This window comes from Blautia intestinalis, from assembly GCF_014297355.1.
GTDB classification, from domain to species: domain Bacteria; phylum Bacillota; class Clostridia; order Lachnospirales; family Lachnospiraceae; genus Blautia_A; species Blautia_A intestinalis.
On record NZ_JACOQE010000001.1, the window covers coordinates 230,686 to 288,356 of the forward strand.

Consider the following 57,671-nt stretch of genomic DNA (forward strand, 5'->3'; position numbering starts at 1 on the left):
CGCCGGGTTTGTGACTTATGGTATCGTTGCACTTCTGGAATACAGAAGGATTCGTCGGGTACCGATGGGTGAAGCACTCAAGAATGCAGAATAAAATTCAGGTTTTTTAGAAAAATCCCCACTTTATATTGTTAACGCGCTAAATAGCTGTTATAATAACGATAAATTTGTTTATAAGAGAGGGAACGATACATATGAATCAGTTGGATATACTCAGAGAAAGTCTCGGACAGTGTGATGAAATTCTTCTGGATGCACTTCTTATGCGTAACAGAATCGTAGAAGATATCATGGTTTACAAAGAAGCAAATGATATTCCGATCCTGCAGCCGGAGCAGGAAGCGAAGCAGAGAGAATGGCTGAACCGCAGAATGGAAGGCAAACGCCATAAAGATGAGGTGACAGCTGTTTTTGAAGAAATTACCAGAAACAGTAAAAAAATTCAGGCACGTAAGCTGTTTGATTACAATATCGTCCTGATCGGATTTATGGGAGCCGGAAAATCTACGATCTCTGATTTCCTGAGAACTGTTTTTGCAATGGAAGTTGTAGAGATGGATCAGATCATCGCAGAGAGAGAAGGTATGTCCATCTCCGATATTTTTGAGACCTATGGAGAAGAATACTTCCGTAATCTTGAGACAGAACTTCTTATTGAAATGCAGTCCAGGAGCAATGTGGTCATCTCCTGCGGTGGCGGTGTACCGATGAGAGAGCGCAATGTAGTTGAGATGAAGAAAAACGGCCGTGTCGTTCTTCTTACCGCAAAACCGGAGACAATCTTAAACCGTGTCAAAGACAACCATGACAGACCGCTTCTCGAGGGAAATAAGAATGTTTCTTTCATTGGTGACCTTATGGAAAAACGTCGTGAGAAATATCAGGCAGCAGCTGATATCGTTATCGAGACAGACGGTAAGGATAAGCTTGAGATCTGTGAAGAACTTGTACACAGACTTCGTGCACTTGACTCACAGAGTGAACAGTAAGTAACATACAGAGATATATTGGTTGAGAATATCCTGTGCGGTGTCAATAGCACAAATTTGATAAAATAAAAAGCAGATCTCCAAAAAGTCCAGACGCGTGTCGTCTGGATTTTTTTGAACGCAAAAATTGAATGGTGCATCAAAAAACAGTCCATTTTGTTTAAAATATCCATATGGTATTATAATCTCATCAAAAAGCTATACGAAATAGCTAAAGAGCGAAAACAAAAATGGGAGGTTTCTTTTATGAAGAAAAAATTAGTTTTAGCAATGGCAGCAACAATGGCAATCACATCCTGTGCAGTTCCTGTATTTGCAGATGATGCAGCAGCCGAAGGCGGAAAAATCGGTATCTCAATGCCGACTCAGTCTCTGGAGCGTTGGAACAGAGATGGTTCTTATCTGGAAGAACAGTTTAAGGCAGCTGGATTCGATGTTGAGCTGACATATTCTGATAATGAAACAGACCGTCAGGTAAATGATATCCAGAACCTGATCTCCGACGGAGTTAACCTCCTGGTAGTTGCAGCTATCGATGGTGAAGCACTTAACACAGTTATGGATGAAGCAGCAGATGCAGGAATCCCGGTTATCGCTTATGACCGTCTGATCAAATCCGATGCAGTTTCCTACTACATCTCCTTCGATAACTATACAGTAGGTACTCTGCAGGGTCAGTACGTAATTGATACTCTGGATCTTGACAATGCAGGTGATAAAACCTACAACATCGAGTTCACAGCAGGTGACCCGGCTGATAACAATGCAGGATACTTCTTCAACGGTGCTTATGACACTCTGAAACCGTATCTGGATGCAGGCACACTGAATGTAGTTTCCGGACAGACTGATTTCGATTCCGTAGCAACAGCAGCATGGGATACACAGACAGCTCTGGAAAGAATGCAGAACATCCTCGCTTCTTACTATGCAGACGGAACACAGCTTGATGTAGCTCTTTGCTCCAATGACTCTACAGCACTTGGTGTTACACAGGCTATCGAATCTGACTATGCAGGCAAAAACGACGTTCTGATCACAGGACAGGATGGTGACGAAGCTAACCTTGCAAACATCGTTGATGGAAAACAGTCCATGACAGTTTACAAAGCAGTTGCAAACGAAGCAGTTGTTACTCTTGACCTTGCAGAAGCAATGCTGAAAGGTGACACAATTGATGATTCTCTGATCACAAACTCCAAATGGGATTTCGATTGTGCATATGATACAGAATCCTATGAAACATCCGAAGGACATAAATGCCCATCCTTCCTGCTTGTTCCTACAGTTGTAACTAAGGACAACCTGAAAGAAGAACTTGTTGACACAGGATACTATACACAGGACGATGACGGATACCTTCATCCGGCAGAATGATGACTGAGCAGAGTCAGATAGATATCAAAAATATAAGAACTTGAATTTTAAGGGCGGGGTGAAAAGCCCCGCCCTCTTTTTGGAAAGGGGGCGCCATTTTGGCAGACAATATTTTGGTAATGGATCACATTACAAAAGAGTTCCCCGGTGTCAAAGCTCTGGACAATGTAAATCTTGAAGTCCAGCGAGGAGAGATTCACGCGCTGATCGGTGAAAACGGTGCGGGAAAATCCACACTGATGAACGTTTTAAGTGGTCAGTATCCATATGGAAGTTATACAGGTACCGTTACCTATGAAGGTGAGGAATGTAAGTTCAAAAACTTAAATGACAGTGAAGCAAAAGGTATTGTTATCATTCATCAGGAACTTGCGCTGATTCCGTTGCTTTCTATTGGAGAGAATATGTTTCTCGGAAACGAGATTAAGAATAAAAGAGGCAGCATTGACTGGGACAGAACATACAGTGAAGCAGAAAAACATATGGCACAGGTTGGCCTTCATGAATCTGCACAGACACTGATCAAAGATATCGGAACAGGTAAACAGCAGCTGGTAGAGATCGCAAAGGCATTCTCAAAGAAGGTTAAACTTCTGATCCTTGACGAGCCGACTTCTTCCCTGAATGATGAAGATGCAAAAATGCTTCTTGATCTTCTGATGGAATTTAAGAAAAACGGGCTGACCTCTATCATCATCACACATAAACTGAATGAGATCATCTACTGTGCAGACCGCTGTACGATCATTCGAGATGGTACTACGATCGAGACACTGACAAAAGGTGTGGATGATTTAAGTGAAGACCGCATCATCAAAGGTATGGTTGGCCGTTCCATGGATGACCGTTATCCGTCAAGAAAGCATAAAGTCAGCAACGAAGTTATGCTGGAAGTTAAAAACTGGACGGTTCACCATCCGCTTTATCCGGAAAAAATTGTCGATGACAGTATTTCCTGTAAAGTACATAAAGGAGAGGTTGTCGGTTTCTCAGGATTGCAGGGTGCAGGTCGTACGGAATTTGCAATGTCTGTATTCGGAAAGAGTTACGGAAGCAATATCTCCGGAGAACTTTATATCAAAGGCGAGAAGGTAAATCTCAAAAATCCGCAGGAGGCAATCCGTCACGGACTTTCTTATGTAACAGAAGACCGTAAGACAAACGGACTGATTCTCGGAGAATCCATTCGTTTTAATACAACTCTTGCACGACTTTCCAAAGTCTGTGAAAAAGGCATCATCAACACAGATATGGAAGTGCATATGGCTGATGAGATGACAAAGGAAATGGGAACCAAAACTCCTTCCAATGAGCAGAAGATAGGTAACCTTTCCGGTGGTAACCAGCAGAAGGCACTGCTTGGTAAATGGATGTTTACAGAGCCGGATATCCTTATTCTGGATGAGCCGACGCGAGGTATCGACGTAGGTGCAAAATATGATATTTACTGCCTGATCAACAAAATGGTAGAAGAAGGAAAATCAGTTATCATGATTTCTTCCGAAATGCCGGAACTTCTCGGTATGTGTGACCGTATCTATGTTATGAGTGAGGGCCGTATAGCAGGTGAATTTACTGCAGAAGAGGCAACTCAGGAACGTATCATGGCTTCGATCATGCAGGAGCAGAATAAAAAGTAAGGCGGCTGAATGAAATTTCTACCGGGAAAGGGGTAAGAAAATGAAATTTAATGTAAAAGACTTTTTAAGAAAATATACAATGGTCATTGCACTGGTGATCGTATTTATCCTGTTCTGTGGACTGACAAACGGAAGACTTCTGTATGCACAGAACATGTCAAACTTAATGCTTCAGAATGGTTATGTACTTGTCCTTGCCTGTGGTATGTTGTTATGTATCTTAACAGGTGGTAACATCGACCTTTCTGTAGGTGCTGTTATCTGTCTGGTTGGTGGTCTTGCAGCTGTTATGATCAGCAACAAAGGCATGAACCCATACCTGACAATCCTCATCTGTCTGGTAGTTGGTCTTCTGGTAGGTATATGGCAGGGTTATTGGATCGGTTACAAACGTATTCCTCCATTTATCACAACACTTGCAGGTATGTTCATCTTCCGTGGATTCGGACGTCTGATCCTGGATAACAAGACTGTATCTATTCAGGACAAAGATTTCCTGAAAGTATTTACATCTTATATCAACATTCCTGGACTTGATGATACTGCAAACTATTCCGCACTGATCGTTGGTGTTGTAGTAGCTGTTTATGTAATCTTTAATGTTATTCGTTCCAGAGCAAACAAAGCGAAAAAAGGCTATCGTCAGAATACAGCATTTTCTGATTACAGCAAAGCAGTGATCATTGCAGTTGTTATCCTGTGGTACTGCTACAAACTGTTCCAGTACAAAGGTATCTCCGTTATGTTCATCTGGGTAGTTGCAATCTGCCTGATTTACAGTTTCATTACATCCAAAACAGCATTCGGACGTTATTTCTATGCAATCGGTGGTAATGAGAAAGCTACACAGCTTTCCGGTATTGATACAAACAAAGTTTACTTTATTGCATACGTAAACATGGGACTTCTTGCAGGTCTTGCAGGTCTTCTCTGTGCAGCACGTGTAGGTTCTGTAAACGGTAGTACAGGTACATCCTTTGAGATGGATGCAATCGGTTCCTGTTTCATCGGTGGTGCTTCCGCATACGGCGGCAGCGGTACTGTAGGCGGTGTAGTAATCGGTGCTCTTCTTCTTGGTGTCATCAACATGGGTATGTCAATCATGGGTATCGGTGATTCCTGGCAGTACGTAGTAAAAGGTGCCGTACTTCTGATTGCAGTTGTATTCGATGTATTATCCAACAGAAAGAATGGATAATGAAAATCAGATGAATGTTAAGGGTCATTGCGTGTGGCGCAATGGCCCTTTTGAAGTATCAGAAAAAATGTGATACACTGATAGAAAGAAAAATAATCAGAAAGAATGGAAACTATGAAAAAATCTACACTGACAATCTTTTGCATATTGGCTGGGTGTATCTTTTTTCTCTCGGGGATCTGGATCTATTTTCAGAAAAATCTGGATCGGGTCGAGCTGGGAGAAGGAGAGCGTGCTACAGCCTACCAGCGGCATTATCTGATGATCGCCAACGATAAGGATACCGGCATGTGGCAGTCAGTCTATGAAAGCGCCTCAAAAGAAGCAGAAAGCAAAGATGCATATGTGGAACTGCTCTCTCCGGAACAGATGAATGGATACTCGCAGGCGGATTGCCTTAAGATCGGGATCGCCTCAAAAGTGGATGGAATCATTCTGGAGGCGGACGGAAGTAAAGAAGAACAGCATCTGATCACAGAGGCATTGAAGGATGGAATCCCGGTTGTTACAGTTATGACAGATGATACTGCGACGAGCCGCATCAGCTTTGTCGGACTGAACAGTTATCAGATGGGAAGTGCCTATACAGAACAGATTCAGGGGATGCTGAAAGATAAAGGTTCTACAAGTGTGATGTTTTTATCGACATCCAGCTCAAAAACGCAGGAAACAAATCTTGTTTATTCTCAGGTCAAAAAAGAACTGGAATCCCGGAAAAAAACAGGACAGTCGGTAGATCTGACGGAATACTGTGTGGACAGCAGTGCAGACTTTGATACAGAAGAATTTGTGCGGGATATGTTTGTCAGTGATGAAAGCCTTCCGGATGTGATTGTCTGTATGGATGAGGTTGTAACAGAATGTGTCTGTCAGGCACTGGTAGACTATAATCAGGTTGGTAATGTAAAAGTAATCGGATATTATTATTCTAATGTAACCCTGAATGCGATCGATAAGGGAATTATTTCTTCTGCAATTGCTCTTGATATGGAAGAAATCGGAAGGTACAGTGTCAATGCACTGGACGAATATATATCTTTTGGACATAGCAATAACTATTATAGTGTTGACCAGCATGTGATTACGAAGGACAACACCAGGGAATACAGGACGGAGGATGAGAAATGAAAGATGAAAAAGAATTCTCCGCTGTAAAAAATTCCATACAGACCAGACTGAGTGGTGTTATGCTTCTGGTCCTGATTTTTGCGCTTGGTATCAATGTGTTTATTTTTGCCCAGATCCGTACGGCGGTGGGAAGAATTGATGCGGTTTTTTCCAGCAATACGGCTATAAATGAGCTTTCAGATTCTATTGAACAGGTGGAAAGTACCGTTTATGAATATCTGAATACAAACAGTTCGCAGGCGCTGGAAAATTATTACCGCTATGAACAGAATTACAGGAATCTGCTCGAAGACCTGAATGACCGGAATCTGGATAATGAAGCAAAAATGCTTGAAAAAAACATCCGAAGGATGTCAGAAACTTATCTGGATCAGACAAATGAAACGGTACAGGCAAAGCGAGGCAGAAATGTTGAGAAGTACAAGACCTCCTATGAGGATGAACATAAACTGTATGAATATATCAATTCGTATAGCTATAAGCTGAATAATCTGCGGTTCAAGATGAACTCTGCAAACTATCAGCTCCTTTTATCGGCGATGAATGTATTGTACAAACTGTGTATCGCGGTCATGCTGGTGGTTTATGCACTTGGCCTCGTGGTAACGACACTTCTGGTACGCAACATGATCCGGCCGCTTACCGCACTGTCCAATACGGCACATGAAGTGGCGAAGGGAAATTTAAATGTCCCGCAGCTTCCGGTTGTGGTAGAGGATGAAGTTGGAATTGTAACCCGAAGCTTTAACCAGATGCTGGAAAGCATCCGCCAGAGTATCGATCAGTTGAAAGACAGTATGGAGCGTCAGGCACAGATGAAAGAACGGGAGCTTCTTATGGAAACACATCTTAAAGAAGCACAGCTCAAATATCTGCAGGCACAGATCAACCCGCATTTTCTGTTTAACAGTCTCAATGCAGGAGCGCAGCTTGCCATGATGGGAGATGCGGACAAGACAGGTGTTTTTCTGGAAAAAATGGCAGATTTTTTTCGATATAATGTACGCAAGATGGAAGAAGATGCGATGCTCTGGGAAGAAGTAGAGGCCGTTGATAACTATATTTATATTCTGAATGTCCGTTTTGCGGGAGATATTACCTATATCAAAGAAGTAGATGAAGGAATCGAAAATATTCGTATTCCGAGTATGATTCTTCAGCCACTGGTCGAAAATGCGGTGCAGCATGGCATTCATGACTGTATGGAAACGGGCTGGATCCGGATGTCGATTCATCAGAATGAAGATATGCTGGATATTACGATCAGTGACAATGGCGCCGGAATGACAGAAGAAATGATTGAAAAAGTAATGTCAGGCAGTGCTTCACAGGATAATGAAGATCGTTTTTCTACAGGAATTGCGGTTCGAAATGTAATCGACAGGCTGCAGCTTTATTATAAACAAAAAGAGTTTTTTGCGATTGAAAGTGATGGCCCGGATACCGGAACTACGGTTCATATTATGATTCCTGTTGAAAAAGATGACACGGAGATTCCAAAAGACGGAGAATAGAAATCAGACAACAGAAGGTAAGCAAAAGGGGAAATGAGAGTATGTATCGAATCTTGGTAGCAGATGATGAGGGAATTATGCTGGAAGCATTCAAAAGTGTCATAGCCGGTGCATTTGGAGAGGAATGTGTCGTTGAGACTGCAAAGACCGGAAGGGCAGTTACAGAGATTGCCGAAACTTTCCATCCGGATGTGGTGTTTATGGATATTCATATGCCCGGAATCAACGGTATTCAGGCAATGAGGGAGATACGAAAATTTAATACCACAGCACTGTTTTATGTAGTATCGGCATATGACAAATTTGATTATGCAAAAGAAGCAATCGATCTGGGCGTAGAACGTTATCTGACGAAACCTATACCCAGAGCAAAGATTATTGCGGCTGTAGAGGAGGCAATCGGAAAAGTTGATGCAAAACGAAATCAGAGAAGCAATCTCTTAAAGATTCAGGAAAAACTGGAGACGGTCATTCCGGTTGTGGAGAGCAGTTTTGTCGGAAGCCTGCTTTTTCAGCAGGAAATGCAGGCGGCAGATTATTACCAGCAGCTTCTGGACATTGAAGACAGTCAGGGATATGTCATGATCCTGCAGTTTGGTCAGTCTTATGAGAATGGCAGACTGGTCAGCCCGATCGGTATGAATGTAAAAGCACAGGAATTTTACGGAGAAATTCGGGATATTGTGAAATCTTATTTTTCCTGTGCAGTTGGTTCTATCATGTCCAACCGTATTCCAATCGTTGTTCCGTGTCCGATTTCGGCAAAGCCTTATGAGGAGAGAATCGACCTTGTAGAAAGTTCGAGGAGTCTGATCTCGAAGCTTGAGGGAAGGATTGAGGCAAAATTCCGAATCGGTATCGGAAGGGTGCGGGAAATGCAGGAAATGGAGCGCTCTTACCGTGAGGCACTTCGTGCTTTGAACGGAAGCAAGAGCCGCGTGATACATATTGAAGACCTTTCTCAGAATGGTGTATATGATGAAGAATTTCCGGTAGAAATGGAAAAAAGTATTTTTCGCTATCTGGAAGAAGGGAAAGAAAAGGAATGCGTACAGGAGATGAATGAGTTCTTTGACTGGATGCTGGCGCATTATGCGGAGGACATGAACAACATCCGTCTGAAAGTACTGGAATATATTATCTGGGGCGAAAAGAAAGCATTTGAGGCGGGCGCAGTCAATTATGGATTCAGTTATCGCCGCGACTATCTGGATGTGGCGATGGCCTGCAAAAACTATGAAGAACTCCGTAAATGGTTCCTTGATAAAATGGTCAATGCCTGCCGGGCAATCCGGGATCAGAAGGAAGAACGGTCCAATTCCGTAGCAAAGAAAGCAATGCTGTATATTCAGGAAAACTACAGTAAAGATATTTCACTTGACGATGTTTCAGGCCTTGTGAATATCAGTCCGTATTATTTCAGTAAGATTTTTAAAGAAGAGACCGGTGAAAATTTTATTGAATATCTGACGAAGATCCGTATTGAAAAAGCGAAGGAACTTCTTGTAAAACCGGACATCAGTATCAAGGAAGCCGGAATACGGAGTGGTTATACAGATCCGAACTATTTCAGCAGAATTTTTAAGAAACAGACGGATATGACACCAAGTGAATATAAAACGAGGTATGGGGAATGAAAAGAAAAACGGGTATTTTTCTGATAATTGGAGTGTTGGTGTTGATTCTTCTGACCGGATGCGGAACCGGAACAGAGGAAACTGCCAGTGAGGATTCAAAAGAAGCTGATAAACTTCAGATTGGGCTGAGTTTTGATTCTTTTGTTATTGAGCGATGGCTGCGTGACCGCGATATGTTTGTATCGACAGCACAGGGGCTGGGGGCAGAAGTAAATGTGCAGGTCGCCGGCGGTGTTGTGGATGAGCAGATTTCTCAGATCGAGTATTTTATCCAGAAGAAGAAGGATGTGATCGTAATCATCCCGATTGACGGTGACGCACTGTATGATGTTGTGAAAGAAGCAAAGAGCAAGGGGATTTATGTTATCTGCTATGACAGAATCACACCTAATGTAAATGCAGACCTGTATATCACGATCGACAATGAGATGGTTGGAACGCTGATGGGAGAATCTCTGATCAAAGCCTGCCCTGATGGTGGAAATATCTTTGCCATTTACGGGTCTCCGACTGATAAGAATGTAGAGGAAGTTGAGAAGGGCTTTAAAGAAGCCTTAAAAGACAGTAATCTGGATATAGTTTACAGTGGGTACTGTGATAACTGGCTGGCAGAGCTGGCGGCTACACATGTAAATAAAGGACTGGAGGTTACGGATGATGTTGTCGGGGTTATGTGTGGAAATGATGACCTTGCAAGCCAGGCGGTAAAAGTGCTGTCAGAGAACCGTCTTGCCGGACAGGTGGCTGTTGTAGCACAGGATGCGGACCTTGCAGCATGCCAGCGGATCGTGGAAGGTACCCAGACAATGACGGTGTACAAACCAATCGAGCAGGAAGCTTCAACGGCGGCAGAACTTGCCGTCAGACTCGGAAACGGAGAGGATATCAGTAAGGAAGAAAATGGGATTTCCGTTAATGAGACTTTCAATGACGGTTCGAATGAGATACCGTATTATAAGATCACACCTGTGGCAGTGACCGCGGAGAATCTGGATGAAGTGATCATAGATGGAGGATTCCACACAAGAGAGGATGTATATCTGAATGTGAAGTGAGATTGCAGTCGGTGTATAAATGCGGAACATGGCTGGTATCTCCAGATAGTTTTAGAAATCTGAAAGTGTTAAATGTAAGAAAGTGCGTCTCGTATCTGATCTGTCAGGACGGTTCAAAGATCTGGAAGTACTAAGAGAAGAAAAGCTTACAAAAACGCTCCGAAAAATGACAAACTCGCTATCGCTCAGACAGTGTCATTTTTCGAAGCAATGTAATCTTTTATTCTCTAAGTACTTCGAACAGATCTTTTCAAGTCCTGTAAATCAGATACGAGACGCTTTTACTATGTATTTGAATACTGTTCAGAGGGGAAAACGAGAGTCGGAGAATCAGAAAGTGATAGTCAAAGGAAGACCTGAATTTGCTATGTGGGGGGAGAAGGGGAATACAGTAAAAAAAGAGTATCCTGTCTGGGTTATGCAGGCCTTGAGAAAATTCGAAGATATACTTTGGAAATAAAATACTACTTTGTCCATCAAAATGACACTGTTTGAGCGTAAGCGAGTTTGGCATTTTGATGGACGTTTTTTGTAGGATTTTCTTTCCTTAGTATATCCGAATTTTTGAAACCGCCTGTAGAAATCAGACAGGATACTACTTTTTTGGAACTATATTACTATTCTTCAATACCATCCATGTAAGAATTATAGATTGCAGGATCAATCACTTCCCTGATCGATTCATACACACCTTTTGCTGCTTCACGGATCTCTTTACGTGTTTCGTCAGAGAGTGTGATGATCTGTGTTCCACTTTCTTCGATCGTCGCAATCTTATCTGCGATTCGTGCGTCGGACTGTTCTCTTGCGTACTCTGTGGCAAGCTGTGCAGCCTCCGTCATGATTTCCTGCTCATCCTCTGGAAGGTCTTTAAAGAACTCATCATTGACGATCAGAGAGATCAGATGCGGCAGATGATTCGTCTCTACGACGTAATCCTGCTGCTCGTACAGATTGTTGGAAACAATAACTTCATACGGGTTTTCCTGCGCATCGATCGTGTGCTGCTGCAGACCGATATATACTTCACTGAAACTCATAGGAGTCGGGTTTGCGCCAAGCGCTTTCCAGAATGCCAGATGATAACTGTTTTCCATGGTACGGATCTTCTGACCCTTGAAATCTGCGAAACTGTTGACAGCTTTATTTGTACTCATAACACGGAATCCCTGATCTGCCATACCAAGCAGATGATAACCGCCGTTCGTATAAACATCACTGATCAGACTGTAGAATTCCGGATCATCGATTTTTTTACGGCAGTCATCCAGAGAATCAAACACGCATGGAAGGTCAAAGACTGCCAGATCACTCATGAAAGAAACCTGTGGAGCTGTATTCTGTACGACAAACGGGATATCACCGTCGGAACAGGTCTCCAGAAGGTCACGGTCGCCTCCGAGCGTGGAGTTTGCGTATACCTGAATTTTCATTTTGCCATCACTTAAGTCGGAAACTTCCTCAGCGAATTTTTCTGCAAAAATCTGTGTGACCGTATCTTCCGGGCTTGCAGTTGCCAGTGGCCAGGAATAACGCTGCACTTCCTCATCGGAAGAACCACATCCGGTAAGAACAACGCTTAAGATACCGGCAGCTGCCAGCACCGGAACTACACGGAGGATGCGACGCTTTTTTATGTCTGTAGTAGCTGTAGTAAATTTTTTCATGTCTTTCCTCCTATAAGATTCCAATAGAAATTGCCGGGATGAAGGTGATCAGCAGGAGTGCAACAAGGAAGAATGCGATCATTGGCATGGCTTTCTTTGCAATCTGCATAACCGGAACATCCGTCAGAGAACTTGCAACAAACAGGTTGACACCGATTGGCGGAGTAACAAATCCAATCGCAAGGTTGACAACCATGATAACACCAAACTGGATCGGGTCCATTCCGATGGCTTCTACGATCGGCAGAAGGATCGGTGTGAGAATCAGGATTGCCGGTGTGGTATCCATGACCATGCCGACGATCAGCAGGAATACGTTGATGATCAGCAGGATCGCAACCGGGCTGTGGAAGTTGTTCAGGATAAATTCACTGACAGTCTGTGGTACCTGCATCAGAGTAAGGACTCTGGAGAAGGCGGTAGATGCTGCCAGAATGAAAAGAATCGGTGTAAAGGTACGGATTGCTTCTACAAGGATCGGCCAGATATCACGGATCTTGATACTCTTGTATACAAACAGGCTGATGATCAGTGCGTAGAATACAGAGATAACGGCTGCTTCAGTCGGAGAAGCAACACCGGTATAAATGCATCCGAGGATGATGACCGGACTTAAAAGGGCGAAGAAACTTTCTTTCAGAACCTTCAGAAGACCTTTGTCGTGAAGCATCTGTACTTCGCTGTGAATCTTTTCTTTGTCTTCACCGTAGCGTTTGCAGTGATAGATGGCATAAACCATAAGGAGTGCGCCGATCATCAGTCCCGGGATGATACCTGCAAGGAACAGATCACTGACAGAGGCACCGGAAGCCATACCATACATGATAAACGGAATACTCGGTGGAATGATAACACCGAGACCGCCGGCTACAGCTACGATCGCAGTAGAAAACGTAAGGTCATATCCCAGAGTTGTAAGAATCGGGATCGTCATACTTCCGACTGCGGCAACAGTTGCAGGAGCAGAACCGGAGATCGCACCATAAAAAAGACAGGTGACGATAACGGCACACGGCATACCTGCGGTGAATTTTCCGAGGAAGTATGCAAAAACATCAAACAGTTTTTTGGAAATACCACCTTTTGCCATGATGATACCGGAAAGGACAAACATCGGAACCGCAAGGAGCGGGAAAGAGTCCAGACCGCCGAACATGGCACGGATCAGATATTTGGCACCGACAGTAAAGGACGGATCAAACACGGACGGAAGAACAGCTGTAATCCCAAGAGTGATGGATACCGGAACTGCGATGACCAGTAAGGCTACAAAGATAATAAATAAAACTACGACTGGCATTAGCGTTCCTCCTCATTCGAATTTTTGATGGTATTGATACGGTTGTCGATACCGGATTCCAGCGCATTTTCGCCGAGTGATTCGGCATTTGCCTGGATGAAGGACACGGGAGTATTGCGTTCCGGATGAGCCGGATCAAATACATTTTCGCCGCGTGCAACACGGAACTCGATGACCCAGCGCTGCAGGACACGGAAGGCAACCAGAACAAAGGAGACAAGCGGTGCTGCCTGTACATAATACATCGGAATACCACAAGCAGGTGAAAGCTGTCCACTGTGAACAGAAGACATCATATAAGACCATGCAAATGGAATCATATAGATGAAAAAGATCAGCTCAAAAGTATGGTTGACTACTTTGAATAAAGCTTTACCACGACGGGGAAAAATCGCAACGAACTGCTCGATCTTGATAGAAAGACATTTTTTGCTGCAGTAGCTGACGCTCAAAAATCCACACCAGATAAAGAGGTATCTGGTAAGTTCCTCAGACCAGGACAGGGACATGCCAAGAACATATCTGCAAAAGACCTGAATACCCATGATCAGCGTCATGGCGATCAGGAAAAGAACAAGGATAAATTCTTCGAGGTTCTCGTCCAGCCAGTGAAGTGATTTTTTCATGAAGGACCTCCCTTAAAAATTAAGTATAGATATTTTTATGCGGATAATTGTTTAACGCTTTACAGTTATAAAAAATACCAGTACTTTTATTTTAAATAAAAATACCGGTATTTTCAAGAAGTAATTATAGCTGCATTACATTGCGCTGTGAAGAAGTCCAAGGACTGTATTCAGATCATTTACTCCCATCTGTCCCGGTGCGGATGCTTTCTTTGCAGCACCGAAGGTCATGGAAGAACCGAATACTTCACCGCAGAGACGGCTGATAACGCCGGTACCTGCCATTGACATGGTGATGATCGGTCTGTCTGCATAGTTTGTGGTCATTTCTTCTGTAGCAGCAAGAAGTGTCAGAACGTCTTTTTTATTCTGAGGCATAACTGCAATCTTCGGAATATCAGCGTTCATATCCTGCATCTTGCGGAGACGATAGATGATATCTGCTTTTGCAGGAGTTTTGAAGAAGTCATGGTTGGAAGCGATGACTTTGACTCCGGCTGCGTGAGCACCGTCGATGATTTTTTTTACGATGTCATCTCCGGTAAAGATTTCAACATCAACGAGATCTACATATCCGGTCTGTGCAGCTTTGATGTTCAGTTCAGCATAAGCTTCCGGTTCGATAGCTTTTTCGCCGCCTTCTTTGGAAGTACGGAAAGTCATAAGGAGCGGAATGCTTCCAAGAACCTCGCGAAGGTCTTTCAGAACATCTTCTACTTTTGCAAAATCGAATACACCTTCAAACCAGTCTACACGCCATTCAACAACGTCGATCGGAATAGAATCAAATGTTTTTGCTTCTTCAATGATATCTTCTTTTGTGACACCAACGATCGGAACGATGATCTTCGGTGCGCCTGCACCAATCTCAATGTCACGGATTTTAACTGTATTCATGATGATTTCCTTTCTTTTTGAATTTTCACCCTGATCTTATTTTAGTTGTCTGCTTCAGCAAGAGCAACCATTTTTTTGTAACGGATGTTTACAAAGAGACCAAGTACAACACCTGCTGCAGTAAGTACGATGTTCATGAGCATAACCTGAGAAGGCTGCATTTTGGATGCTGCTGTCAGGATTGTGTAGTTACACAGAGAAGATGCAATCATAACAAGTGCTGTAACAGTTCCTTTGATCTTAGGGAACAACATGTTGCATACGGATGTTGCAATCTGAAGAAGTCCGCCTGCGCCTGCCCATCCGATGATGAATGCACCGGCGATCATCAGTGTCTGGCTCTGGCCTGTAAGAACAACAATCAGAGTTGCAAGGCAGATAACCGGGTAGATAACGATGAAACGAACGTCTTTGATTTTTCTTGTAAGGAGTGCAGTTACTACAAGTGCGATCAGAGTACCTGCAGAGTAGTATGTCTGCATGATGGACGGATCAGCCCAGCCGACATTTTCTTTTGCAAAGTTCTGTGCACAGTTCAGCCATAACTGGAAAGTACCTGTACATGTGAATCCGATCAGGATCATTGCGATGGATTCGAAAGAGAAATGTGTGTGTTTCAGGCTGTCGATAAGTCCTTCTTTTTTGCCGGCTGCTTTCTGGTCAGCATCCGGAAGCGGGAACAGGAATACCAGTACAAAAAGTACGATATAGATAATACCGCATCCGTAGAACAGGCGGTTGTAGGAAGTAAGTCCAGAAGCTGTTGTAGCTACTGTAGCGCCAAGTACGAATGGAAGAAGCATCTGTGCGATTGCGATGAAGAATTTGATTCCCATAGTTGCAACGCCAGGCGCTTTGTAGATGATCTCGGAAACTGCCGGGTAGATACCTGTATCAAGGAAGGAGTTTGCGATACCACCGAGGACTGCACATACATAAGCGATGGTGTAACCACCGTTTGTGCCTGCATTAAATGCAAGTGCAAGACCAATCAGGTAAATTGCATAGGAAGCACTTCCGATTGCTGTGGAAATGCGGCGGCCGAGTTTGTCTGAAAGAGGTCCTGCAAATGGAAGGGCGATCAGACGGCCGAGACCGAGTGCAGCAGAGATTGCTGTGATTGCCATTGCCTCAACGCCCCATGCGCCTGCAAGAGCATCCTTAATAACTGCCTGTCCCAGAATTGAGCATCCAACGCCGTGGATGAAGTAGTTCAAGTACAAAATCAATGCACTTGGCAGATATTTCTTGTTCATGTTGTTCTCCTTTTCTTAAAAAGTGATTTCGGTTTTCTTTGGGTTCAGTCACAAACTTTAGAAATGCCGTGATAAATTGTGTTAAAAAAATAACATTTAACTGTATTTTAACAGGTACAATGCATGTGGTCTAATGCTTTTAAAGGGAAAAACTAATGCATTGAATGCATTGATGGTGGTGTGGTATAATAATCAGAAAAAGGTAATACGGGGAATTGCCGGAATATGGGAGATCGTATACAGGAGGAGAGGAAAATGACACTGAATCAGATTCTGTATTTTCAAAAAGTAGCAAGACTGGAAAACTATCATCAGGCAGCGGAAGAACTCTATATTTCACAGCCGTCTTTGAGCCGTTCCATGGCGGCACTGGAGAGTGAACTCGGCGTATCTCTTTTTGAAAAGAAAGGCAGAGGTGTGACTCTGACAAAAGCGGGACATCTTTTTCTGGAGCATGCAGACCGGATCGCGGGCGACTGCGATGTGGCAGTAGGTAAGATGCAGGAGCTTTCTTCGGATGGCGGAAAGATTGATATCGGTTATATTTTTCCGCTTGCGGGGCATTATATTCCACATAAAGTACGAAAATTTTTAAATAAAGAAGAAAACAAAAATGTGGTGTTTAATTTCTGGCAGAATCATACACCGGCAATTGCCGCGAAGGTGCGTACCGGCGAGCTTGATATCGGATTTGGAGGATATCTCAAGAAAGATGACATGGAATTTTTTCCACTCAGTGCACAGGAGCTTGTCATCATTACACCGAAACAGCATCCACTTGCCGGTATTCGTGAAGTACCGCTTGCAGAGATGAATCATTATCCGGTGATAGGCTATGAGAAGGAATCCTGGATGGGGACTTATGTGAAATATTTATATAAGAAGTATCAGATCAGTCCAAATATGATTGTAGAATGTCCGGATGAATATTCAATCGTGTCACTTGTAAGAGAAAACTTCGGAATTGCACTGATGCCGAGGACGGATATTCTGGAGCAGTCAGAGGGAATCAATATCCACAGGTTGAAGGGAATGGAAATCTATCGTCAGGTATTTATGTTCTGGATGAAAGACCGTTACCGGCTGCCGGCAGTTGAACGTTTCATTGAATATATGAAGACACAGCAGGATGAAGATGCGAATGATACCGAAAACGTATCAAAAATTTATCTGAAAGATATTGTTAATTTTTAATACAAAGAGTTATGATAATTGTGTCACAAACAAAGGATTGCCACTCGAGTTTATGAATGTTATTTGTGAATGTTACTTACTGATAAGGAGATAATTTCATGAAGAGTGAATACCCAAAGATTTTTGAACCGATCACAATTAAAAGAACAACTATCAAAAACCGTATTGCAATGACCCCAATGGGAACCAACTACGGTGAGACAAGCGGTGAGATGAGTAACCGTCATATGAATTATTACTCACTCCGTGCAAAAGGCGGCACAGGTCTTATCATTCTCGAGAATGCAAACATCGAGTATCCGGCAGGATCCAATGGTACAAGCCAGATCCGTATTGATCACGACAGCTTTATGCCGCGCTATTATCAGCTCGTAGAAAACCTTCATAAGAATGGTGCTACAGTCGCAATTCAGGTAAACCATGCCGGTGCTTCCGCATCTTCAGCAAGAACCGGAATGGAAACAGTTTCTTCTTCGAACATCCCGACAAAAGCCGGCGGCGAAACACCGCGTCCGATGACAAAAGAAGAAATCCTTACAACTGTTAAAAAATATGGAGAGGCTGCAAAGCGTGTTCAGGCAATCGGATTTGATGCAATCGAGATTCACTGTGGACATTCCTATCTGATGAGCCAGTTCATATCTCCTTATTATAATAAGAGAACAGACGAGTTCGGCGGTTCCGTAGAAAACCGTCTGCGCTTCCCGCGTATGGTACTTGAAGAAGTACGTAAAAATGTAGGACCGTGGTTCCCGATCATCGTTCGTATCTCTGCAGAAGAGAGAGTACCGGGTGGAAATACTCTGGAAGATACACTGGAATATCTGGAGTATATCGATGAGTTTATTGATATGTACGATGTTTCCTGCGGTCTGAATCCATCTCTTCAGTATCAGATCGACTCCAACTATCTTCCGGATGGATGGAGATCTTATATGGCAAGAGCCGTAAAAGATAAATTTAAGAAACCGGTTATCAATGCAGGTAACTACCGTGATCCTGAAGTTGTCGAGAAAATTCTCGAGAGCGGCGACGTAGATATCGTCGGAATGGGACGTGGTCTTATCGCAGACCCGAACTGGGTAAAAAAAGTAGAAAATGGCGAGGAAGATATTATTCGTAAATGTATCTCATGTAACGTGGGATGTGCCGGAAACCGTATCGGTGTAAATCGTCCGATCCGTTGTACAGTTAACCCGGCTGTACCGGAAGGCGATATTTATAAAGCACTCAAAGTTAACAAAAACTGCAATGTTGTAGTTGTAGGTGGTGGTACAGCGGGGCTGGAAGCTGCATGTACAGCGGCAGAAGTCGGATGCAACGTATTCGTTCTGGAAAAGAAGGATCACCTTGGAGGTCTCTCCACGTTTATTTCAGACCTTCCGAGCAAGACCCGTATGAAAGATTTTCCGAAATATCTGGAAGCACGCGCTGCCAGACTGAAAAATCTTTATGTTTTCCTGAATACAGAAGCAACTGTCGAAAAAGTAAAACAGTTTAAGCCGGACATCGTTGTAAATGCAACCGGTTCTGTACCGCTTGTTCCACCGATCAAAGGTCTCAAAGAAAACATCGAGGCTGGAAACGTGGCTACAATTTTTGATATGATCAACAACCTGAATGCAGGCAAATACCCGGATGAAGCATGCAAGGACAAAAAAGTCGTTGTTGTCGGCGGCGGATCCGTAGGACTTGATGTAATCGAATATTTTGCACCTCGCGGAGCAGAATGTACGATCATTGATATGCTTCCTCAGATTGGTATGCTTGCAGACCCGATCACCAAATGCTCCATGCGTGAAACACATGACAAATATGGCGTGAAGGAATATGTAAACACAGCACTTCAGGAAGTAAAAGAAAATGCATTTACTGTAAAACTTCCGGACGGACAGATTAAGGATATGGAATTCGATCTTGGCTTCAACTGCCTTGGAATGCGTTCCAACAACCCGGTGCTTCCGGAACTTGAAGAAGCATTTAAGGATACAGACACTTATGTATACACCATCGGTGATTCCGTACGTGCCCGCCGTATTATGGAAGGAACCATGGAAGGCCGTGCAATCCTGAACGTGCTGGAATCCCAGGGATACCTGCACTTAGAGCCACTTGAATAAATGATATCAAGGGAGAAAAGGTTCAAATGTCGGTCATGCTTGCATGGCAAGACATTTGAACTTGGATCCCGCTCAAACATGAGAAAGCAGCGATTTTCATAAATATAAAGAAAAGAGGAAAAAATCATGCCAAACGTAACAGGACATACAGAATTAGTAGGATTAATGGCTTACCCGATCCGTCATACACAGTCACCGACAACACACAACCTTGCATACGACAAAAACGGTGATGACGTTATTCAGCTTGCATTCGAAGTAGACAACGATTCCCTGAAAGACGCTGTTCAGAGTATCCGCGCTCTCAAAATGCTCGGCTCCAACATCTCCATGCCAAACAAAACTGTTGTTCATAAATATCTGGACGAAGTTGACGAAGCAGCAAAATTATGTGGTGCGATCAATACAGTTGTAAACATGCGTGATGAAAACGGACAGGTTACCGGAAAGCTTAAAGGCTACAACACTGACGGTATGGGATACTGGCAGGGACTCAAAGAAGAAGGCATTGATTTCAAAGGAATGAAGATGGTTCTGATCGGAACCGGCGGAGCTGCAACTGCAATCGCTGTACGTGGTGCCCTTGACGGAATCGCAGAGATTGAAATCTTCAACATTAAAGATAAATTCTACAGCCGTGGAGAAGAAATCGTTGATCTGATCAACAAAAACACAAACTGCAAGGCTACTATGAATGATCTTGCAGATCATGATCTCCTCAAAGAAAAAATGCACGCAGCAGATCTTTTCTGTGATGCAACAGGTGTAGGTATGCACCCACTGGAAGACCTTTCCAACATCCCGGATACTTCTTTCTTCAAGAAAGATCTGATCGTAACAGATACTGTTTATGCACCACGCGAAACTGTTATGATGAAACAGGCAAAAGAAGCCGGATGCGAAAAAGTTTACAATGGTATGAGCATGATGCTGTTTCAGGCATTGATTGCCATCAAACTTTACACAGGAAAAGACACACCGGTAGATTACATGAAAGAAAAACTTGGAATCTAAGTAATCTCAGATTCTGAACATATTTTTGAAGACTCTCCCTTGAGTCGTGAAAATCCATAAGGACTGCGCACTGACATGAAGCCGGTGCGCGGTTTTTTTCTGCCATGAAGGAAAAACGGACAAAATATATTGTTATATGAATGAAAATATGGCATATTATCTGTAAAAGAAGTGGATGGTAATCTGAATAATAGGAGAATTCAAATGATAAAACTTATCGTCAGTGATGTAGACGGTACTCTGGTAAAGGATGGAACGCTGGAAATCAATCCGGAGTATATGGATGTTATAAAGAAACTGAGAAAAAAGGAAATTTACTTTGCAGTATGCTCCGGCAGACAGTACAGCAGTGAAAGTCAGCTTTTTGCACCGGTAAAGGACCAGATTTTTTTTGTATCAGATGGTGGGACGCTGATTCGTACCTCAGAAAAAATACTGAAAATCCATACACTGCCGGACGAGATCTGGAAGAACATGGCCAGAATGGTTAAGACAGAGCTGCCGGAATGTGATTATTTTATTTCGGGACCAGACAGATGCTTTGCAGAAGATTCCAAAAGCAAGATGTTCCGCTGGCTCAGGGATTCCTATGGATATGATATCCGTGAGGTTCAGGATATGATGCATCTTGAAGGTGAGCAGATCATGAAGATCGCAGTGTATCATCAGGAACGATGCGAAGAATTGTGTGCACCGGTTTTTACACCATACTGGAAAGACAAGATAAATCTTGCAGCGGCCGGAAAAGAATGGATGGACGGAACACCGCTCGGAGCCGACAAACGAAGTGCAGTGGCTTTTCTTCAGAAATATCTGGGGATATCGCCGGAAGAAACCTGCGCCTTTGGGGATAACATCAATGATATCGCGATGCTGAAAGATTCCGGATTCAGCTATGCAGTGGCAAATGCCAGAGAAGAAGTGCGCATGGCAGCAAAAGCCGTATGCCCGTCTTATGCAGAAGACGGTGTGTTGAGTGTATTGAAAACGTTGCTGTAAGCAACTGCCGGATAAATTTTAAGGGAATGTAATTTTGTGCCAAATGCCAAAAATCTGTCATAACGAAACATGATAAAACGCAGCCTTGCTTTATCACTTTAAATCGTGTATAATAAACCACATGTACAGGCGAGAGGAAATCGCCCAATTTTTACACGCGGAAAGGAAAATGGATTATGTCAAAACATATCACAGGACACACCGGATTATTGTGTTTACTTGGAAGCCCGGTTGCACACAGCGTTTCCCCGGAAATGCACAACGAAGCATGCGATCAGCTCGGGCTGGATTATACATATCTTGCATTTGACGTACCGGAGGATAAAATGCCGGAAGCTGTTCAGGGACTTCGCACAATGGGAGCCAGAGGCTGGAACATTACCATGCCGGGCAAAAACATCATGTGCAAACTTGCTGACAAAGTATCTCCTGCATCCGAGATCTCCGGAGCATGTAATACGATCGTCAACGACAATGGTGTACTGACAGCTTACACGACAGACGGCGTTGGATTTATGAGAGCGGTTGCCGAAAATGGTGTCGACATCATCGGTAAAAAGATGACACTTCTCGGTGCCGGCGGAGCTGCAACAGCAATTCTTGTACAGGCCGCACTGGATGGTGTAGCTGAGATCAATGTATTCAATGTAAGAGACAATTTCTTCAGCAGAGCAGAAGAAATTGTTGCCAAATTGAATGAACGGACAGAGTGCAAAGTTACTCTGCATGATTTCGATGATCCGGAAATCCTCCGTGCATCCATCGCAGACAGTGCGATCCTTGTAAATGGTACTTCCGTAGGTATGGCGCCGAATGTAGACAGAACGATCATCACAGATACAAGCATGTTCCACAAAGATCTGTTTGTATTTGACGTAATCTATAATCCGCAGGAGACAAGACTTCTCCGTGAAGCAAAAGAAGCCGGCTGCAGGACCGGAAACGGTATGTACATGCTTCTGTATCAGGGAGCTGCTTCTTTTAAACTCTGGACCGGAGAAGAAATGCCGGTTGAGATCATCAAAGAGAAATATTTTTCATAAAAATTATAAGAATAGCAGGATATCTGCTCCATATGTGAGAAGAATCCTGCTGTTTTCTTATTTGAAGCATACGAATCTAAGCTATTGGTATAATCTAATAGCTTTTGAAAATCTAATGTTGCCATTTTGAATAATAAAAAAGAAACCCCTTATCCCCTCATGAATGAGGGGGCAGGGGAGCTGAAGCACAGCCGTTCTGTGAAGAATTATTCTAAAATAATCAGAGTTCCATTAATCCCAGTCACTTTCTGCTTCTGCCAGTTTGCATTGCAGAGTCTTTTCGAGATCGGTAAAAGCTGGCAGGAAACTGTCGCGTATCAGCATGATCATTTCATCAATTTCAGCTTCGTTATATATATGGACAGATGTATTTCTTTTCTTTAACATTAATAGCCAGACAGACGAATCATTTATAAAGCCAACTTTATAAGCAAGCTGCAGAATCTCTCTTGGAGAACCGGGATCAGAGCCCTGTACACCATGTAGTCTCATAATTTCCTGCAGAGCTTTCCATGCAAGTTCAAAAGATAAATTAAATTGGCCGATAATGCCTGTACGATAAATGTCATTAGTTTCGGCTAATTTAAAATCAGCGTTTTTCAGTATGGACAGACAATTTGAAAAATTATCAAGTTTTTTCATAGATTACGACACCGTCCTTTTTAATTTCTTTTTTCAGTTCATCTGAAATCTGAGAATCAGCCTGAATTATATCAAAAATCAAAAGAGAATTTATTTTTTCTTTAACATCCCAATAGAAATCTTCAAAATTTCCACCATATACAGCTATGTCAATATCACTTCTTTCGGTATTTGTTCCTCTTGCACGGGAACCGAACAGAATGATTTTTGTAATTGAATATTTACGGGCCAGTGCAGAGAGTTCCCGAAAAACTCTGTCCGGTAAATTATACTTCATTCAACTGCCTCCTGATGATATGACCTGTTTAAGAAAGTATATAAAATTTTATTCTATTTTTCAAGAGAAGATACATCAATCTCCCCGTCAAACACAGTAGTTGCCGGACCGGTCATGTATACGAGATTTTCCTGGCGGTTCCACAGGATCTGCAGGTCGCCGCCGAGCAGTTTTACGGTAACCGGCTTGTCTTCATCTACCAGTCCGTTAAGGGTGGATGCAACAGCGACTGCACAAGCACCTGTACCGCAGGCAAGTGTCTCGCCGGAACCGCGTTCCCAGACACGCATCTGCAGGGTGTGGCGGTCAATGACTTTTACAAACTCGGTATTGATACGATCCGGGAAATTAATGTGATTTTCGAATTTCGGACCGAGTTTTTCGATGTCAAGGTTTTTCAGCTCATCCATGTATACAATCGCATGAGGATTTCCCATAGAGACAGCAGTGATATGGTAAGTTTCGCCATCCACATGCAGAGGTTCATTGATTACCTGTTCTTTGGTAGAAACAACAGGAATCTGTCTGGAAGTCAGAATCGGTGCGCCCATATTGACTTTTACGAGGGCAACCTTACCATCTTTGCCGAGAGTAAGATCAAGATATTTGATTCCGCTTTTTGTGGCAACGGAAATACTTGTCTTATTGACAATGCCGTAGTCGTAGGCATATTTTGCGACACAGCGGATGCCGTTTCCGCACATGGCGCCCTGAGAACCGTCCAGATTATACATATCCATTTCGCAGTCTGCGATGTCGGATGGTTTGATCAGGATCAGGCCGTCTGAACCGATACCGAAATGACGGTCACTGACAAATTTTGCGACGGCAGACGGATTGGAGACGGCCTCCTCAAAACAGTTCACATATACGTAATCGTTGCCGATACCATGCATTTTTGTAAATTTCATAAAATAAATCCTCCTATTTAAATTAATATTCTCCCTGATATAATACTTCCCTTTTTTCTTACGAGTTTCCAGTATAACCCCAAAATGTTATGTCTTTGTGAAACTAAGTTAAAATTTTCCTGGTCATTTTAGAAACGGAATATAAATAAACCTTAAACAAGTTTCTGCATCTCCGGGAATGGTCCGAGACTCCTTTTCAGGATTCCGGTCACCTGCGCGATCAAAAGACCATAGTTTGTGATCGGCACACCCTGATCGTGGCAGCAGGCAATGCGATATTTCATTTCGCGTTCATTCAGCATACAGCCACCGCAGTGAACAACCATTTTATAGGAAGAAACATCGTCAGGAAATTCCGTGCCGGAAGTAAATTCAAACACAGGTTTCTTTCCTGTATAGTTCCGAATCCAGTTCGGAATCTTGCAGGTTCCGATGTCTCCGCACTGGCGATGGTGTGTACAGCCCTCTGCAATCAGAATGCGGTCGTCATCCTGAATGGAAGAAAGTGTGGCAACACCTTCAAGCTGTGTTTCCAGTTCACCTTTGTATCTTGAAAAAAGAATCGAAAACGAAGTTAAGGTGATGTTTTCAGGCACATCCTTCGAAACACGGGCAAAAACCTGACTGTCTGTAACAACCAGCTTCGGACAGACACCCTGCGTCAGAAAATGATCCAGAGTACTTTTTAACTCGGTATCCCGCACAACGAGAGACAGCGCTCCCCGTTCCAGAATATCGCGGATCGTCTGCTGCTGCGGTAGGATCAGACGGCCTTTTGGTGCAGCTTTGTCGATTGGGACAACAAGAATGACGAGATCCAGTGGCTCAATCAGATCCTGAAGAAGCGGATATTTATGCGTGTCCTCAGGTTTCAGCGTGGCGATTTTTTCTTTTAATTCCTGAATATTCATGCCATCTGCGGCGCTGACCAGAACTTCACCTGGCCGGACGGACATGGCAAGATCTTTGATTTCTTCGCCGGAAAGCAGGTCAATTTTATTATATACGACAAGATATGGAATTCCTTTTTTGTGAAAGCGGTGGATCAGAGCAAGCTCTTCTTCACCTTTACCGGTCGTACTGTCGACAACCAGAATCGCAATGTCGGTTTTATTCAGTACCTGATAGCTTTTGCGGACGCGAAGTGCACCAAGTTCTCCTTCATCGTCAATCCCGGGAGTGTCAATGATCATGACAGGGCCAAGCGGCAGAAGTTCCATGGTCTTATATACGGGATCAGTTGTTGTACCCCGGACAGACGAAACGATGGCGAGATCCTGCCCGGTCACGGCATTGATGACGCTTGATTTTCCGGCATTTCTTTTTCCGAAAAAACTGATATGTACCCGTTCGGATGCGGGTGTCTGATTCATTCCCATAGAGCAGTCCCCCTTATATCTGTCAATATAGTGACAGCCAAAATTCCAGAACAACAGAAATTTAACACAATAAAATATGAAAGAATATTTCTTATTATATAAGACTTTGGGCGTTTTAACAAGGTAAAAAGGGAATGCATAAAAAAATTTGTATACTTATAAAAGAAAGTATTACTTGTAATTTTGAAATAGTGTGATACAATAAGGAAAATGAAAAGAAATTATGCATTTTCATGCATAAATATTCTTATGAAAAATCGAGGAGGAAAAGAAGATGAACTTAAAGAAAATTACAGCAATTATGATTGGTGCAGTTATGGCTGTTTCTATGGCAGTTCCGGCAATGGCTGATGATAAGGTAGAGACTGTTACAGATGGTAAGCTTACAGTTGCAACAAGCCCGGACTTCGCACCATATGAATTCTATTCAATCGACGAAGATGGCAACCCGACACTTTCCGGATTTGATATGGATCTGGCTCAGTACATCGCAGACAAGATGGGACTGGAACTGGAAGTAGTTCCGATGGACTTCGACGGTGTATTAAGCGAGCTTTCACAGAAAAACGTTGACCTTGGCATGGCAGGTCTTTCACCGGACCCGGCTCGTGCAGATGCTATGGAGTTCTCAGATCTGTATTACAAGGGCGGACAGTCTTTCGTTACAGTAAAAGACAAAGCAGATCAGTTCAAGACTCTTGAAGATGCAAACAACAAAGATTACTCTATCGGAGCACAGACCGGTTCTATCCAGCTTGATCTTGCAAACGAAAATACTCCGGATGCAGACATCGTACCTCTGCCGAAGGTTACAGACCTTATCACAGAGCTTCTGACAGGTAAAATGGATGGTGCATTCATTGAGACAGCTGTAGCAGAAAGCTATCAGAAAAACTATCCGGATCTTGAAATCGTATGCGACGTACCATATGATACAGAAGGTTCTGCAATCGGTGTTTGTAAAGGAAATGAAGAACTTCTCAAAGCTGTAAACGAAGCAATCGCAGATGCTCTTGATGATGGTTCCATGGACAAATTCATTGCAGATGCAACAGAGCTTGCAGCAGGTCAGACATATGAAGGAACACTGGACGCAAACGGCGCAGTTCCGGAAGCAGACGACGCTGAATAATCCAGACCGATTTTGAGTCATATAAAGTGATACAGAGAGCCCGCCACTGGCTGCTTCTCTCGCATACTTTGGTATAAATAATGGATTCCTGCCCGTTTGGTGGCAGGAATCCATATTGCCGTTCAAAGGTAATATTTATATGGTGGATAAAAATAACCTGTAACAGAGGATTATTGTTTATCTGTCCGTTATTTTCTGCTATAATACATAAGAATTAACGATATCATGAAAGGAGTTTTTATGGACAGTTTTATTAAATTATCCAATTTTGGCAAAATTGCCCCATATGCACAGTTATTCAGACAGGGCCTCCTTGTAACCGTATTGCTGTCAATGTTTACGGTTGCCATCGGTTTTGTACTTGCGCTGATTCTTGCGCTGATGCGTATGTCAAACATTCGTCCGTTCCGTGCCCTTGCGGTAGACCGTAATGGACATCTGAGAGAGGGAGGACCGCTGGTGTGGCTGTCCAAATTCAATCCCCTTTCTTTTATAGCAACTGCTTATGTGGAAATCCTTCGTTCCACCCCGGTACTGGTACAGATTTTTATCATCTACTACGGTGTGTTCGGAATGATCGATCTTCCGTCTTTCCAGATGTTTGGATTTATTAAGTTCAACCGTTTCTTCCCGGGTGTTGTTGCACTTGGTATGAACTCCGGCGCATATCTCTGTGAGATCATCCGTGCCGGAATCCAGTCTATCGATCAGGGACAGACAGAAGCTGCACGTTCTCTGGGGCTTTCCCAGACTATGAACCTGCGTTATATCATTCTTCCGCAGGCACTCAAAAATATCCTTCCGGCGATCGCAAATGAGTTTGTTGTTATCATCAAGGAATCTGCAATTACCTACACCATCGGTGTTCAGGATATTATGTCTGCCGTAAACGCAGTCAAGGGAGCAACCTTTATTATCATTGAGCCACTGCTCGTTGCGACAGCAATTTATTTCTGTCTGTGCTTCCCGACCTCCAAACTGATTGCATATTTCGAAAGGAGAATGAGCCATGGCGACAAGCGATAGTCTGATTCAGGTAAGAAATCTTAAGAAACATTATCACAGAGGCGCGATCAAGGCTCTGGATGGTGTAACCGCAGATATTAATAAAGGTGATGTTATGGTAGTGATCGGACCGTCCGGATCCGGTAAATCTACTTTTCTCCGAAGTCTGAACCTCCTTGAAGAGCCGACAGACGGCGAGATTATTTTTAACGGCGTAGATATCACAAAGAAAAAATATGTTGATGCTTCCGGCAGGAAAGTAAAACTGGACATCGACAGCCTCCGTCAGAAGATGGGCATGGTTTTCCAGCATTTTAACCTGTTTCCACATATGACAATCCTGGATAATATGACACTTGCACCGATGAAGGTAAAGGGTGTTTCAAAAGAAGACGCAGAGAAAAAAGCGCTGGAGCTTCTGGACCGTGTTGGTCTTGCCGATCGTGCAAATGCATATCCAATCCAGCTTTCCGGTGGTCAGAAACAGCGTGTGGCAATTGTAAGAGCGCTTGCGATGGAGCCGGAAGTTATGCTGTTCGACGAGCCGACTTCTGCCCTTGACCCGGAGATGGTCGGTGAAGTTCTGGATGTTATGAAAGAGCTTGCTAAAGAAGGTATGACCATGGTGGTCGTAACACATGAGATGGGATTTGCACGTGAGGTAGGAAATCGTGTACTCTTTATGGCAGACGGTAAGCTTCTTGTAGATGGAACACCGGAAGAAATTTTCGAAAATCCGACGAATCCGCGTCTGCAGGAATTTTTATCTAAGGTGCTGTAGTTACTGTTCGCACGTCATTTTCATCATAAAATAAGAAAGAATGAGAAAGGTGACCGGAAAACTCTGATTGCCTTTTTTATTACAGAAAGAAGGTACGATACTATGACAGCAGAAAAAAAGTCTGCATTGCAGACAATTGAGGAAAAGCGCGACCTTATTACAGGAATCGCTGATAAAATATGGGAATTTGCAGAGCTTTCCCTGCAGGAGTTCAAATCCGCTGCCGCTTACTGCGAAGCACTGGAAAAAGAGGGATTTGAGGTGGAGCGTGGAACCTGTAATATCGAGACTGCATTTGCAGCATCCTACGGACATGGTCGTCCGTATATCGGCATTTTGGCAGAGTATGATGCACTTTCCGGACTTTCACAGGAAGCCGGGTTGATTGAGCGTAAAGCGATCCAGGAAGGCGGCAATGGTCACGGATGCGGACATAATCTTCTGGGCGCCGGTGCGTTTGCGGCGGCACTTGGCGTCAAAGCATATCTGGAAAAAAATGAAATGGAAGGAACTGTGATTCTTTATGGATGCCCGGGTGAAGAGGGTGGCGCGGCAAAAGCGTTTATGGCGCGTGACGGTCTCTGGAAAAAGCTGGATGCAGCACTTACCTGGCATCCGGAAGATGTCAATGAGGTAGCAACCGGTTCTTCAAACTCCTGCATTCAGACGCAGTACAAGTTTACAGGAACGGCTTCTCATGCAGCAGGAGCACCTGAGATGGGAAGGAGCGCCCTTGATGCAGTGGAGCTTATGAATATCGGGGTACAGTTCCTGAGAGAGCATATGAGCAGTAAGGCGCGCATCCATTATGCAATCACAGATGCCGGCGGATGCAGTCCGAATGTTGTACAGCCAAAGGCGAGCGTTTTATATATGGTGCGTTCCAATCATGTGGCAGAAGCTGTGGAGCTTCAGAAACGTGTGGACAAGATTGCCGAAGGTGCGGCTCTTATGACAGAGACGACTTTTGAGAAAAAATTTATTGATGGTCTGGCAGACACGGTAAGTAATTTTGCACTGGAGCGCGTTCTTTATAAAAACTTTGAGGAGCTTGGTGTTCCGCAGTATACCGAAGAAGAAAATAAATATGCGGATGCGCTGGCAGAAACTTATGATCACAGCGCAATTCCGGGAGTGGCAGCCGAAAACGATGAGGCGGCAAGAGAAGCGGTAGAAAAGATGCAGAAGGAGTATGGTCATGCAATGAATGCATTCCTTGCACCACTCTATCAGAAGGATGCGTTCAATGCCGGTTCTACCGATGTGGGTGATGTAAGCTGGCTGACACCGACGGCACAGATCCATGTAGCAGCATGGCCGAACGGATGCCCGGGACACAGCTGGCAGAATGTTTCCTGTGACTGCACCGAGATTGGACACAAAGCAGTAATCCATGCGGGTAAAGTGATTGCAGCGACTGCAATCGATCTGTTTGAAGATCACAGCCTTCTGGATGAGGCAAGAGCAGAGTTTGAAAAACGTACAAAATCCGGATTCGTATGCCCGATTCCGGCAGATGCTGTACCGGTAATTCCGGACTAAATCCGGATACAAAAAAGCCGATTTCCTGATGTATATGAATAGATGGGAAACCGGCTTCTCTTATTATTTGGATGTATCCTGCTTTTCATGCAGGGCGCTTAATTTTTTCATTTCTTTGTAGCAATATTTGATAATTTCTTTACGGGTGATGATTCCGATAAAGGATCCCTTGTCATCGACGACAGGAACATAGTTCTGATTGATGGCACGGTCCAGCAGGTCTTCCATATCTGCATCGGCATGTACCGGCTTATAAGTGGCACGTCTCGGGATCGCCATGATCGAAATATTCTCCATTTCTTTGAGATCCGTGCTGTTGATATTGAGAAGCTTGATTCCCCATAAGAGGTCTCCCTCGGAAATCGTTCCGGTGTACTGTCCCTCTTTATTCAGAATCGGGATGCAGGAGAACTTACGGTGTTCCATCTTTTCAACAGTCTGTCGCAGGGTTTCGTCTTCAAATATATAGGCTACATCACTTTTCGGTGTCAGAAAAAATAAAATATTCACAGTTGGTACCTCTGTCTTTCTTGTATGTTCACTGATAAATGTTCAGGTCAGTTGCTACTGATATGATAGTATGAAGGTACCCATCTGTCAATAATTCAAATATTAAAATTTAGTGAAAACTTACTATAGAAGGACTGTTTTAAAGTCGGTCTTATGGCAAATTGTCGGCTTATGCACTGATTACAGCAGATTTACGCCTGCTTCCGCAGCAGTCTCTGTGACTTCTTCCGGCCACAGGGATACATGAACTTCGCCGATGTGTGCTTTACGAAGGAAGAACATACAGATACGGGACTGGCCGATTCCGCCGCCGATAGTGTATGGCAGTTCTTTGTTCATGATCGCTTTCTGGAATGGAAGTTCTCTGCGGTCATCGCAGCCTGCCTCTGTGAGCTGGCGGTCGAGTGCTTCCTCGTCTACACGGATACCCATGGAAGAAAGTTCAAGAGCGATATCCAGTACCGGGTAGTAAACGAGAATGTCGCCGTTCAGTTCCCAGTCGTCATAGTCCGGGGCACGTCCGTCGTGGCGTTCACCGTTGCTTAAGGTCTTACCTACCTGCATAAGGAAGACTGCACCTTTTTCTTTGACAATCTTGTATTCTCTTTCCTTCGGAGTGAGATCCGGATACATGTCAACCAGTTCCTGTGTGGAAACAAAAGAGATCTCTTTCGGAAGGATTTCCTCGATATAGTCATACTGTACAGCCATGTATTTCTCTGTTTTGCGAAGAACACTGTAGATAGAACGTACGGTGTTGATCAGAGTTTCCATGGTGCGTTCTTCTTTAGTAATAATCTTCTCCCAGTCCCACTGGTCAACGTATACAGAATGGATGTTGTCCAGATCTTCGTCACGGCGAATCGCGATCATATCTGTATAAAGTCCTTCGCCATGAGCAAAACCGTATTTCTTAAGTGCATAACGTTTCCATTTTGCAAGGGAATGTACGATCTCAGCGTTTTCATCCTGACCTTTGATGTCGAAGCTTACCGGGCGCTCCACACCATTCAGATTGTCGTTCAGGCCGGATGACGGGGATACAAAAACCGGAGCAGAAACGCGGAGAAGATTGAGCTTCTGAGCCAGAGTCTGCTGGAAAAAGTCTTTGACCGTTTTAATTGCAACCTGCGTATCATGCAGATTCAGATCTGAATGATAGCCGGCAGGAATTTTGATTTGTTCCATAATAGCCTCCTCAAATTTAATAGAAACATTATAGCAAGAAAAATATGGGATTGCAATTTTAACCTTGTAAGATTTATGGAAAAAGGCTACAATAATACATACAGCGATAAGATGAGGGGGTGTTGTCTATGAGATGTCCTTTATGTGACGGATCTGTTGTGAATGGAAGATGTAAAGACTGTGGTATGCCGTACCGTAACGATGAGATTTTATATCATTTGAATGAAAGCCGAAGAGATCATTACCGGCATGCGTCTGATAAGGCGCGTAAGATCATGCGCGAGCAGCAGAGACCGCAGGACACACCGAAGAGAATGAACGGTGCTGCGAAGAGTGCGGCCGGCCGGACAACTGTATCCAGACAGGCAATTCAGGAGCAGCAGAAAAAGATCCGTCAGGATGCAATGCAGAAGATGTCTGCGTCGCGAAATACTGCCGGAACGACGGAGAGATACACCGGAAAGCCGAAGAAACGTTCGAAATTTGTATGGGTATGGATACTTTTTATTCTTGTGATGTCACTTGCACCGGCATTTGGCGATTTTAAAGACATGATTCAGGATGTTGTGAACAGCCAGTCGGACAGTGGGAATACATATACAGATACCGAAGAGCTGGATACATATTTTTCTGCCGAGCAGGATGATAATGGATATATGTTTTATTCACTTGCAGCCGGGAATGGTCCGGTAACAGCAGGTGTGCAGATCGAAGCAGGAAGATACGGAATCTATACCATTGATGAGAAAGCAGTGGTTGTAGTTACTTCCAAAGACGGAACGAAAAAAGAGCGTTATCCGCTGAAAACAGGCGATGACACTTTGCTTGTGATGCTGGATGAGGGTGATACGATTGAGGTACAGTCCGAAGATGATCCAAATGCAAGCATCTATCTGATGGAATGGGTAAACTGAAATAGTGTTTTAACTGATTCTTTTTTGATAAGATTTCAGACAATAAAAACTGAAATTTGCTCTTTTATTTTACATGATATTGTGTTATACTCTCATATGCGACACAATATATGGGGAGAAAGTAATGGGGAGCAAGAAACCTCATAAAAGCAGCAAACAGGAGAGACAAGGTATGATCTATGTAATCAAAAAAGATGGAACAAGAGAAGAATTTGATCCACAGAAAATAGTGAAAGCGGTAAACAAGTCAGCTGCACGAATTCTTTATACATTTTCTCAGGAGGAGAGGGATTTTATCTGCCGTTTTGCGCAGGAGCATGCAGATTCCCTCGGCAAAAACGAGATTGAGATCCAGGAAATGCACAATATCGTAGAAGGCGCTCTGGAGCGTGTAAACCCGGCAGTTGCCAAGAGTTATCGTGATTACCGCAATTACAAACTTGATTTCATCCATATGATGGATGATGTATATACCAAGAGTCAGGCAATCCGTTATATCGGTGACAAGAGTAATGCCAATACAGACAGTGCACTTGTAGCTACAAAGAGAAGCCTGATCTTTAACGAACTGAATAAGGAACTTTACAGAAAATTCTTTATGAACCGCAATGAACTGCAGGCATGTAAGGACGGTTATATTTATATTCATGACCAGTCTGCACGTCTGGATACGATGAACTGCTGTCTGTTTGATGTGGGTGCAGTCCTGCGTGGTGGATTTGAGATGGGAAATGTCTGGTACAACGAACCGAAGACTCTGGATACCGCATTTGATGTTATGGGAGATATCATCTTAAGTACAGCGGCACAGCAGTATGGTGGATTTACTGTACCGGAAGTGGATAAGATCCTCGGACCTTATGCACAGAAGAGCTATGACAAATATATCAGTGAATTTTTGAAATATGCCGATGAGAGCTGGAGCGGCAGAGAAGAAAAAGCAATCGAGTATGCACTGGATAAGGTGCGCAGAGACTTTGACCAGGGATGGCAGGGAATTGAGTACAAGCTCAATACCGTAGGTTCTTCCCGTGGAGACTATCCGTTTGTCACCGTGACACTTGGTCTCGGAACAGGTCAGTTCGAGAAAATGTGTAATATTTCTCTTCTTGAAGTGCACAAGGGCGGACAGGGCAAGAAAGGTCACAAGAAACCGGTACTGTTCCCGAAGATTGTTTTCCTCTATGATGAAAACCTTCACGGACCGGGAAAACCGTGTGAAGATATTTTTGAGGCCGGTGTAGACTGTTCTGCAAAGACCATGTATCCGGACTGGCTTTCTCTTACCGGTAAAGGCTATATCGCCAGCATGTACAAGCAGTACGGCAAGGTGATCAGTCCTATGGGGTGTCGTGCTTTCTTAAGCCCATGGTATGAGCGGGGCGGCATGTATCCGGCAGATGATCAGGATAAGCCGGTATTTGTCGGACGTTTCAATATTGGTGCGGTCAGCCTTCATCTTCCGATGATCCTTGCAAAAGCAAGAGCGGAGAGCAGAGATTTTTATGAGGTGCTGGATTTCTATTTACAGATGATCCGTAACCTGCATATCCGTACGTATGAATACCTGGGTCAGATGCGTGCATCCACGAACCCACTGGCATACTGTGAGGGCGGTTTCTATGGCGGACATCTGAAACCGAACGAAAAGATTGGCAAACTTCTGAAACCGATGACAGCTTCCTTTGGTATCACCGCACTGAATGAGCTGCAGGAGCTTTATAATGGCAAATCTATCCGTGAGGACGGTCAGTTCGCGCTGGAAGTACTGAAATATATCAACGACAAGGTAAACCAGTTCAAGCAGGAGGATGGTTACCTCTATGCAATCTACGGCACACCGGCTGAGAGTCTCTGCGGTCTGCAGGTTGAGCAGTTCCGCAAGATGTACGGAATCGTAGAAGGCGTATCCGACAGACCGTATGTGAGCAACAGTTTCCACTGCCATGTAACAGAGGATGTGACTCCGATCGAGAAACAGGATCTGGAAGGACGCTTCTGGGAACTCTGTAATGGTGGTAAGATCCAGTATGTACGTTATCCGATCGGCTACAATAAAGAAGCCATCCGGACACTGATCCGCAGAGCAATGGACCTCGGATATTATGAGGGAGTCAATCTTTCTCTGGCATATTGTGACGACTGCGGTCATCAGGAACTTGAGATGGACGTCTGCCCGGTATGCGGCTCCCGCAACCTGACCAAGATCGATCGTATGAATGGCTATCTTTCCTACAGCCGTGTGCATGGTGATACACGACTGAATGAAGCGAAGATGGCAGAAATTGCCGAAAGAAAATCAATGTAAAATGTAAATAATGAATGTAAATAATGAGGAGCATATCATGAAATTGATATGCTCCTTTTTGCTGGCGTTATTTTTTCTTAGGTGTTACCGGCGGCAGGTCGCAGTAATAAGCGATGCCGAGTGGTGTCACGAGAAGCGGATGAACCGGGCGGTAGACCGGAAGGCCGAGCTTCTTTTCGAATACAGTGGTGAATTCACGAAAGCTTGCGGAACCACCAACGACATAAACCGCCGGAACCTGATATCCGTGGAGAAATTTCTCGGTGATCGTAGCCATTTTTTCGATTACGGCTTTGATGACCGGGAAGATTTCGTCTTCTTTTTCCGGAGTGGTCTTGAGGACTTCGGCTTCCTCGTATGGGATGCGGTAATGTCCGGCAACGGTCATAGTCATATGGCTGCCGCCTGTTGCTTCATCGTCTGTATAGATGACCTGACCATCTTTGAGGATGCTGATGCCGGTTGTACCGCCGCCGACATCGACAACGGCTCCATCGGTGATCTTCAGCACGGCAGCAGCGGCTGTTGGCTCGTCTACGATATTGGTGACCTCAAATCCGGCACCTTCCAGAACATATCCGATGCTTTTGACGCTGCCTTCGGAAACTCCCGGAGGGATTGCGGCAGCGGCATAAGGAAGCTCAACACCAAGTCTTTCTTCCAGTTCTGCTTTGAGTCTGGTGACAAGCTGGACGGATTCATAATAGTTTACGATCACACCATCCTGAATCGCATGAGACGGTGCGGAGATACCTGCGATCGGGCGGTTATTCGTATCGACAACGGCAAGGACTGTATTGGCAGTACCAAGGTCGACACCCACTTTCAGGCGTCCCCGGAATTTCTTGCATTCGCCGGATTCTACCAGTTCTGCAAAATTAGATAAAGTTCGGTTTTTCAGTTCCATGTATGTAGCTCCAATGCTGTTTATTTGATGATTGTACCTGTTTTTTCACGATAACCGTCTCTTGCATGGGCGATGTCGGTGATGATAGTGCGGTGACCGCTGCCTTTGGATGCAAAGGATACGGCTGCTTCGATCTTTGGAAGCATGGAACCTGCAGCGAACTGATTTTCTGAGATATATTTGTTGGCATCGTCCACAGAAACAGTATCCAGCAGAGTCTCATTGTCTGTATCTTTGTTGAGGCTGACTTTTTCGACGCTGGTGAGGATCAGAAGTGTATCTGCATCAAGTTCTTCTGCAAGAAGCTCACTGGCAAGGTCTTTTTCGATGATGGCACTTGCACCGTGAAGGTCGATGCCCTGCTCCATAACCGGGATTCCGCCGCCGCCGGCAGCGATAACAACCTGTCCTGCATTTGCAAGAGTGCGGATGGTTTCGAGTTCGATAATTTTCTGCGGCTTAGGTGCTGCAAGGATTCTGCGGTATTCACCTTTGGCAGTCTCTGTAACGAAGTTACCTTTTTCCTCTTCGGATTCAGCTTCTTCGGAATTAAGAACTCGTCCGATGATTTTTTCCGGTTCGCCAAATGCTTCATCATATGGATCGATGACAACCTGTGTCAGGATAGTTGCAACCGGCTTGTAGATACCGCGGGAAAGTAATTCTGCGCGGATCGCGTTCTGAAGGTCATAGCCGATATAACCCTGACTCATGGCAGAGCATACAGACATCGGAGCAAAGGTATAGTCCGGATGTGCTTTTCCGAATTCATTCATTGCGGTATGGATCATGCCGACCTGTGGTCCGTTGCTGTGAGAAATGACAACATTTGCGCCTTCTTCAACAAGGTCTGCAATTGCTTTTGCTGTTTCACGGGTAGCCGTTTTCTGCTCAGGAAGTGTTGTGCCAAGGGCTTTGTGGCCAAGAGCAACAACAACTGTTTTTTCGCTCATATGGATTCCTCGTTTCTTTTCATTTTTGCTGTAAATGAAGCTGTTTTCTATAATTTTCTATTATAAAAGAATAGAACCGGAATTGCAATGGAATTAAGATAAAAAGATAGAAACCGTCACTGTTCACAGGCAACTGGAAACCTTGTGGCGTACGTGCTATACTGAGAGAAAATAAGGGGGTGCAGTATGAATTATAAAATCAGTAATTCAAAATTATCTGTAGAAATTTCCTCAAAAGGAGGAGAGCTTCGTTCTATACAGGATGCAGAAGGAAAAGAATATCTGTGGCAGGGAGATGCGGATTCATGGACGGACAGAGGGCCAAATCTTTTTCCGTATATCGGGCGGATGACGGACGGACAGTATCGTTATCAGGGAAAGACGTATCATATGGATATCCATGGATTTTTGCCATATATGGAGATGAATCTGGTGGAGAAAAAAGAAGACGAGCTGGTTCTCGGGCTTCAGAATACACCGGAGACGGAGCTGTGTTATCCGTTTTTGTTTGAACTGGATATTTGCTGGAAACTGATAGAAGATACGCTTCAGATTACATATTATGTCAGAAATAAAGATATAAAGACGATGTATTTCGGTATTGGCGGTCATCCGGGATTCTGCGTGCCGATTGCGGATGGACTGGCATTTGAAGATTATCGCATTGATTTTGGAGAAAATGCGCAGTTGAGCCAGGTGGTTTTGTCAGATGACTGTTTTGTGACGGAAAATACGGTGCCGGTGCCGCTTGTTGATGATCGTTATCTGCCGTTGCAGCATGGGTTGTTTGACAGAGATGCGATCGTTTTGGATAAGATGCCGAAAAGCCTTGTGATCGAGAGCAAAAAAGATTGCCGGAAGATTCGGGTGGTTTATGAGGATATGAAATATCTCGGAATCTGGCACTGGCCGAAAATGGAAGTAAACTATGTCTGCATAGAGCCGTGGAGTTCTCTGCCATCCCGAAAAGGAATCACAGAAGATCTGGAGACACAGCCGAATCTGCTTCGGTTAGAAAGTGGATGCGAATACCAAAATACATGGAGCATTACCATAGAAAAGTAAATGAATGAAATGAGCAAAGGAAAAGCCGCCTGTACGCAGGCGGCTTGTTTCCTTAACTTTTTGAGGGGGGAGATAGAGAGTGGTTATTCATCTATCCAATACCTATTATAAGCAGGAAATATGTTTAAACTGTGTACTAAATCTAAAAGAAAAATAAAACTTCTAAAGAAAATTTAAAGAAACTCTTTAATTTTTACAGGCTCTTGTAGTCTGGACCGAAACGTGCTAAAGTGTGCTTATCTGAATTTCAGTTCTTTGAAATTCATAACTTTCAATCGTCATTTCGACAATGATCCCATGAAGAATGCAAAGTGAAAGGGGAAATGCCTATGGGCTGAGGAACAATGCCGGTGTTTTATTATTTGAAACTATTTGACAGAAGATTTTTGAAGTGAAAAGGAGTTTTTTATGAAAAACAGAATAATGAGAAAAATAGCGGCGGCAGGTATGGCAGTTTTCCTTGTCGGGATGTCGGCGGGAAGCGGATATATGTGGAAGGAGGCACCGGTTTATGCGGCGGAGGCGGTCTTTGAAACAGATGAAGGACAGAAGGACGGATATCAGATAGATGTGCTTACAGATGAAATGCAAAATTCGGATGTGGATATCATTACTGATGAGACTGAACTTCCGAATGAGGAAGAAATTCTGGACGAAGCAGAACTCCCGGATAATGCATTGCCGCAGACTGAAAGCGAAGATTCAGAGGAAATTTCGGACAATCTATATTCGGAAAATGAAAATGCGGATTCATTTTCCGATAGCAGTGGTGATACAGATACAAATTTACAGGCAGATCTGAGCCTGTCAGTTCAGTCAGAGGACGATACAGTCAAGGCAGGAAGTGATCTGGTATATACGATAACTGCCGAAAACACAGGGGGATGCGACCTTAAGGATCTGAGGATCAGCTACAATTTTTCAGAGAATGGTCTGTCCGGAGAGTGGTCGGAAGGTGCAGAAGATGCGGTGGGAAATACTGCATATATAGAGAAACTTGAGATGAGTGCAACAAAGACTCTGTATCTGACGGTGCATCTGCCGGAGGAAAGGACAACTGCCGTTTCATTAAAGCTGACAGCAACAGCCGGCAAAATATCTGCTGAAAATGAGACTGAGGAAACAGAAGAAATCGTAAAAAATACAGAGCTGGTGACGCAGATACAGGCATTGCAGGCTGCATTTGAGGTTGCCAAAACCGCAGACCGTTCCATGGCAGTTCCGGGGGATGAGATCCGTTTTCTGATCTGTATCAGAAATACCGGAGAGCGCACATTGCATTCGATTGTTACGACGGAGCGTTTTCAGCTCGGAAATGTGCCGGTGAAATTTCTGGAAAAAACAGGGGTAAAATTAAATAAGGCCAAAACAAAGGCAAGGATTGAGCAGATCGCACCCGGGGAAGCTTTCGGCCTGGAGGCGGTCGTGACACTGCCGGAAAGTCTGGAAGACCAGAATCTGGTCAATGAAGTTTCAGTGACAACTCTGGAAACAGGAGAGCAGACAAAGATTGCGCAGTCTGAAATACAGGTAAAGGCATCGGAAGAGGCAAAACAGGAAGAGACAACCTCCGATATTGATGGAGCAACGGGAAGTGAGCAGGCGGAAAGCATGCCGGCATCCACACATCCAAAAACCGGAGATCCATATCAGCCTCTTCTGTGGCTTTTTATGATCCCCGGTTCTGTGCTGGCTGTCGGATGGCTCCGCAGCCGGATGTGAAATTATTAGATTGATCTGGTTTATCGACAGAAATTAAAGGATGTCGATGTGCTCACCGGCAAGTGCTTTGTTCATGCTGCGGACTGCACAGAATTTACCACACATACTGCAGGTATCGCTGTGATCATCTTCCGGCAGACGGTCATCACGGATCGCTTTGGCGGTTTCCGGATCGAGCGCACATGCAAACTGTGCATCCCAGTCGAGGACACGGCGTGCATCTGCCATCTTATCATCAATGTCTCTGGCATGTGGGATCCCTTTTGCAATGTCGGCAGCGTGTGCTGCGATTTTTGAAGCAATGATGCCCTGTTTTACGTCTTCTACGTTCGGAAGTGCAAGATGCTCGGCAGGTGTGACATAGCAGAGGAAAGCTGCACCGTTCATGGCTGCAACGGCACCACCGATGGCAGCCGTGATATGGTCATAACCAGGAGCAATATCAGTAACAAGAGGTCCAAGTACATAGAAAGGAGCACCCATGCAGATTGTCTGCTGAACTTTCATATTGGCCGCAACCTGATCAAGCGGTACATGTCCCGGACCTTCGACCATAACCTGAACGTTGTGGTCCCAGGCACGTTTGGTAAGTTCGCCGAGGCGGACAAGTTCTTCAATCTGGCAGACATCCGTGGCATCAGCCAGACATCCCGGACGGCAGGCATCACCGAGTGAGATAGTAACATCGTGTTCTTCACAGATATCAAGGATCTCATCGAAGTATTCATAGAACGGGTTTTCTTCGCCGGTCATGCTCATCCATGCAAAGACAAGGCTTCCGCCACGGCTTACGATGTTCATTTTACGTTTGTGTTTTTTGATCTGCTCGATGGTTTTTCTGGTAATTCCACAGTGAAGTGTAACGAAATCTACACCGTCTTCTGCATGGAGACGAATTACATCAATGAAATCATGAGCGGTCAGTTCAGAGAGATCGCGCTGGTAGTGGATGACGCTGTCGTATACCGGAACGGTTCCGATCATGGCAGGACATTCGTGAGTAAGTTTCTGGCGGAACGGCTGTGTATTACCATGGCTGGAAAGATCCATGATTGCTTCTGCACCGAGGTCAACGGCTTTCATGACCTTCTGCATTTCGATATCATAGTCTTTGCAGTCTCTGGAGACACCGAGGTTTACGTTGATCTTTGTGCGGAGCATGCTGCCGACACCTTCCGGATTCAGACAGGTGTGGTGTTTGTTGGCACAGATCGCAACTTTACCTTCTGCGACCAGTTCCATCAATTTCTCAACCGGCATATGTTCTTTTTCTGCAACGGTTTTGATCTGCGGAGTTACGATCCCTTTGCGGGCTGCATCCATCTGTGTTGTGTAAGTTGTCATATAATATTTCTCCTTTATGTAAATGATAAGTGTTTGCATTGAGAGACGATAAATCCTGTGGTGGATTATTGTTATTTGATTCGTCCGAGCGTGTGATCAAGCGGACCGGAACCATGACCGAGATTCATCTGCGATCTCAGGGCTTCGGTCAGATACTGTTTGGAACGGCGCACAGATTCTTCGAGTGAAAAACCTCTCGCTAGATGTGAGGCAATTGCGCTTGAGAGCGTACAGCCGGTGCCGTGGGTGTTTGGATTATCAATGCGTCCACCGCGCATCCAGATACCATGTTCGTCTGTATAAAGAAGATCGTTGGCATCATTGATGCAGTGTCCGCCTTTCAGAAGCACGGAAACATGAAATTTTTCATAGAGCATATGCGCTGCTTTTTCCATAGATGCAGCATCCGTGATCTGTATTCCGGTGAGATTTTCTGCTTCCGGCACATTTGGTGTGATGACTTCTGCAAGTGGAAAGAGTTCTTTCTGGAGCGTTTCTTCCGCATCTTTGTTCATCAGGCGATGACCACTGGTAGATACCATGACGGGATCCAGAACGATGTGGCGTGCCTGATATTGACGCAGTCTGGAAGCCACGTGGTACATAATCTCAGAAGAAGAGAGCATGCCGATCTTCACTGCATCCGGAAAAATATCAGTAAAAATACAATCGAGCTGATTATCGAGAAATTCAGGAGATACTTCCTGAATGCCGTAAACCCCGGTTGTATTCTGTGCGGTCAGGGCGGTGATCGCACTCATTGCGTAAACACCGTTCATGATCATTGTTTTGATGTCGGCCTGGATACCTGCACCACCGCTGCAGTCACTGCCGGCAATTGTTAATACGGTTTTCATAATATTTTTGTCCTTATCATATTGGGATATGTTTAAACGCTATATCGCTTTTAGCTGCGACAGAAAACGTCTGACGGCAGCAGCTTTGTCTGTCGGTTTGAAAAGTCCGCTGACGACAGCTGCTCCGGCAATTCCGCTTCCGGCAAGGAGCGGAAGATTGTCGCTGTTTACACCGCCGATCGCAACGACCGGAATCTTTACAGCCTTACAGATTGCTTTTAAAGTTTCAACAGGAAGCTGTGTTACATTCGTTTTGGTCGTACTTCCAAAGACGGCACCGCATCCGAGATAATCAGCACCGGCAGCTTCGGCAGCAAGTGCTTCCTCGACATTATGGGCACTTCCGCCAATGATGAAATCCTCTCCCAGAAGCTTACGGGCTTTCTGGATTCCCATATCGGAAAGACCGACATGAACACCGGAGGCTCCGACTTTTTTGGCAAGATCCGGACGGTCGTTAATGATCAGAGGAACCTGATAACGGTCACACAGGTCTTTCAGAAGGGAAGCTTCTTTCAGAATCTCTTCATCGGACATATGTTTTTCTCGAAGCTGTACGCAGGTAACACCTGCTTTCAGAAGCTCTTCTGTGACAGTAACAAGTGTCTCTCCGGGCTCCAGCCAGCTCCGGTCAGTGACGGCATATAAATTTAATTGTCTGGCATTGATTTTCATAGATCTGTCTCCGTATTAAAAATTTTTTCTTCCAGTACATCAAAAAGCTGTGTATGGAAAGTTCCGATACCGCCATGGGTGGCATCTGTCCGCCGGCCGGCACAACAAGCGACTTCCCTCCAGAGAGTTCCGGCAGCGCAGGCTGCATCAAACGGGGAATCAGCGGCGCACAGAAACAAAGCGCAGAGTGCGGAAAGCATGCATCCGCCGCCCGTGATGCGGCAGATTCTGGAATCACCGCCTGTGAGAAGCTGCGTGTTTTCTCCATCAGAGACAACATCCATAGCACCGGTGATCAGAACAGTTGTCCGAAAGAGATTTGCGGTCTGTTTCGCAGTAGAACAGACATCTGATTCGGTAAGACGCAGGGCACTTTCAACTCCGCCATGAGAACGGGGAGAAGTTCTGTCAGAAAAAAGAGAACAGAGGACGGCAGCCTCTTCCTGATTACAGCGGATCAGATCCGGGTGCACCTGAGCAAGAAGGTTTTTTATGGTTTCCCGGCGAAATGCGCTGGCTCCGACACCTACCGGATCCAGTACAACGGGATGCCTGAGAGCATTGGCTTTTTTTCCGGCAAGGATGCAGGCATTGATTTTGGCCTCATCAGGAACTCCGGTGTTTAAGAGGGTTCCCTGACAGAAGCCGGTGATCTCTGCAGCCTCTTTTTCATTTTGTCCCATAACGGCACTTCCACCGGCTGCCAGAAGAAGATTAGCAACATCCTGCATGGTTACCGGGTTGGTAAGGCAGTGGATTTTGGGCGCTTTCCGACGGATGTTTTGAAAAATGATTTCTATATCAGTGACATGTGGCATAGATTATCTCCTGACTATGTGAAGTATCTGGCCTTTTTCAAAAACGCGAAGCAGTACAAAAGCAAGGACACTTCCTGTGAAGGTTGAGATAAAAAACGGAAGCATGTACACGGTAAATCCTGCCGGCGCGAGTCCCATGAGCAGTTTTGCGACAGGGTATGCGGCAAGTCCGCCGAGAATGCCGGTTCCGAGTGCTTCGGCAGCACAGGCAGGAGCAAGTTTACCGGTAAAGCGGAAGATCAGCCCGCAGCACAGGGCACCGACCATACTTCCCGGGAAAGCAAGCAGACTTCCGATGCCGAGCAGATTACGGATCAGACTTGCACAGAACGCGATTCCGACACCCCACCACGGACCGAGGATGACGGCGGCAAATATATTGACCATATGCTGGACGGGAGCGCATTTGCTTCCGGCAACCGGGACGCTGATCAGACTTCCGGCAACGGCAGCTGCGGTCAGAACTCCGGCAATGGCAAGTTTCTGGGTTGATGTTGTTTCATTTTGGTTCATGATTACCTCCTGTTTTCCTGAGGATAGATGGCAACAAAAAAGAAGATACCGCGCAGGTACCTTCTCAACTTGTCTGATAGCAAAAAGAAAATCCAAATGGAAAATCTTTCCGGGCATTCGGTATATCCCTACGTTGGCATTATCCAAATCAGGTTAAGGGTCGAAACCAAGAAGTTTCCTCTCAGCCGGCTTAAGGCCAGCTCCCCTGTTTTTATTTACGGGTTTATTATACAGCCGGAAGTGGGAGATAGCAAGAAAAAATTCTGCCACATTGAAAATAAAATGCACTTGTGCTATGCTGTAATGGAATATATCCGTTTGGAGAAACGGAACAAATATCACATATATCCCGAGGCAGAGGAGGAAAATATGAAAGTATCAACACTATTAGAAGGTTTGGAATATATCTGCTGTCAGGGCAGTACAGAACAGGAAGTCACTACCGTTGTGTATGACTCACGCAAAGTAGAAGAAAAATCTCTGTTTATCTGCATCCGCGGTGCGGTTGTGGACGGACACAAGTTTGTACCGGATGTCATCAAAAAGGGTGCAAAAACTCTGATCGTTGAAGAAGAAGTTGAGGCTCCTTCAGATGTAACAGTGATCAAAGTTACAGACACCCGTTATGCGATGGCATTTATTTCTGCAGCATATTTCGGTCATCCGGCAAAAGAGCTTAAAACTATCGGAATTACCGGAACAAAGGGAAAGACAACAACAACTTACATGGTAAAATCTATCCTGGAAAATGCCGGTTACAAAGTCGGACTGATCGGAACAATCGAAGCAATCATCGGAGAGGAACATATTCCGGCACACAATACGACACCGGAGTCTTATCTGGTTCAGGAATATTTCCGCAAGATGGCAGATGCCGGCTGTGACTGTGTGGTTATGGAAGTTTCCTCACAGGGGCTGATGCTTCACCGTACACAGGGATTTGTTTTTGACTATGGTATTTTTACCAATATTGAGCCGGACCATATCGGGCCAAATGAGCATAAGGATTTTGACGATTATTTAAGATGCAAATCTATGCTGCTCCGTCAGTGCAAAGTCGGAATCGTTAACCGCGATGATGAACACTTCGAAAGAATCATCGAGGGACATACCTGCACACTTGAGACTTACGGATTTTCTCCGGAGGCAGATCTGCGGGCTGAGGATGCACATATGGTAGGTGGCAGAGGCTATCTTGGAATTTCCTATCAGCTCAAAGGTCTGATGGAATTCCCGGTTGAAATCGATATTCCGGGTAAATTCAGCATCTACAATTCTCTGACTGCAATCGCAATCTGCCGTCATTTCAATGTTTCGCAGGAAAACATCATTAAGGCGTTGAAAGTTGCAAGAGTAAAAGGCCGTATTGAGATGATCAAAGTATCTGATGAATTTACACTGATGATCGATTATGCACACAATGCGATGGCACTGGAGAGCCTTCTGACGACACTTCGTGAATATCATCCGCACCGTCTGGTATGTATGTTCGGATGTGGAGGAAACCGTGCAAAATCCCGCCGCTATGAGATGGGAGAAGTTTCCGGAAGACTTGCAGATCTGACGATCATCACATCCGATAACCCGAGATATGAGGAGCCACAGGATATCATCAATGATATTAAGATTGGTATTTCAAAGACAGACGGCAAATATGTCGAGATCTGCGACCGTAAGGAAGCAATCGCATATGCGATCCACCACGGAGAACCGGGGGATATCATCGTTCTTGCAGGAAAAGGCCATGAGGATTATCAGGAGATCAAAGGTAAGAAATACCCGATGGATGAGAGAGTACTGATTGAAGAAATCCTTCAGGAGGATAAAGAAAGAGCAGAAAAATAAATGACTTATGCGGATATTATCGTGGACATATCCCACGAAAAAGTTGACCGCAGTTTTCAGTATAAAGTTCCCGAAGAACTGCAGCACAAACTGCAGGTGGGAATGGTGGTGACGATTCCTTTTGGAAACGGAAACCATGAACGAAAGGGCTATGTGATCGGTCTTTCAGATACACCGGCATTTGATACATCACGTATGAAAGAACTTACGGGTATTTGCAGCAGTGAAGAAACTACGGAGGAGAGGCTGATCGCGCTTGCCGCGTGGATGAAAAACCAGTATGGTTCCACCATGGTTCAGGCACTGAAAACCGTTCTCCCCGTGAGAGAAAAGGTCAAAGCCAAAGAAAAACGATATATCATATTGAACGTCAGCGAAGAAGAGGCGGAAAAAATTGCAGGGAAGCTGGAGAGTGGACGATGTAAGGCAAGGGCAAGGCTTGTGCGTGCGCTTCTTGAGGAAAAGAAACTCGATTATACAAAAGCATCCAAAGAATTTGGTATGACTGCCTCTGTTCTTCGTCCGCTTGCGGATGAGGGAATTGTTCAGGTTGTGCAGGATGAAGTTTACCGCATGACTGTAGACGGGGCGAACATTCCGCATGAGGAACTTTCAATTCTTACAGAACCGCAGCAGGAAGCTTTTGACCAGATTCAGGAAGAATGGAAAGCAGACCCTCCCCGGCCGGTTCTGATTCATGGAGTCACCGGAAGCGGCAAGACACAGGTTTATATGAAACTGATCCGTCAGGTGATCGATGAGGGAAAACAGGTTATTGTGCTTGTTCCGGAGATTGCGCTGACCTACCAGACAGTCCGGAGATTTTACGGCTGGTTTGGTGAAAAGGTTTCCGTACTGAATTCCCGTCTGTCCGCCGGAGAACGCTACGACCAGTTCAAAAGAGCCAAGCGAGGTGAGATCCAGATCATGGTAGGACCGCGTTCGGCGTTATTCACACCGTTTTCAAATCTGGGACTTATCATTATAGATGAGGAGCATGAGCAGTCTTATAAGAGTGAAAACAGCCCCAGATACCATGCAAGAGAGACTGCACTTTACCGTGCACAGATGGAAAATGCCCGCCTTGTCCTGGGTTCGGCGACACCGTCGCTGGAAGCCTATACGAAGGCGAAAGACGGTGAATTCCGGCTTGTAAAGCTGGATGCGCGTTTTGAAGACCGGCCGCTTCCGAAAGTGAGTGTTGTAGATCTAAGAGAAGAATTACGGGAGGGAAACCGTTCAGTTCTGAGCCGCAGCCTGAGAAAAGCCATCGAAAACAGGCTGAAATGTGGGGAACAGGCAATTCTTTTTCTGAACAGGAGAGGGTATGCAGGATTTGTTTCCTGCCGTTCCTGTGGTGAAGTCCTGAAATGCCCGCACTGTGATGTGGCTTTGACGGAGCACAATAACGGCAGACTGGTCTGTCATTATTGCGGATATGAACAGCCACGGGTGGAAAAATGTCCGGTATGCGGTTCGCCTTATATCGGAGGATTTAAGGCAGGAACGCAGCAGATCGAACAGGTTCTGCACAAGAATTTCCCAAAAGCGCGTATTCTTCGTATGGACTATGACACGACCAGAGCAAAAGGCAGCTACGAAAAGATATTGTCTTCGTTTGCAGCGCATGAGGCTGACATCCTCGTCGGTACGCAGATGATCGTCAAAGGACACGATTTTCCGGACGTAACACTGGTAGGAGCGCTTGCTGCGGACCTTTCCTTAAATGCAGCAGATTACCGTTGTGCGGAGAGGACGTTTCAGCTTCTGACACAGGCAGTCGGCAGATCGGGGCGTGGAACGAAACCGGGTGAGGCAATCATTCAGAGCTACCATCCGGATCATTACAGCATTCAGACCGCGGCGGCGCAGGACTATGAGGCTTTTTATCAGGAGGAGATGGCATACCGCATGTTGATGGATTATCCGCCGGCAGCGCACATGCTTTCTGTACTGGTATCGGGTGAGAACGAAGAACTTCTGGAGCAGGGGATGGATTATCTTGCAAAGTTTGTGGAGCGGATTGCTTCCAGATATCGGATTCCTGTGATCGGGCCTGCATATGCGGCGGTTGGAAAAGTAAATGATATTTACCGTAAGGTTCTGTATCTCAAGCACCGGGATGAACGCATTTTGCAGGATATCAAAGATAAAACAGAAAAATACATTGAATTAAATTCCGGATTTAGAAGACTGTATATACAGTTTGATTACACTTAGAGTTAGAAAGTAGCAATTAGCATAAGATAAAAAAGAGAGGAAGAAATAAAAATGGCAATCAGAGTAATCAGAACAGAAGAAGATCCGGTTCTGCGTAAGATCAGCAGACCGGTAAAAGAAGTAACACCGAAGATCGTAACTTTGATCGATGACATGCTTGATACAATGTATGAGGCAATGGGGGTTGGTCTTGCGGCACCGCAGGTCGGAATCCTGAAACGTATCGTTGTAATTGATATCGGAGAAGGCCCGATTATATTGATCAATCCGGAGATTCTGGAAACTTCCGGAGAGCAGACAGGTGATGAGGGATGCTTAAGTGTTCCGGGAATGGCCGGTCAGGTGACAAGACCAAACTATGTAAAAGTAAAAGCCATGGATGAGGACATGAATGAAGTAATCTATGAAGGAACCGAACTTCTGGCACGTGCATTCTGTCATGAGATCGATCACCTCGACGGAAAAATGTATACCGATCTGGTTGAAGGTGAACTGCACAGAACCAGCTATGACGAGGAAGACTGAGAAGGTATTTACAGGCAGACCCGTGCATAACGGGAGAAAAGAGGAGCAGACTATTATATGAAGATTGTTTATATGGGAACACCGGATTTTGCAGTGCCGCCACTTGCCGCACTTGTAAAAAACGGATATGAGGTAGCCGCTGTGGTAACACAGCCCGACAAACCAAAAGGAAGGGGAAAGACACTTTTGCCGACTCCTGTCAAGGAAGAAGCGATGAAACATGAGATCCCGGTCTATCAGCCACTTAAGGTACGTGATCCGGAATTTGTAGAAACATTAAAAGAACTTGCTCCGGACATGATCATAGTTGCAGCATTTGGTCAGATCATTCCGAAGACGATCCTGGATATGCCGAAATACGGATGCCTGAATATCCATGCGTCGCTTCTTCCGAAATACAGAGGAGCCGCACCAATCCAGCAGGCTGTGATCGATGGAGAAAAGGAATCCGGAGTGACGATCATGAAAATGGGAGTCGGACTGGATACGGGAGATATGATTTCTCAGGCAGTCGTTACGCTGGCAGAAGATGAAACAGGCGGAAGTCTGTTTGACAAACTTGCAGAGGAAGGCGCTGAACTTCTGATCCGTACAATTCCGTCTATCGTGGATGGAACCGCAGTTTATACGAAGCAGCCGGAAGAAAGCCCGACGCCGTATGCGGCAATGATCAGTAAAAAAATGGGACTGATGGATTTTACAAAGAGTGCCGCAGAGCTGGAGCGGCTGGTGCGTGGAATGAATCCATGGCCAAGTGCTTATACATTCCTGAACGGCAAAACACTGAAGGTGTGGAAATGCTCCGTCGAAAGTGGAAATTGTGGAAAAGAGACACCGGGAACAATCATCGGTGTGGATAAAAAGGGAATTCATGTAGCCTGCGGAACAGACAAGCTGATTCTCGAAGAAGTACAGCTGGAAGGCAAGAAGCGGATGGAGGCGGATGCTTTTCTTCGCGGCTGCCAGGTAACAGAGGGGACTATGCTGAAAGATCATAAGGAGTGATACGAATGTACGGATATGGATATGGTTATGGATATTACGGATTCGACTGGACTTATATGCTTCTGATCATTGGAATGCTGCTGTCACTTACTGCATCTGCGAAGCTTAAGAGTACTTTTTCTTATTACAGGAGAATACGGAGTGCTTCCGGACTTACCGGTGCGGAAACAGCAAAAAGAATTCTGCAGGCAGCCGGTATCACAGATGTACATGTGCGTGCAATTTCCGGAAGTCTGACGGATCATTATGATCCGCGGACAAAAACAGTAAGTCTTTCGGAAGATATTTACGGCCAGACTTCACTGGCGGCAGTGGGTGTTGCCGCCCATGAATGCGGACATGCCATTCAGCATGCAATCGGTTATGCACCGCTTGAATTTCGAAGTGCGATCGTTCCGGTGGCAAACTTTGGAAGTACACTTTCCTGGCCGCTTTTTCTGATCGGGCTTTTTTCAGGAATCCGTCCGCTGGTGACAGCAGGTATTGTACTTTTTTCACTGGCAGTACTGTTTCAGCTTGTGACACTTCCTGTTGAGATCAATGCATCCTCACGTGCATTAAAGATGCTGCAGAGTACCGGAATCCTCGGAACAGACGAGACACGCGGGGCAAGAAAGGTACTGACTGCAGCTGCAATGACTTATGTGGCAGCGCTGGCAGCTTCCATATTACAGCTTTTAAGACTTTTGATACTTGCAGGAGGACGAAGAAGGGATGACTAGCGGAATTAATACAAGAGAGATGATACTGGAGATTCTTCTTCAGATCAATGAAGAGGGCGAACACAGTCATATTGCGATCCGCAATGCACTTTCCAAATATCAGTTCCTTCCGAAACAGGAAAGAGCTTTTATCACGAGAGTGTGTGAGGGAACACTGGAATACAGAATACTGATTGATTATATTATTAATTCCTTTTCGAAAATTCCTGTTGATAAAATGAAAGCACCGATTCGTGAAATCTTACGAAGTGCCATTTATCAGATGAAATTCATGGATCGTGTGCCGGACAGTGCTGTCTGTAATGAGGCAGTAAAACTTGCACAGAAAAAAGGCTTTTATAATCTGAAACCTTTTGTAAACGGAGTTCTCAGAACTGCGGCGAGACAGATGAACGAACTGGAATATCCTTCAAGAGAAGAGAATCTTGTCCGTTATCTGTCCGTTCGTTATTCCATGCCGGAGGAGCTTGTAAATCGCTGGCTGGAAGATTACGGCGAGGAAATTACCGAAAAAATGCTTGCAGATTTCCTTAGGGAAAAACCGGTAACGATTCGCTGCCGTACATATCTGAATTCTGTTGATAAAATTTGTGACAGCTTGAAAAGTCAGGGCGTTACCGTCGAACCGGCTCCGTATCTTCCTTATGCAAAGCGTATTTCCGGATATAACCATATTCTGGCGCTGGATGCATTTATTCAGGGAAAAATCCTTGTACAGGATGTAAGTTCCATGCTTGTGGCGGAGATTGCAAATCCGTCCAGAGGAGATTATGTCATTGACATGTGTGCCGCACCGGGTGGCAAGAGCCTTCATATGGGTGATAAGATGGAAGGGTTTGGTACAGTAGATGCCCGTGATATCAGTCAGTACAAGGTAAATCTGATCGAGGAAAATATTCAGAGAACAGGTTCTATCAATGTGCAGGCAAAAGTGCAGGATGCCACACTGTTTGATGTAGAATCCGAATGTAAGGCAGATATTGTTCTTGCAGATGTACCATGCTCCGGTTATGGTGTGATAGGCAAAAAACCGGAGATCAAATACCGCTCTACAGCCCAGAAAGAAGATGAACTGGTCATTCTCCAGAGAACGATCCTTGATAAGGCGGCAGAGTATGTGAAACCGCGCGGAGTACTGATTTTCAGTACCTGTACGATTGCAAAAGAAGAAAATGAAGAAAATATGATGTGGTTTATGAATAACCATCCATTTAAGCTTGAAAGCATAGATGACTGTATTCCGGAAGAACTTCGCTCTGAGACGACTGCACTGGGCTATCTGCAGCTGCTTCCGGGTGTACATGGAACTGATGGCTTCTTTATTGCAAAATTCAGAAGGAAATAATTATGACAGATATCAAATCAATGAATATGGAGGAGCTGAAAGAGCTTATGGTGCAGATCGGTGAAAAGCCGTTCCGCGCAAAGCAGATCTATGGCTGGCTGCATGAGCATCTTGTTACCTCCTATGATGAAATGGCAAATATTCCGAAGAGCCTGAAAGAAAAGCTGAAAGATTATCCCATCACAGTTCTGGAAGAACTGGATGTTCAGACCTCCAAAGTAGATGGAACCAGAAAGTATCTGTTCCGCCTTTCTGATGGAAATATGATCGAGAGTGTCCTGATGCGATATAAATACGGAAATTCCGTCTGTATTTCTTCTCAGGCAGGCTGCCGTATGGGCTGCCGCTTCTGTGCATCTACGATCGGTGGGCTGACGAGAAATCTTCTTCCGTCGGAGATGCTGGATCAGATTTACCGGATACAGACTTCCATAGGAGAGCGTATTTCCAATGTGGTGGTGATGGGAACCGGTGAGCCGCTTGATAATTATGATAATCTTCTCAGATTTATTCATATTCTGACCGAAGATGGAGGAATCCATATCAGTCAGCGAAATCTTACGGTATCTACATGTGGGCTGGTTCCGAGAATTTATGAGCTGGCAGATGAAAAGCTCCAGATGACACTTGCAGTATCGCTTCATGCACCGAACGATGAAAAAAGAAGGGAACTGATGCCGATCGCCAACAAATATTCTGTAGATGAACTTCTGGATGCCTGCCGATATTATTTTGACAAGACAGGACGGAGGATCACTTTTGAGTACAGTCTGGTTGCAGGGGTAAATGACAGCAAAGAAAATGCACAGGAACTGGCGGGCCGGCTGAAAGGTCTGAACTGCCATGTAAACCTGATTCCGGTTAATCCGGTGAGAGAGCGTTCTTTCGTGCGTTCCACCCGTCAGGCTGTGGAGAATTTCAAAATAAATCTTGAAAAATGCGGAATTAATGGTACTATTAGAAGGGAAATGGGCAGCGATATTGACGGTGCCTGTGGGCAGCTAAGAAAAAGATACATGGAAAAAACAGAAAGTGAGAAGTGACATGAGGGTATATTCAGCTACGGATGTAGGCCAGAGAAGGAAAATGAACCAGGACTATGTGTTCGTTTCCGAAAACCCGGTTGGAAATCTTCCGAATCTGTTTGTCGTCGCTGATGGAATGGGCGGACATAATGCAGGGGATTATGCATCCTCACATGCAGTTCAGACTTTAGTGGACGAGATTCGAAGAGACGCGGATTTCAACCCAATCAAAGTGATTCGTCATGCCATTGAGACTGCAAATACGGAGATTCTGGACCGTTCCCGAAGTGATGAAAATCTACGGGGAATGGGTACGACTATGGTAGTCTGCACGGTCGTGGGACATTATGCTTATGTGGCCAATGTCGGAGACAGCCGTCTGTATGTGGTACAGGGTGAGATTCATCAGGTAACAAAAGATCACTCCCTTGTACAGGAAATGGTCCGCATGGGTGAGATCAAACCAGAGGAAGCCAGAAATCATCCGGATAAAAATATTATTACGAGAGCACTTGGTGCAGAGCGCACCGTAGATATTGACTTTTTTGACCTGAAACTGGAACCGGACAGTACGATCCTTATGTGTTCCGATGGTCTGAGCAATATGGTAGAAGACAGTGAAATCGAAAAAATCATACTGAACCAGACAGAAGAACTGCCGCAGAAGGGTGAAAGACTTCTGAGAGAAGCCAACCGGAACGGTGGTAAGGATAACATAGCAGTCATACTGGTAGAACCATTCACGAATGAGGTGGAAAAATGTTAAAAACAGGAATGATCATAGCAGAGCGCTATGAAATCTTAGGGAAGATCGGCACCGGTGGAATGGCCGATGTATATAAGGCAAAAGATCATAAGCTGAACCGTTTTGTAGCGGTCAAGGTGTTAAAACCGGAATTTCGGGAGGATACTACATTCATCCGTAAATTCCGCAGCGAGGCACAGGCAGCTGCGGGACTGACACATCCGAATATTGTCAATGTATTTGATGTAGGGGATGACGAAGGTGTTTATTACATTGTAATGGAACTGATCGAAGGCATCACGCTGAAAGAATACATTGCAAAGAAAGGCAAACTTTCTATTAAAGAGGCGACCAGCATTGCCATTCAGGTATCAATGGGGCTGGAAGCCGCACATAATCACGGAATCGTACACCGCGACGTAAAACCGCAGAATATCATTATTTCAACAGACGGCAAGGTCAAGGTTACTGATTTCGGAATCGCAAGAGCGGCATCTTCCAATACCATCAGTTCTAATGTTATGGGATCTGTACATTACAGCTCACCGGAGCAGGTACGTGGAGGATACAGCGACGAAAAGAGTGATATTTATTCACTTGGTATTACTTTATATGAGATGGTTACCGGACGTGTTCCGTTTGACGGAGATACGACTGTGGCAATCGCTATCAAACATCTTCAGGAAGAAATGGTTCCGCCGAGTGTTTATGCGGAAGATTTGCCATACAGCCTTGAGCAGATCATTCTGAAATGTACGCAGAAGAGTGTAAATCGCCGTTACGACAAAATGGAAGATGTGATTGCAGACCTGAAACATTCCCTGATCGAACCACAGGGGGATTTTGTTAAATTGTCCTCTGTTGATAATGAGGCAAAGACAGTTGTGATCTCTGACGAAGAACTCGGAGAAATCAAACACAGTCCGAAGAAACGTACATCAGACATTGCACAGCTTGAAGACGAGGAATACGATACGGATTATGAAGATTATGAAGATGATCATCGCCGTAAACGTTCCTCTGATAAAAAATCCAGGAAGAAACATAAAGCACCGAATAGGGGCCTTACGATTCTTGCACTTCTTGCAGGTGCGGCTATTTTGGTTGCGGCAATCTTCTTTATCGGAAAAGCAGCCGGCATCATAGGCGGTGACAGTAGTACAGATACTTCACAGACCGATCAGAACACAGATGCATCGACAGATGAGGATGGAATGGTAATTGTTCCGAATCTGGTAGGAAAGACGGAAGCAGAAGCTACTGCACTTCTTGAAGAAGAAAAACTCGGCAAGCAGATGATGGGCGAAGAAAGTTCCACACAGGAAAAAGGACGCATTTCTTCTCAGAATATTGCGGCAGGAACAAAAGTTGAACAGTATACAACTCTGAAATATTACATCAGTAAGGGACAGCAGGCTGTAACGATGCCTGATCTCTCCGGAGAGACCGGAGTGGATGCGCAGCAGACACTGGAAGATCTCGGACTTACGGTGAATGTTCAGAAAGCATACAGTGAAGATGACGGAAGCGGTTATCCGCTGGTAAATCCGGGATATGTAGATTCTTATACACCGGAAGCAGGAAGCAGTGTAAGTGCGGGTGATGAAGTAACTCTGGTTGTCAGTCGTGGTCTTGATTATGGCAACAGTGTATCAGTGCCGAGTGTAGTCGGTATGACAGAAAATGATGCGATCACCACACTTGGCAAATGGATCGATGTTCAGGTGACAGAGCAGCAGAGCACAGATGTGGCAGCAGGAGAAGTTATTTCTCAGAGTCCGGAAGCAGATACAGCAGCTGATCCGGATCAGCCGATCACGATCGTAGTCAGCAGCGGCAATGAAGCACCGGGTGCACAGAAAGATAACACAGCTTCCACCGCAGCGACAGATACACAGACAACAGATACAGCATCTGCACAGTCCGCAGCAGATACAAGTGCACAGCAGAGTGCAGCTGCGGCAAACGGCGAAGTATGGAAATGCACACAGTCTTTAAATACACCGAACGGTTATCAGGGCGGAGCAATTCGTCTGGAGCTGATCCAGGAAGTAAATGGAGAGATGACATCTACACAGGTTGTGGACGGAAAGAAACTTACTTTCCCATATACACTGGATATCACCGGTGCACCGGGAGTCAGCGCCGGTACATTATATGTTTCTGAGCAGATAAATGGTACTTACCAGCAGCTTGGACAGTACCCGATCTCATTCCAGAAAGCCGAGTAATCCATGCAGGGAAAAATCATAAAAGGAATTGCAGGTTTCTATTATGTATACGGAGCGGATGAGATGCTTTATGAATGTAAGGCAAAGGGAATCTTCCGTAAAGATAACCAGAAACCACTGGTAGGCGATAATGTGGAGATCACAGTTCTGGATAAACAGGAACACACCGGAAATCTGATCAGGATCCTTCCACGTAAGAATTCTCTGATACGTCCGGCGGTGGCGAATGTGGATCAGGCATTTGTGATTTTTGCAATGGAAAATCCAAAACCGAATTTTATGCTTCTGGACCGTTTCCTGATCATGATGGAACAGTCGGATGTTCCGGCGGTGATCTGTTTTAATAAAAAAGATCTTGCGTCGGAGCAGGAAGTGACAGAACTTTATGAAACATATAAAAACTGCGGTTATCATGTGATACTTTCCAGTGCCCTCGAAAAGGAGGGACTGGAGGAGATTCATGAGATTCTGAAAGGAAAGACAACTGTAGTTGCCGGACCGTCCGGAGTCGGAAAATCATCACTGACCAATCTTTTACAGGGTGAGGTACAGATGGAGACGGGCGAGATCAGTAAGAAACTGAAAAGAGGACGTCATACGACGCGTCACTCGCAGGTTATTCCTGTCGGAGAAAATACGTTTCTTATGGATACACCGGGATTTTCTTCCCTGTATCTGACAGATATGGAAGAACAGGATCTGAAAGATTATTTTCCGGAGTTTCGTAAATACGATGAAGAATGCAGATTTCAGGGATGCAGGCATATCCATGAACCGGGATGCAGAGTAAAAGAAGCACTCGAGAACGGAAAGATCAGCCGCATCCGATATGAAGATTATCTTAGTTTATATGAAGAATTAAAAGAGAAAAGGAGATATTAAATGGAGTATCGATTGTGCCCCTCAATTTTGTCCGCAGACTTTAACCGTCTGGGAGAACAGATTCAGGCTCTTGAAAGGGCCGGAGTCAAATGGCTTCACATTGATGTAATGGATGGAGATTTTGTTCCGAGTATTTCATTCGGAATGCCGGTGATCAAATCAATCCGCAAAGAATCCAGAATGTTTTTTGATGTACATCTGATGGTTTCTGCACCGGAGCGCTACATTCAGGATTTCGTAGAATGTGGAGCGGATTCTGTCACAGTACATGCAGAAGCCTGTGAAGATCTTGAAAGGGCAATTGAATTGATCAAGGATGCCGGTGTAAAAGTCGGAATATCCATCAAGCCTGCTACACCGGTTAATGACATCAGTCACCTTCTGGAAGATGTGGACATGGTACTGATCATGACGGTACAGCCGGGATTCGGTGGACAGAAATATCTGACAGAATGTACAGAAAAGATTGAGGAACTGAAAGAAATCATTGACAGAGAAGGGCTGAATGTGGATATAGAGGTAGATGGCGGAATCAATGATGAAACGCTTGAAACTGCTATGAAAGCAGGAGCTAATATTCTTGTTGCAGGTTCTTATGTATTCAACGGTGATCTGGAGTCCAATGTGCATAAGATCCAGAATAAGATGAAAGAGATCAGCGAAAGAATCGATTGAGGAACAATATGAAAGATGTGATCATCGTAAGCGGGGGCAATATCCAGAGAGATTTTGCCCTCGATTTTTTACAGAAAAATAAAAAAGAAAATGTATGCCTGATCGCAGCAGATAAAGGTGTGGAGTTTTTTATCAAAACAGATTGGGTGCCGGATGTAGCAGTCGGAGATTTTGACAGTCTTTCTGCAGCAGGAGAGAAGTATCTGGATAGTTTGAAAGAGACGGAGATCGTACGTCTGAAACCGGAAAAGGATGATTCTGATACGCAGTCTGCAGTAAATTTTGCGATTGACAGAGGGGCGAAAAATATCACGATTTTTGGAGCGACCGGCAATCGAATCGACCATCTGCTTG

The 57,671-nt window shown here is 44.7% G+C and carries 52 protein-coding genes and 1 riboswitch (2 of these 53 only partly in view); of the genes, 34 read left to right on the plus strand and 18 right to left on the minus strand.

Going from position 1 to position 57,671, the window contains the following annotated elements:
* The 9 genes from H8Z79_RS01000 to H8Z79_RS01040 all read left to right on the plus strand — a co-directional run.
* A protein-coding gene (locus tag H8Z79_RS01000) for an ABC transporter permease (RefSeq protein ID WP_118039350.1) crosses the window boundary here: on the plus strand, nt 1–94 show its end. Its footprint begins 2,222 nt before the window's first position; 94 of the gene's 2,316 nt are visible here — the last part of the coding sequence; its start codon lies off the left edge, out of view; its stop codon occupies nt 92–94.
* 100 nt (nt 95–194) lie between these two features.
* Nucleotides 195–989: a shikimate kinase gene (locus H8Z79_RS01005; RefSeq protein ID WP_118039351.1), complete on the plus strand. Its 795-nt coding sequence runs from the start codon at nt 195–197 to the stop codon at nt 987–989.
* Nucleotides 990–1,235: 246 nt separating this feature from the next.
* Nucleotides 1,236–2,366, plus strand: a complete 1,131-nt coding sequence (locus H8Z79_RS01010) for a substrate-binding domain-containing protein (RefSeq protein WP_118039352.1) — start codon at nt 1,236–1,238, stop codon at nt 2,364–2,366.
* A gap of 98 nt (nt 2,367–2,464) precedes the next feature.
* Nucleotides 2,465–4,006 carry a sugar ABC transporter ATP-binding protein gene (locus tag H8Z79_RS01015; protein WP_117942533.1) on the plus strand — a complete coding sequence of 514 codons (1,542 nt, stop codon included), beginning with the start codon at nt 2,465–2,467 and terminating at the stop codon, nt 4,004–4,006.
* 40 nt (nt 4,007–4,046) lie between these two features.
* Entirely contained in the window at nt 4,047–5,204 is a 1,158-nt protein-coding gene (locus H8Z79_RS01020; protein WP_015541922.1) for an ABC transporter permease subunit, read from the plus strand.
* 114 nt (nt 5,205–5,318) lie between these two features.
* Entirely contained in the window at nt 5,319–6,332 is a 1,014-nt protein-coding gene (locus tag H8Z79_RS01025) for a substrate-binding domain-containing protein (protein WP_118039353.1), read from the plus strand.
* Nucleotides 6,329–7,846, plus strand: coding sequence for a sensor histidine kinase (locus H8Z79_RS01030; protein ID WP_118039354.1), 1,518 nt, complete (start codon nt 6,329–6,331; stop codon nt 7,844–7,846). Before H8Z79_RS01025 ends, H8Z79_RS01030 begins: the two co-directional genes overlap by 4 nt.
* Nucleotides 7,847–7,887: 41 nt before the next feature.
* The gene (locus H8Z79_RS01035; RefSeq protein ID WP_118039355.1) at nt 7,888–9,483 is read left to right on the plus strand and encodes a response regulator; all 1,596 of its coding nucleotides are present in this window, start codon (nt 7,888–7,890) and stop codon (nt 9,481–9,483) included.
* Complete coding sequence (locus tag H8Z79_RS01040; protein ID WP_187002658.1) at nt 9,480–10,538, plus strand: substrate-binding domain-containing protein; 1,059 nt, start codon at nt 9,480–9,482, stop codon at nt 10,536–10,538. The genes H8Z79_RS01035 and H8Z79_RS01040 overlap by 4 nt, the downstream gene beginning before the upstream one ends.
* A 617-nt stretch (nt 10,539–11,155) precedes the next feature.
* Here H8Z79_RS01040 and H8Z79_RS01045 read toward each other — a convergent pair.
* From H8Z79_RS01045 to H8Z79_RS01065, 5 genes are all read right to left on the minus strand, one after another.
* Nucleotides 11,156–12,205, minus strand: a complete 1,050-nt coding sequence (locus H8Z79_RS01045; protein ID WP_118039358.1) for a TRAP transporter substrate-binding protein — start codon at nt 12,203–12,205, stop codon at nt 11,156–11,158.
* Between the two features lie 10 nt (nt 12,206–12,215).
* Complete coding sequence (locus tag H8Z79_RS01050; RefSeq protein ID WP_118039359.1) at nt 12,216–13,505, minus strand: TRAP transporter large permease; 1,290 nt, start codon at nt 13,503–13,505, stop codon at nt 12,216–12,218.
* Entirely contained in the window at nt 13,505–14,131 is a 627-nt protein-coding gene (locus H8Z79_RS01055; protein WP_015541930.1) for a TRAP transporter small permease, read from the minus strand. Before H8Z79_RS01055 ends, H8Z79_RS01050 begins: the two co-directional genes overlap by 1 nt.
* A gap of 135 nt (nt 14,132–14,266) precedes the next feature.
* Nucleotides 14,267–15,028: a type I 3-dehydroquinate dehydratase gene (gene aroD, locus H8Z79_RS01060; RefSeq protein ID WP_015541931.1), complete on the minus strand. Its 762-nt coding sequence runs from the start codon at nt 15,026–15,028 to the stop codon at nt 14,267–14,269.
* Between the two features lie 41 nt (nt 15,029–15,069).
* A complete protein-coding gene (locus H8Z79_RS01065; RefSeq protein WP_015541932.1) occupies nt 15,070–16,284 on the minus strand; it encodes an MFS transporter in 1,215 nt (404 codons plus the stop codon).
* Nucleotides 16,285–16,539: 255 nt separating this feature from the next.
* On the opposite strand from H8Z79_RS01065, the gene H8Z79_RS01070 reads away from it, so the two are divergent.
* The 5 genes from H8Z79_RS01070 (at nt 16,540) to aroE (ending at nt 22,654) form a co-directional block, all read left to right on the plus strand.
* On the plus strand, nt 16,540–17,478 hold the full coding sequence (locus H8Z79_RS01070; protein WP_015541934.1) for a LysR family transcriptional regulator: 939 nt from the start codon (nt 16,540–16,542) through the stop codon (nt 17,476–17,478).
* A 98-nt stretch (nt 17,479–17,576) separates the two neighbouring features.
* Nucleotides 17,577–19,598 carry an oxidoreductase gene (locus H8Z79_RS01075; RefSeq protein WP_118039360.1) on the plus strand — a complete coding sequence of 674 codons (2,022 nt, stop codon included), beginning with the start codon at nt 17,577–17,579 and terminating at the stop codon, nt 19,596–19,598.
* A 123-nt stretch (nt 19,599–19,721) separates the two neighbouring features.
* Nucleotides 19,722–20,612 carry a quinate/shikimate dehydrogenase gene (locus H8Z79_RS01080; RefSeq protein ID WP_334290851.1) on the plus strand — a complete coding sequence of 297 codons (891 nt, stop codon included), beginning with the start codon at nt 19,722–19,724 and terminating at the stop codon, nt 20,610–20,612.
* Nucleotides 20,613–20,816: 204 nt separating this feature from the next.
* On the plus strand, nt 20,817–21,611 hold the full coding sequence (locus H8Z79_RS01085) for a Cof-type HAD-IIB family hydrolase (protein ID WP_118039361.1): 795 nt from the start codon (nt 20,817–20,819) through the stop codon (nt 21,609–21,611).
* 176 nt (nt 21,612–21,787) lie between these two features.
* Nucleotides 21,788–22,654: a shikimate dehydrogenase gene (aroE, locus tag H8Z79_RS01090; RefSeq protein WP_118039362.1), complete on the plus strand. Its 867-nt coding sequence runs from the start codon at nt 21,788–21,790 to the stop codon at nt 22,652–22,654.
* A gap of 231 nt (nt 22,655–22,885) precedes the next feature.
* On the opposite strand, the gene H8Z79_RS01095 is transcribed toward aroE, so the two are convergent.
* The 4 genes from H8Z79_RS01095 to hydF all read right to left on the minus strand — a co-directional run bounded on the left by H8Z79_RS01095 (nt 22,886) and on the right by hydF (nt 25,863).
* Nucleotides 22,886–23,296 (minus strand): HI0074 family nucleotidyltransferase substrate-binding subunit, encoded by a 411-nt coding sequence (locus H8Z79_RS01095; RefSeq protein WP_015541939.1) that lies wholly within the window; start codon nt 23,294–23,296, stop codon nt 22,886–22,888.
* The gene (locus H8Z79_RS01100; RefSeq protein ID WP_015541940.1) at nt 23,283–23,573 is read right to left on the minus strand and encodes a nucleotidyltransferase family protein; all 291 of its coding nucleotides are present in this window, start codon (nt 23,571–23,573) and stop codon (nt 23,283–23,285) included. The genes H8Z79_RS01095 and H8Z79_RS01100 overlap by 14 nt, the downstream gene beginning before the upstream one ends.
* Before the next feature lie 53 nt (nt 23,574–23,626).
* Nucleotides 23,627–24,484 (minus strand): diaminopimelate epimerase, encoded by an 858-nt coding sequence (gene dapF, locus H8Z79_RS01105; RefSeq protein ID WP_118039363.1) that lies wholly within the window; start codon nt 24,482–24,484, stop codon nt 23,627–23,629.
* A 152-nt stretch (nt 24,485–24,636) separates the two neighbouring features.
* Nucleotides 24,637–25,863, minus strand: coding sequence for a [FeFe] hydrogenase H-cluster maturation GTPase HydF (gene hydF, locus H8Z79_RS01110; RefSeq protein WP_118039364.1), 1,227 nt, complete (start codon nt 25,861–25,863; stop codon nt 24,637–24,639).
* 274 nt (nt 25,864–26,137) lie between these two features.
* Between hydF and H8Z79_RS01115 the strand changes: the two genes are divergently transcribed.
* The 4 genes from H8Z79_RS01115 (at nt 26,138) to H8Z79_RS01130 (ending at nt 30,323) form a co-directional block, all read left to right on the plus strand.
* A complete protein-coding gene (locus H8Z79_RS01115; RefSeq protein ID WP_015541943.1) occupies nt 26,138–26,995 on the plus strand; it encodes a transporter substrate-binding domain-containing protein in 858 nt (285 codons plus the stop codon).
* 240 nt (nt 26,996–27,235) lie between these two features.
* On the plus strand, nt 27,236–28,021 hold the full coding sequence (locus H8Z79_RS01120) for an amino acid ABC transporter permease (protein ID WP_015541944.1): 786 nt from the start codon (nt 27,236–27,238) through the stop codon (nt 28,019–28,021).
* Entirely contained in the window at nt 28,005–28,781 is a 777-nt protein-coding gene (locus tag H8Z79_RS01125; RefSeq protein ID WP_015541945.1) for an amino acid ABC transporter ATP-binding protein, read from the plus strand. Before H8Z79_RS01120 ends, H8Z79_RS01125 begins: the two co-directional genes overlap by 17 nt.
* Nucleotides 28,782–28,883: 102 nt before the next feature.
* Complete coding sequence (locus H8Z79_RS01130) at nt 28,884–30,323, plus strand: M20 family metallopeptidase (protein ID WP_118039365.1); 1,440 nt, start codon at nt 28,884–28,886, stop codon at nt 30,321–30,323.
* A 63-nt stretch (nt 30,324–30,386) separates the two neighbouring features.
* Here the strand turns inward: H8Z79_RS01130 and H8Z79_RS01135 are convergent, their stop codons facing one another.
* Nucleotides 30,387–30,833 carry a CBS domain-containing protein gene (locus tag H8Z79_RS01135; RefSeq protein WP_118039366.1) on the minus strand — a complete coding sequence of 149 codons (447 nt, stop codon included), beginning with the start codon at nt 30,831–30,833 and terminating at the stop codon, nt 30,387–30,389.
* A 180-nt stretch (nt 30,834–31,013) separates the two neighbouring features.
* Entirely contained in the window at nt 31,014–32,021 is a 1,008-nt protein-coding gene (gene asnA / locus H8Z79_RS01140) for an aspartate--ammonia ligase (RefSeq protein WP_015541947.1), read from the minus strand.
* Nucleotides 32,022–32,149: 128 nt separating this feature from the next.
* Here asnA and H8Z79_RS01145 point away from each other — a divergent pair, with 128 nt between their 5' ends.
* Entirely contained in the window at nt 32,150–32,935 is a 786-nt protein-coding gene (locus H8Z79_RS01145) for a hypothetical protein (protein ID WP_118039367.1), read from the plus strand.
* A gap of 172 nt (nt 32,936–33,107) precedes the next feature.
* Nucleotides 33,108–35,243, plus strand: a complete 2,136-nt coding sequence (nrdD, locus tag H8Z79_RS01150; RefSeq protein WP_015541949.1) for an anaerobic ribonucleoside-triphosphate reductase — start codon at nt 33,108–33,110, stop codon at nt 35,241–35,243.
* Between the two features lie 67 nt (nt 35,244–35,310).
* Here nrdD and eutJ read toward each other — a convergent pair whose 3' ends face one another.
* Nucleotides 35,311–36,150, minus strand: coding sequence for an ethanolamine utilization protein EutJ (eutJ, locus tag H8Z79_RS01155; protein ID WP_015541950.1), 840 nt, complete (start codon nt 36,148–36,150; stop codon nt 35,311–35,313).
* A 20-nt stretch (nt 36,151–36,170) separates the two neighbouring features.
* On the minus strand, nt 36,171–37,103 hold the full coding sequence (arcC, locus tag H8Z79_RS01160) for a carbamate kinase (protein ID WP_118039368.1): 933 nt from the start codon (nt 37,101–37,103) through the stop codon (nt 36,171–36,173).
* A gap of 186 nt (nt 37,104–37,289) precedes the next feature.
* Here arcC and H8Z79_RS01165 point away from each other — a divergent pair, with 186 nt between their 5' ends.
* Together H8Z79_RS01165 and H8Z79_RS01170 are read left to right on the plus strand one after the other, a co-directional pair.
* On the plus strand, nt 37,290–38,168 hold the full coding sequence (locus H8Z79_RS01165; protein WP_118039369.1) for an aldose 1-epimerase family protein: 879 nt from the start codon (nt 37,290–37,292) through the stop codon (nt 38,166–38,168).
* 408 nt (nt 38,169–38,576) lie between these two features.
* On the plus strand, nt 38,577–39,890 hold the full coding sequence (locus H8Z79_RS01170; RefSeq protein ID WP_118039370.1) for a COG1470 family protein: 1,314 nt from the start codon (nt 38,577–38,579) through the stop codon (nt 39,888–39,890).
* 33 nt (nt 39,891–39,923) lie between these two features.
* Here the strand turns inward: H8Z79_RS01170 and thiC are convergent, their stop codons facing one another.
* The 5 genes from thiC to thiW all read right to left on the minus strand — a co-directional run bounded on the left by thiC (nt 39,924) and on the right by thiW (nt 44,097).
* Nucleotides 39,924–41,234, minus strand: a complete 1,311-nt coding sequence (gene thiC / locus H8Z79_RS01175; protein WP_015541954.1) for a phosphomethylpyrimidine synthase ThiC — start codon at nt 41,232–41,234, stop codon at nt 39,924–39,926.
* A 71-nt stretch (nt 41,235–41,305) separates the two neighbouring features.
* Nucleotides 41,306–42,091 (minus strand): bifunctional hydroxymethylpyrimidine kinase/phosphomethylpyrimidine kinase, encoded by a 786-nt coding sequence (thiD, locus tag H8Z79_RS01180; protein WP_118039371.1) that lies wholly within the window; start codon nt 42,089–42,091, stop codon nt 41,306–41,308.
* Nucleotides 42,092–42,130: 39 nt separating this feature from the next.
* Complete coding sequence (thiE, locus tag H8Z79_RS01185; RefSeq protein WP_015541956.1) at nt 42,131–42,766, minus strand: thiamine phosphate synthase; 636 nt, start codon at nt 42,764–42,766, stop codon at nt 42,131–42,133.
* Nucleotides 42,763–43,584 carry a hydroxyethylthiazole kinase gene (locus H8Z79_RS01190; RefSeq protein ID WP_015541957.1) on the minus strand — a complete coding sequence of 274 codons (822 nt, stop codon included), beginning with the start codon at nt 43,582–43,584 and terminating at the stop codon, nt 42,763–42,765. The genes thiE and H8Z79_RS01190 overlap by 4 nt, the downstream gene beginning before the upstream one ends.
* 3 nt (nt 43,585–43,587) lie before the next feature.
* Entirely contained in the window at nt 43,588–44,097 is a 510-nt protein-coding gene (gene thiW, locus H8Z79_RS01195; protein ID WP_015541958.1) for an energy coupling factor transporter S component ThiW, read from the minus strand.
* Between the two features lie 108 nt (nt 44,098–44,205).
* Nucleotides 44,206–44,314: riboswitch (TPP riboswitch) on the minus strand.
* A gap of 152 nt (nt 44,315–44,466) precedes the next feature.
* On the opposite strand from thiW, the gene H8Z79_RS01200 reads away from it, so the two are divergent.
* The 12 genes in view from H8Z79_RS01200 to H8Z79_RS01255 are tightly spaced (at most 57 nt apart) and all read left to right on the plus strand, a layout consistent with a single transcriptional unit that may run on beyond the window.
* Complete coding sequence (locus H8Z79_RS01200; protein WP_118039436.1) at nt 44,467–45,942, plus strand: UDP-N-acetylmuramoyl-L-alanyl-D-glutamate--2,6-diaminopimelate ligase; 1,476 nt, start codon at nt 44,467–44,469, stop codon at nt 45,940–45,942.
* Complete coding sequence (gene priA / locus H8Z79_RS01205) at nt 45,943–48,162, plus strand: replication restart helicase PriA (protein ID WP_118039372.1); 2,220 nt, start codon at nt 45,943–45,945, stop codon at nt 48,160–48,162. It begins immediately after the preceding gene.
* A 51-nt stretch (nt 48,163–48,213) separates the two neighbouring features.
* On the plus strand, nt 48,214–48,687 hold the full coding sequence (def, locus tag H8Z79_RS01210; RefSeq protein WP_015541960.1) for a peptide deformylase: 474 nt from the start codon (nt 48,214–48,216) through the stop codon (nt 48,685–48,687).
* Between the two features lie 57 nt (nt 48,688–48,744).
* Nucleotides 48,745–49,692 carry a methionyl-tRNA formyltransferase gene (gene fmt, locus H8Z79_RS01215; RefSeq protein WP_118039373.1) on the plus strand — a complete coding sequence of 316 codons (948 nt, stop codon included), beginning with the start codon at nt 48,745–48,747 and terminating at the stop codon, nt 49,690–49,692.
* A 5-nt stretch (nt 49,693–49,697) separates the two neighbouring features.
* A complete protein-coding gene (locus H8Z79_RS01220; RefSeq protein ID WP_118039374.1) occupies nt 49,698–50,414 on the plus strand; it encodes a zinc metallopeptidase in 717 nt (238 codons plus the stop codon).
* Nucleotides 50,407–51,759 (plus strand): 16S rRNA (cytosine(967)-C(5))-methyltransferase RsmB, encoded by a 1,353-nt coding sequence (gene rsmB, locus H8Z79_RS01225; RefSeq protein ID WP_118039375.1) that lies wholly within the window; start codon nt 50,407–50,409, stop codon nt 51,757–51,759. Before H8Z79_RS01220 ends, rsmB begins: the two co-directional genes overlap by 8 nt.
* Before the next feature lie 2 nt (nt 51,760–51,761).
* On the plus strand, nt 51,762–52,802 hold the full coding sequence (gene rlmN, locus H8Z79_RS01230; RefSeq protein WP_015541964.1) for a 23S rRNA (adenine(2503)-C(2))-methyltransferase RlmN: 1,041 nt from the start codon (nt 51,762–51,764) through the stop codon (nt 52,800–52,802).
* A gap of 1 nt (nt 52,803) precedes the next feature.
* Nucleotides 52,804–53,550: a Stp1/IreP family PP2C-type Ser/Thr phosphatase gene (locus H8Z79_RS01235; protein ID WP_118039376.1), complete on the plus strand. Its 747-nt coding sequence runs from the start codon at nt 52,804–52,806 to the stop codon at nt 53,548–53,550.
* Nucleotides 53,544–55,760, plus strand: coding sequence for a Stk1 family PASTA domain-containing Ser/Thr kinase (gene pknB / locus H8Z79_RS01240; RefSeq protein ID WP_118039377.1), 2,217 nt, complete (start codon nt 53,544–53,546; stop codon nt 55,758–55,760). Before H8Z79_RS01235 ends, pknB begins: the two co-directional genes overlap by 7 nt.
* Nucleotides 55,761–55,763: 3 nt before the next feature.
* Nucleotides 55,764–56,642, plus strand: a complete 879-nt coding sequence (gene rsgA / locus H8Z79_RS01245; protein ID WP_118039378.1) for a ribosome small subunit-dependent GTPase A — start codon at nt 55,764–55,766, stop codon at nt 56,640–56,642.
* Complete coding sequence (gene rpe, locus H8Z79_RS01250; RefSeq protein WP_015541968.1) at nt 56,643–57,317, plus strand: ribulose-phosphate 3-epimerase; 675 nt, start codon at nt 56,643–56,645, stop codon at nt 57,315–57,317.
* An 8-nt stretch (nt 57,318–57,325) separates the two neighbouring features.
* A protein-coding gene (locus tag H8Z79_RS01255) for a thiamine diphosphokinase (RefSeq protein ID WP_118039379.1) crosses the window boundary here: on the plus strand, nt 57,326–57,671 show its 5' portion. The gene runs 314 nt beyond the window's last position; the window shows 346 of its 660 coding nt (coding positions 1–346); its start codon is at nt 57,326–57,328; its stop codon lies beyond the right edge, outside the window.

Bases quoted from the DNA above. Each gene is read 5' to 3' on its own strand.
- H8Z79_RS01005 (WP_118039351.1), top strand. From the start codon at position 195: ATGAATCAGTTGGATATACTCAGAGAAAGTCTCGGACAGTGTGATGAA.
- H8Z79_RS01010 (WP_118039352.1), top strand. From the start codon at position 1,236: ATGAAGAAAAAATTAGTTTTAGCAATGGCAGCAACAATGGCAATCACA.
- H8Z79_RS01020 (WP_015541922.1), top strand. From the start codon at position 4,047: ATGAAATTTAATGTAAAAGACTTTTTAAGAAAATATACAATGGTCATT.
- H8Z79_RS01025 (WP_118039353.1), top strand. From the start codon at position 5,319: ATGAAAAAATCTACACTGACAATCTTTTGCATATTGGCTGGGTGTATC.
- H8Z79_RS01030 (WP_118039354.1), top strand. From the start codon at position 6,329: ATGAAAGATGAAAAAGAATTCTCCGCTGTAAAAAATTCCATACAGACC.
- H8Z79_RS01035 (WP_118039355.1), top strand. From the start codon at position 7,888: ATGTATCGAATCTTGGTAGCAGATGATGAGGGAATTATGCTGGAAGCA.
- H8Z79_RS01040 (WP_187002658.1), top strand. From the start codon at position 9,480: ATGAAAAGAAAAACGGGTATTTTTCTGATAATTGGAGTGTTGGTGTTG.
- H8Z79_RS01045 (WP_118039358.1), bottom strand. From the start codon at position 12,205: ATGAAAAAATTTACTACAGCTACTACAGACATAAAAAAGCGTCGCATC.
- H8Z79_RS01050 (WP_118039359.1), bottom strand. From the start codon at position 13,505: ATGCCAGTCGTAGTTTTATTTATTATCTTTGTAGCCTTACTGGTCATC.
- H8Z79_RS01055 (WP_015541930.1), bottom strand. From the start codon at position 14,131: ATGAAAAAATCACTTCACTGGCTGGACGAGAACCTCGAAGAATTTATC.
- aroD (WP_015541931.1), bottom strand. From the start codon at position 15,028: ATGAATACAGTTAAAATCCGTGACATTGAGATTGGTGCAGGCGCACCG.
- H8Z79_RS01065 (WP_015541932.1), bottom strand. From the start codon at position 16,284: ATGAACAAGAAATATCTGCCAAGTGCATTGATTTTGTACTTGAACTAC.
- H8Z79_RS01070 (WP_015541934.1), top strand. From the start codon at position 16,540: ATGACACTGAATCAGATTCTGTATTTTCAAAAAGTAGCAAGACTGGAA.
- H8Z79_RS01075 (WP_118039360.1), top strand. From the start codon at position 17,577: ATGAAGAGTGAATACCCAAAGATTTTTGAACCGATCACAATTAAAAGA.
- H8Z79_RS01085 (WP_118039361.1), top strand. From the start codon at position 20,817: ATGATAAAACTTATCGTCAGTGATGTAGACGGTACTCTGGTAAAGGAT.
- aroE (WP_118039362.1), top strand. From the start codon at position 21,788: ATGTCAAAACATATCACAGGACACACCGGATTATTGTGTTTACTTGGA.
- H8Z79_RS01095 (WP_015541939.1), bottom strand. From the start codon at position 23,296: ATGAAAAAACTTGATAATTTTTCAAATTGTCTGTCCATACTGAAAAAC.
- H8Z79_RS01100 (WP_015541940.1), bottom strand. From the start codon at position 23,573: ATGAAGTATAATTTACCGGACAGAGTTTTTCGGGAACTCTCTGCACTG.
- dapF (WP_118039363.1), bottom strand. From the start codon at position 24,484: ATGAAATTTACAAAAATGCATGGTATCGGCAACGATTACGTATATGTG.
- hydF (WP_118039364.1), bottom strand. From the start codon at position 25,863: ATGGGAATGAATCAGACACCCGCATCCGAACGGGTACATATCAGTTTT.
- H8Z79_RS01115 (WP_015541943.1), top strand. From the start codon at position 26,138: ATGAACTTAAAGAAAATTACAGCAATTATGATTGGTGCAGTTATGGCT.
- H8Z79_RS01120 (WP_015541944.1), top strand. From the start codon at position 27,236: ATGGACAGTTTTATTAAATTATCCAATTTTGGCAAAATTGCCCCATAT.
- H8Z79_RS01125 (WP_015541945.1), top strand. From the start codon at position 28,005: ATGGCGACAAGCGATAGTCTGATTCAGGTAAGAAATCTTAAGAAACAT.
- H8Z79_RS01130 (WP_118039365.1), top strand. From the start codon at position 28,884: ATGACAGCAGAAAAAAAGTCTGCATTGCAGACAATTGAGGAAAAGCGC.
- asnA (WP_015541947.1), bottom strand. From the start codon at position 32,021: ATGGAACAAATCAAAATTCCTGCCGGCTATCATTCAGATCTGAATCTG.
- H8Z79_RS01145 (WP_118039367.1), top strand. From the start codon at position 32,150: ATGAGATGTCCTTTATGTGACGGATCTGTTGTGAATGGAAGATGTAAA.
- nrdD (WP_015541949.1), top strand. From the start codon at position 33,108: ATGATCTATGTAATCAAAAAAGATGGAACAAGAGAAGAATTTGATCCA.
- eutJ (WP_015541950.1), bottom strand. From the start codon at position 36,150: ATGGAACTGAAAAACCGAACTTTATCTAATTTTGCAGAACTGGTAGAA.
- arcC (WP_118039368.1), bottom strand. From the start codon at position 37,103: ATGAGCGAAAAAACAGTTGTTGTTGCTCTTGGCCACAAAGCCCTTGGC.
- H8Z79_RS01165 (WP_118039369.1), top strand. From the start codon at position 37,290: ATGAATTATAAAATCAGTAATTCAAAATTATCTGTAGAAATTTCCTCA.
- H8Z79_RS01170 (WP_118039370.1), top strand. From the start codon at position 38,577: ATGAAAAACAGAATAATGAGAAAAATAGCGGCGGCAGGTATGGCAGTT.
- thiC (WP_015541954.1), bottom strand. From the start codon at position 41,234: ATGACAACTTACACAACACAGATGGATGCAGCCCGCAAAGGGATCGTA.
- thiD (WP_118039371.1), bottom strand. From the start codon at position 42,091: ATGAAAACCGTATTAACAATTGCCGGCAGTGACTGCAGCGGTGGTGCA.
- thiE (WP_015541956.1), bottom strand. From the start codon at position 42,766: ATGAAAATCAATGCCAGACAATTAAATTTATATGCCGTCACTGACCGG.
- H8Z79_RS01190 (WP_015541957.1), bottom strand. From the start codon at position 43,584: ATGCCACATGTCACTGATATAGAAATCATTTTTCAAAACATCCGTCGG.
- thiW (WP_015541958.1), bottom strand. From the start codon at position 44,097: ATGAACCAAAATGAAACAACATCAACCCAGAAACTTGCCATTGCCGGA.
- H8Z79_RS01200 (WP_118039436.1), top strand. From the start codon at position 44,467: ATGAAAGTATCAACACTATTAGAAGGTTTGGAATATATCTGCTGTCAG.
- priA (WP_118039372.1), top strand. From the start codon at position 45,943: ATGACTTATGCGGATATTATCGTGGACATATCCCACGAAAAAGTTGAC.
- def (WP_015541960.1), top strand. From the start codon at position 48,214: ATGGCAATCAGAGTAATCAGAACAGAAGAAGATCCGGTTCTGCGTAAG.
- fmt (WP_118039373.1), top strand. From the start codon at position 48,745: ATGAAGATTGTTTATATGGGAACACCGGATTTTGCAGTGCCGCCACTT.
- H8Z79_RS01220 (WP_118039374.1), top strand. From the start codon at position 49,698: ATGTACGGATATGGATATGGTTATGGATATTACGGATTCGACTGGACT.
- rsmB (WP_118039375.1), top strand. From the start codon at position 50,407: ATGACTAGCGGAATTAATACAAGAGAGATGATACTGGAGATTCTTCTT.
- rlmN (WP_015541964.1), top strand. From the start codon at position 51,762: ATGACAGATATCAAATCAATGAATATGGAGGAGCTGAAAGAGCTTATG.
- H8Z79_RS01235 (WP_118039376.1), top strand. From the start codon at position 52,804: ATGAGGGTATATTCAGCTACGGATGTAGGCCAGAGAAGGAAAATGAAC.
- pknB (WP_118039377.1), top strand. From the start codon at position 53,544: ATGTTAAAAACAGGAATGATCATAGCAGAGCGCTATGAAATCTTAGGG.
- rsgA (WP_118039378.1), top strand. From the start codon at position 55,764: ATGCAGGGAAAAATCATAAAAGGAATTGCAGGTTTCTATTATGTATAC.
- rpe (WP_015541968.1), top strand. From the start codon at position 56,643: ATGGAGTATCGATTGTGCCCCTCAATTTTGTCCGCAGACTTTAACCGT.